At 71.7% G+C, this 57671-nt stretch carries 47 protein-coding genes (2 of these 47 running past the window's edge); 13 read left to right on the plus strand and 34 right to left on the minus strand.

What is annotated here, in order from left to right:
- A protein-coding gene (locus tag Pma05_RS30225; RefSeq protein WP_203860888.1) for a DUF6351 family protein crosses the window boundary here: on the minus strand, positions 1-377 show its start. The gene continues 2020 nt to the left of window position 1, outside the view; only the first 377 of its 2397 coding nucleotides appear in the window; its start codon is at positions 375-377; its stop codon lies off the left edge, out of view.
- A gap of 350 nt (positions 378-727) precedes the next feature.
- Here Pma05_RS30225 and Pma05_RS30230 point away from each other — a divergent pair, with 350 nt between their 5' ends.
- Entirely contained in the window at positions 728-1882 is a 1155-nt protein-coding gene (locus Pma05_RS30230; RefSeq protein ID WP_203860889.1) for a hypothetical protein, read from the plus strand.
- A 112-nt stretch (positions 1883-1994) separates the two neighbouring features.
- Positions 1995-3014: a hypothetical protein gene (locus tag Pma05_RS30235; protein ID WP_203860890.1), complete on the plus strand. Its 1020-nt coding sequence runs from the start codon at positions 1995-1997 to the stop codon at positions 3012-3014.
- A 310-nt stretch (positions 3015-3324) separates the two neighbouring features.
- On the opposite strand, the gene Pma05_RS30240 is transcribed toward Pma05_RS30235, so the two are convergent.
- Complete coding sequence (locus Pma05_RS30240; RefSeq protein WP_203860891.1) at positions 3325-3915, minus strand: MauE/DoxX family redox-associated membrane protein; 591 nt, start codon at positions 3913-3915, stop codon at positions 3325-3327.
- 68 nt (positions 3916-3983) lie between these two features.
- Here Pma05_RS30240 and Pma05_RS30245 point away from each other — a divergent pair, with 68 nt between their 5' ends.
- On the plus strand, positions 3984-4436 hold the full coding sequence (locus Pma05_RS30245; protein WP_239313376.1) for a S26 family signal peptidase: 453 nt from the start codon (positions 3984-3986) through the stop codon (positions 4434-4436).
- On the opposite strand, the gene Pma05_RS30250 is transcribed toward Pma05_RS30245, so the two are convergent.
- Entirely contained in the window at positions 4389-4982 is a 594-nt protein-coding gene (locus tag Pma05_RS30250; protein WP_203860892.1) for a peroxiredoxin family protein, read from the minus strand. The two genes, Pma05_RS30245 and Pma05_RS30250, sit on opposite strands and share 48 nt — an antisense overlap.
- Positions 4983-5343: 361 nt before the next feature.
- On the opposite strand from Pma05_RS30250, the gene Pma05_RS43600 reads away from it, so the two are divergent.
- Positions 5344-8343: an AfsR/SARP family transcriptional regulator gene (locus tag Pma05_RS43600; protein WP_203860893.1), complete on the plus strand. Its 3000-nt coding sequence runs from the start codon at positions 5344-5346 to the stop codon at positions 8341-8343.
- Here Pma05_RS43600 and Pma05_RS30260 read toward each other — a convergent pair.
- From Pma05_RS30260 to Pma05_RS30295, 8 genes are all read right to left on the minus strand, one after another.
- Positions 8304-10142 (minus strand): ABC transporter ATP-binding protein, encoded by a 1839-nt coding sequence (locus tag Pma05_RS30260; RefSeq protein WP_203860894.1) that lies wholly within the window; start codon positions 10140-10142, stop codon positions 8304-8306. The genes Pma05_RS43600 and Pma05_RS30260 overlap by 40 nt on opposite strands.
- Before the next feature lie 157 nt (positions 10143-10299).
- Positions 10300-13212, minus strand: a complete 2913-nt coding sequence (locus Pma05_RS30265; RefSeq protein ID WP_203860979.1) for a DUF5682 family protein — start codon at positions 13210-13212, stop codon at positions 10300-10302.
- A gap of 125 nt (positions 13213-13337) precedes the next feature.
- On the minus strand, positions 13338-14450 hold the full coding sequence (locus Pma05_RS30270) for an ATP-binding protein (protein ID WP_203860895.1): 1113 nt from the start codon (positions 14448-14450) through the stop codon (positions 13338-13340).
- A 12-nt stretch (positions 14451-14462) separates the two neighbouring features.
- Complete coding sequence (locus tag Pma05_RS30275) at positions 14463-16028, minus strand: VWA domain-containing protein (RefSeq protein ID WP_203860896.1); 1566 nt, start codon at positions 16026-16028, stop codon at positions 14463-14465.
- Entirely contained in the window at positions 16025-17440 is a 1416-nt protein-coding gene (locus Pma05_RS30280) for a hypothetical protein (protein WP_203860897.1), read from the minus strand. The genes Pma05_RS30275 and Pma05_RS30280 overlap by 4 nt, the downstream gene beginning before the upstream one ends.
- Positions 17440-17943 carry a hypothetical protein gene (locus Pma05_RS30285; RefSeq protein WP_239313379.1) on the minus strand — a complete coding sequence of 168 codons (504 nt, stop codon included), beginning with the start codon at positions 17941-17943 and terminating at the stop codon, positions 17440-17442. Before Pma05_RS30285 ends, Pma05_RS30280 begins: the two co-directional genes overlap by 1 nt.
- Before the next feature lie 247 nt (positions 17944-18190).
- Positions 18191-19030, minus strand: a complete 840-nt coding sequence (locus Pma05_RS30290; RefSeq protein WP_239313382.1) for an ABC transporter permease — start codon at positions 19028-19030, stop codon at positions 18191-18193.
- Entirely contained in the window at positions 19027-20040 is a 1014-nt protein-coding gene (locus Pma05_RS30295; RefSeq protein ID WP_203860898.1) for an ATP-binding cassette domain-containing protein, read from the minus strand. Before Pma05_RS30295 ends, Pma05_RS30290 begins: the two co-directional genes overlap by 4 nt.
- Before the next feature lie 98 nt (positions 20041-20138).
- On the opposite strand from Pma05_RS30295, the gene Pma05_RS30300 reads away from it, so the two are divergent.
- The 4 genes from Pma05_RS30300 (at position 20139) to Pma05_RS30315 (ending at position 24571) form a co-directional block, all read left to right on the plus strand.
- Positions 20139-21152 carry a helix-turn-helix transcriptional regulator gene (locus Pma05_RS30300; RefSeq protein WP_203860899.1) on the plus strand — a complete coding sequence of 338 codons (1014 nt, stop codon included), beginning with the start codon at positions 20139-20141 and terminating at the stop codon, positions 21150-21152.
- A gap of 80 nt (positions 21153-21232) precedes the next feature.
- Entirely contained in the window at positions 21233-21820 is a 588-nt protein-coding gene (locus tag Pma05_RS30305; RefSeq protein ID WP_203860900.1) for a (2Fe-2S)-binding protein, read from the plus strand.
- Positions 21817-24033, plus strand: coding sequence for a xanthine dehydrogenase family protein molybdopterin-binding subunit (locus tag Pma05_RS30310; RefSeq protein ID WP_239313385.1), 2217 nt, complete (start codon positions 21817-21819; stop codon positions 24031-24033). Before Pma05_RS30305 ends, Pma05_RS30310 begins: the two co-directional genes overlap by 4 nt.
- Positions 24034-24130: 97 nt before the next feature.
- The gene (locus Pma05_RS30315) at positions 24131-24571 is read left to right on the plus strand and encodes a hypothetical protein (RefSeq protein WP_203860901.1); all 441 of its coding nucleotides are present in this window, start codon (positions 24131-24133) and stop codon (positions 24569-24571) included.
- A 224-nt stretch (positions 24572-24795) separates the two neighbouring features.
- Here the strand turns inward: Pma05_RS30315 and Pma05_RS30320 are convergent, their stop codons facing one another.
- From Pma05_RS30320 to Pma05_RS30340, 5 genes are all read right to left on the minus strand, one after another.
- Complete coding sequence (locus tag Pma05_RS30320; protein ID WP_203860902.1) at positions 24796-26163, minus strand: MFS transporter; 1368 nt, start codon at positions 26161-26163, stop codon at positions 24796-24798.
- A 387-nt stretch (positions 26164-26550) separates the two neighbouring features.
- A complete protein-coding gene (locus Pma05_RS30325; protein WP_203860903.1) occupies positions 26551-27342 on the minus strand; it encodes an ABC transporter permease in 792 nt (263 codons plus the stop codon).
- Complete coding sequence (locus Pma05_RS30330) at positions 27339-28292, minus strand: ATP-binding cassette domain-containing protein (protein WP_203860904.1); 954 nt, start codon at positions 28290-28292, stop codon at positions 27339-27341. Before Pma05_RS30330 ends, Pma05_RS30325 begins: the two co-directional genes overlap by 4 nt.
- 50 nt (positions 28293-28342) lie before the next feature.
- The gene (locus tag Pma05_RS30335) at positions 28343-29203 is read right to left on the minus strand and encodes a DUF4097 family beta strand repeat-containing protein (RefSeq protein WP_203860905.1); all 861 of its coding nucleotides are present in this window, start codon (positions 29201-29203) and stop codon (positions 28343-28345) included.
- A gap of 239 nt (positions 29204-29442) precedes the next feature.
- Positions 29443-29988, minus strand: a complete 546-nt coding sequence (locus Pma05_RS30340; RefSeq protein WP_203860906.1) for a hypothetical protein — start codon at positions 29986-29988, stop codon at positions 29443-29445.
- A gap of 168 nt (positions 29989-30156) precedes the next feature.
- Between Pma05_RS30340 and Pma05_RS30345 the strand changes: the two genes are divergently transcribed.
- Positions 30157-31014 carry a CPBP family intramembrane glutamic endopeptidase gene (locus Pma05_RS30345; protein ID WP_203860907.1) on the plus strand — a complete coding sequence of 286 codons (858 nt, stop codon included), beginning with the start codon at positions 30157-30159 and terminating at the stop codon, positions 31012-31014.
- 63 nt (positions 31015-31077) lie between these two features.
- Here the strand turns inward: Pma05_RS30345 and Pma05_RS30350 are convergent, their stop codons facing one another.
- From Pma05_RS30350 to Pma05_RS30365, 4 genes are all read right to left on the minus strand, one after another.
- Positions 31078-32583 (minus strand): family 43 glycosylhydrolase, encoded by a 1506-nt coding sequence (locus tag Pma05_RS30350; RefSeq protein ID WP_203860908.1) that lies wholly within the window; start codon positions 32581-32583, stop codon positions 31078-31080.
- Positions 32580-35249, minus strand: a complete 2670-nt coding sequence (locus Pma05_RS30355) for an alpha-L-arabinofuranosidase family protein (RefSeq protein WP_203860909.1) — start codon at positions 35247-35249, stop codon at positions 32580-32582. Before Pma05_RS30355 ends, Pma05_RS30350 begins: the two co-directional genes overlap by 4 nt.
- A gap of 214 nt (positions 35250-35463) precedes the next feature.
- Complete coding sequence (locus Pma05_RS30360) at positions 35464-37230, minus strand: amylo-alpha-1,6-glucosidase (RefSeq protein ID WP_203860910.1); 1767 nt, start codon at positions 37228-37230, stop codon at positions 35464-35466.
- Positions 37231-37261: 31 nt separating this feature from the next.
- Entirely contained in the window at positions 37262-37906 is a 645-nt protein-coding gene (locus Pma05_RS30365) for a carbohydrate ABC transporter permease (RefSeq protein ID WP_239313388.1), read from the minus strand.
- Between the two features lie 326 nt (positions 37907-38232).
- Here Pma05_RS30365 and Pma05_RS30370 point away from each other — a divergent pair, with 326 nt between their 5' ends.
- Both Pma05_RS30370 and Pma05_RS30375 read left to right on the plus strand, forming a co-directional pair.
- Positions 38233-39243, plus strand: coding sequence for a LacI family DNA-binding transcriptional regulator (locus Pma05_RS30370; RefSeq protein ID WP_203860911.1), 1011 nt, complete (start codon positions 38233-38235; stop codon positions 39241-39243).
- 84 nt (positions 39244-39327) lie between these two features.
- Positions 39328-41154, plus strand: a complete 1827-nt coding sequence (locus tag Pma05_RS30375; protein WP_203860912.1) for an RICIN domain-containing protein — start codon at positions 39328-39330, stop codon at positions 41152-41154.
- A gap of 86 nt (positions 41155-41240) precedes the next feature.
- Here the strand turns inward: Pma05_RS30375 and Pma05_RS30380 are convergent, their stop codons facing one another.
- From Pma05_RS30380 to Pma05_RS30395, 4 genes are all read right to left on the minus strand, one after another.
- Positions 41241-42200 (minus strand): electron transfer flavoprotein subunit alpha/FixB family protein, encoded by a 960-nt coding sequence (locus Pma05_RS30380; RefSeq protein ID WP_203860913.1) that lies wholly within the window; start codon positions 42198-42200, stop codon positions 41241-41243.
- 11 nt (positions 42201-42211) lie between these two features.
- On the minus strand, positions 42212-42991 hold the full coding sequence (locus Pma05_RS30385) for an electron transfer flavoprotein subunit beta/FixA family protein (protein WP_203860914.1): 780 nt from the start codon (positions 42989-42991) through the stop codon (positions 42212-42214).
- Positions 42992-43079: 88 nt separating this feature from the next.
- The gene (locus Pma05_RS30390; RefSeq protein ID WP_203860915.1) at positions 43080-43838 is read right to left on the minus strand and encodes an SDR family NAD(P)-dependent oxidoreductase; all 759 of its coding nucleotides are present in this window, start codon (positions 43836-43838) and stop codon (positions 43080-43082) included.
- A 65-nt stretch (positions 43839-43903) separates the two neighbouring features.
- Entirely contained in the window at positions 43904-45082 is a 1179-nt protein-coding gene (locus Pma05_RS30395) for a thiolase family protein (protein ID WP_239313391.1), read from the minus strand.
- Between the two features lie 377 nt (positions 45083-45459).
- Here Pma05_RS30395 and Pma05_RS30400 point away from each other — a divergent pair, with 377 nt between their 5' ends.
- Together Pma05_RS30400 and Pma05_RS30405 are read left to right on the plus strand one after the other, a co-directional pair.
- Entirely contained in the window at positions 45460-47457 is a 1998-nt protein-coding gene (locus Pma05_RS30400; RefSeq protein ID WP_203860917.1) for an oxidoreductase, read from the plus strand.
- Positions 47458-47492: 35 nt separating this feature from the next.
- The gene (locus Pma05_RS30405; RefSeq protein WP_203860918.1) at positions 47493-48257 is read left to right on the plus strand and encodes an SDR family NAD(P)-dependent oxidoreductase; all 765 of its coding nucleotides are present in this window, start codon (positions 47493-47495) and stop codon (positions 48255-48257) included.
- Positions 48258-48358: 101 nt separating this feature from the next.
- Here Pma05_RS30405 and Pma05_RS30410 read toward each other — a convergent pair whose 3' ends face one another.
- The 10 genes from Pma05_RS30410 to Pma05_RS30455 form a co-directional block, all read right to left on the minus strand.
- Positions 48359-49186, minus strand: a complete 828-nt coding sequence (locus tag Pma05_RS30410) for an SDR family NAD(P)-dependent oxidoreductase (protein ID WP_203860919.1) — start codon at positions 49184-49186, stop codon at positions 48359-48361.
- Positions 49183-50187 (minus strand): LLM class flavin-dependent oxidoreductase, encoded by a 1005-nt coding sequence (locus Pma05_RS30415; RefSeq protein WP_203860920.1) that lies wholly within the window; start codon positions 50185-50187, stop codon positions 49183-49185. The genes Pma05_RS30410 and Pma05_RS30415 overlap by 4 nt, the downstream gene beginning before the upstream one ends.
- The gene (locus Pma05_RS30420) at positions 50184-50519 is read right to left on the minus strand and encodes a DUF4387 family protein (protein WP_203860921.1); all 336 of its coding nucleotides are present in this window, start codon (positions 50517-50519) and stop codon (positions 50184-50186) included. The genes Pma05_RS30415 and Pma05_RS30420 overlap by 4 nt, the downstream gene beginning before the upstream one ends.
- A complete protein-coding gene (locus tag Pma05_RS30425) occupies positions 50506-51921 on the minus strand; it encodes an acyclic terpene utilization AtuA family protein (RefSeq protein WP_203860922.1) in 1416 nt (471 codons plus the stop codon). The genes Pma05_RS30420 and Pma05_RS30425 overlap by 14 nt, the downstream gene beginning before the upstream one ends.
- 89 nt (positions 51922-52010) lie before the next feature.
- A complete protein-coding gene (locus Pma05_RS30430; RefSeq protein ID WP_203860923.1) occupies positions 52011-53525 on the minus strand; it encodes a class I adenylate-forming enzyme family protein in 1515 nt (504 codons plus the stop codon).
- On the minus strand, positions 53518-54762 hold the full coding sequence (locus Pma05_RS30435; RefSeq protein ID WP_203860924.1) for a cytochrome P450: 1245 nt from the start codon (positions 54760-54762) through the stop codon (positions 53518-53520). Before Pma05_RS30435 ends, Pma05_RS30430 begins: the two co-directional genes overlap by 8 nt.
- A 248-nt stretch (positions 54763-55010) precedes the next feature.
- A complete protein-coding gene (locus Pma05_RS30440) occupies positions 55011-56159 on the minus strand; it encodes an acetyl-CoA C-acetyltransferase (RefSeq protein WP_203860925.1) in 1149 nt (382 codons plus the stop codon).
- Complete coding sequence (locus Pma05_RS30445) at positions 56152-56964, minus strand: enoyl-CoA hydratase/isomerase family protein (protein WP_203860926.1); 813 nt, start codon at positions 56962-56964, stop codon at positions 56152-56154. The genes Pma05_RS30440 and Pma05_RS30445 overlap by 8 nt, the downstream gene beginning before the upstream one ends.
- Positions 56961-57272, minus strand: coding sequence for an AtuA-related protein (locus Pma05_RS30450; RefSeq protein ID WP_203860927.1), 312 nt, complete (start codon positions 57270-57272; stop codon positions 56961-56963). Before Pma05_RS30450 ends, Pma05_RS30445 begins: the two co-directional genes overlap by 4 nt.
- A gap of 2 nt (positions 57273-57274) precedes the next feature.
- Positions 57275-57671, minus strand: partial view of an acyclic terpene utilization AtuA family protein gene (locus Pma05_RS30455; RefSeq protein ID WP_203860928.1) — the end only. 968 nt of this gene lie beyond the right edge of the window; 397 of the gene's 1365 nt are visible here — the last part of the coding sequence; the start codon falls outside the window, past its right edge; the stop codon is at positions 57275-57277.

The raw sequence follows: 57671 nt of genomic DNA on the forward strand, positions 1-57671 counted from the left end.
GTACCGTTGCGGGTGACCCGGACCGAACGCGGGTCGATCCGGCCGTCGAAGGTGACCCGGACCAGCGCGTCGCCACCGCTGACCTGGTCCGGCCGGCTGGACAGGATCTCGATGTCGAGCCGCTGCCCGGCGCTACCGGTCCAGGCGGCGGCCGGCGTCGCCGCACCGACAACGAGTACGACGGTCAGGGCAATCCCGAGCCCACCGGTGAAGCCCCGGTGGATGCGGGACGGTGCGGACCCGCTGCCAGGCTCGACGCGCAGGACGGAACGGCTCCGTCGGCTGAGCCGGCCGGGGTGGACGGTGGCGTCAGCGGAACGGGGGACGGTGGCGTCAGCGGTACGCCGACGGCGAGTGAGGAACCTGAGCACAGACATCGGTCTCTCCGTCTTCTCTCCCGGAGCCCGGATGGTGGCGAGCACCGACGATGTCACGGGGATCGCTCCCTTGTCGAGGTCGGAGCGGGGGCGTGGCCGCCGGAGGTCGGGCATCGGACCCCGACTGACCTGGCGACCAGCGCCCTACTCCTGCGGATCGACCTCCTCTCGCACTTCCCTCCGTACGCCTGGTCGGCCTTCGTCGCGCGAGTCAAGGCTTCGGCCAGTACCCTCTGATCGCCCGGCCCACGACGCCCCGGACCGGCGGGGCGAGCGCTTGCCACCCTCGGGGTCGCGGGCTGCTCCGACGGTGCGGACGTACGGGAATCGTGGAGAGGTGGGCTGCCCGAGTGGACCGGTTGAGCTGGCGGGCCGGGTCCGGAGACCTTGGGGACTGGCTGGCCGAGATCTTCGACCGCTTCGCCGTATCACCCGAAGGATTCACGGTGCAGCGTGGTGGAAAGAAGACACCGCGCTATGACGGAGCGCCGAACGGCCGCCCCTACGACCAGGAGATCAGCCGCACCTATCCGCGCACGGTCGACGCCCTGGTGTCCGGTCTCGGCGAGGACAACGTGCGGGAGGTGGGCTTCACGGTCGACTCCCCGGATTGGTGGTGGCTGTGGGCACGCCCGCATGACCGCTCCAAGACGGACTGGATCAAGGTGACCATGCCCGGTACTCGGATGTCGAACTGGCCGCTTCCCGCAACGCTGCGGGACGGCCGGGATCTTCGCCGGTTGCTCGGCACGCTCGCCGGGATGCTCGGCACGGCGCCGCCCGATTACGACGTCGACAGCGCGCGTGCGCGGTACTCCCAGCCGGTCGAGATCAAGAAAAGGGTCAGCTCGGACACGTACTGGCTGTGGGTCACCGGGTGGGGGCACGAGACGCTGTCCCTCCGCGGGGAGACCGTACGGCTTGTGGGCGACCTTTCGCGGCTGTTCGGTCCACGGGGACCGACGCCGCTCCCGCTCGACTCGCTCGGCAGCCTCGCCCACCTGTACGAGACGTTGATGGTCGAACTCGGCCGCCGGTGGGCGATCCGGTGGGCCGAGCCGCTACCGATACCCGACGACGTGCGTTTGCCGCCCGACGCCCGCCTCACCGTGACCAGAACGCCGGGCGCCGACCCGTCCTTGCAGGTCACGGCGGAGGAGTTGCTCATCGAAGCCGACCACCCGGCCCACTCACTGCGGGAGAGGATCACGCTGCTGCTGTGCCCCCAGCTCTACACCCCCTGCGCGCCAGCAGACCTGCCCAACTGGCTGCGGTCGCTGGAGAAGGGGGTGTTCGGCAGGTCGGGCATCTGGACGGTACGCGGCCAGGGCTGGCGGCCACCGCAACATCGGGGAGCGGCCACGGTGGCTCGTGCCCTGCTCGAACAGGGCGTTACCGGCCGCGCCTCGGTGGGGCTGGCAGGTGCGGAGTTCCTGACCGTTCAGGGCCTGCTGCTCGGCGGTGAGCCGGTGGAATTGGCGGGACGAAGCAGAGTCAAGCGATAGCACATGTCCCGTCCCGTTCAGGTCACGGTCCATTGTGTCGTGTTCCTGACTGAAACGGGCAAGGCGTCTGGCGTGTGTGTCCTACGTTGGACCAAATTTCGGGGAGGAACACATGCTCAAGATTTCACGACGGACGGTGCTGCGGGGAGTCGCGGTCACGGCCGCAGGCGTCGCGCTGACGTCCGGATCCTCTGTCGCGGCGTCTGCCGCGGTCGCACCCGCTGCCGGTGGCACCACCTGCACGATGCAGACGCTGCCGGTGCCGGCGAACACCTACCGCAGCGAGGTCGCGGCGATCGACTCGTCCGGCCGGTTCATTCTCGGCTCGGCGATCGTACGCGAGGAGACCGACACATATCCGGTCCTGCTGTGGGACCGCGGCCGGCTGACCAGCTTCGACCCGCCGGCACCGGGCGGGCAGCCGGTCGACGTGAACCGCGACGGCGTCGTCGTCGGCAACGGTTCGGGGTTCCCCACGTCGCCGCCGTGGACGTACCGCAACGGGGTGGCGACCCTGCTGCCGGTGATCGACCCGGCTGACTGGACCACGGTCGTGGCGATCAACTCGCGCGGCGACATCGCGGGAATGGGCTGGACCTCGAACGGTGAATCGTACGGGCTGCTGTGGCGGGCGGCCCGTACGAGCACGGTCCAGGTGGTCAACACTCCGGTGGGGTCGACGATCAGCGGCCTCACCGACGACGGCACCATCGTCGGGCGCACCGGCGAGGCCGAGTCGACCGCATGGATGCGGACGCCTTCCGGCGTCGTACGTCCGCTGGTCGGTCCGGATGGCGACGCGGACGGGTACGTTCTGGCCGCGAACGGGCACTGGGCGGTTGGCCAGGGCCGGCAGGCCGGCGCGCTCGTCGGGCTGCGGTGGGACCTGCGAACCGGTCAGCCCACCGTGCTCGACTCGCGGCTCGACATCAACCCCACCGATGTCAACGCCCACGGCACCGTACTGGCCGGAGACCAGTTGCAGCGCGGCAACACCGTTGTGACGCTCCCGTCGCCCGACCCCAGCCAGCCGGTCGCCGGCCGCTCCCTCGCCGACGACCAGACGGTGGCCGGCTTCCACAACAACCGGCTTCCCGGCGGGGTGCGGGCGGTGCGCTGGATCGGCTGCTAAGCCGGGGATCGGCTGCTAGGCCGGGGATCGGCTGCTAGGCCGGGGATCGGCTGCTAGGCCGGGGATCGGCGGGCGCGGCCGGGGCCGCCTCGACGGATCCGGGGGACATCGACGTCCTCGAACGGTATGACGGCAGGGCGCGGGCCGGGGCTACGGCGAAGTGGTCCCGGCCCGCCGGCTCAGACCAGTAGGGCCGGGCGCCGTCCCCGCGCCCGGATTGACCGTGCTGACCACCCCGGCTGCCGGCAGGGTCGTTGACGCCGATGCTGTTGTCGCGGCACATTCAGTTCCCAGGTCGGCGCCGGTGTGGTCAGCCACCCGACCGGCCGCCCCGGCGGGCGGTACCCCGACGGGCCGCCCCGGCTGGCGGGCTGACGGGCAGGAACAGGGCGGCGATGTCGTCGAGCCGGACGACGACGAGCGCGCCCACCACGGCCAGCGGTACGGAGAGCACCGCGGTCTGGACCGTCATCCCGGCATCCCCGAGCGAGGCGTACGCGCCGATCCCGGCGACCACGGTCAGCACAAGGTTGCGGGCGAGATGCCGCCGGCCGAACGGGGCTGCCGCGGCTTCCCCGAAGCACCGGCAGGACGCCTGCGTACCACGGCTGAGCACCACCGCGACCGCCACCGTGAACCCCGCCAACAGGGACGCCGCCAGCGCGAACCCGACAGTCGTCACCGCGCCGACGGGCAGCGGTACCAACAGCAGGGGCACCGCCGCCTCGGCCGCCACCACCGCCCCCGCCAGCGGGACGACCACCGATGCCGGCAGCAGGTCCATGGTCCGCAGCGAGTCGACGAACGCCCGGAACGCGGGCCGCCCGCGTAGCTTGCTGACGGCCGACGCCAGGAAAACCAGCGCGAGCAGGCACCGGCTGAACTCCACCACGTACGACATCTTCTCCCGCCTCCTGACATTGCTCGCCGCTGAAGCCGGCCTGTCTTCTGCTCCGCTACCGTGGCGCGGTGCACGCACCCACTCTGCTGATCATCGCCGGCTCGTTCGTGGCGCTCGGGGTAGCCGTGTTGGCTGCCCGCGCCCTGCTCCAGGTCGTCGGGGTCAACGGCGACAGCATGACCCCGACATACCAGGACGGCGACCAACTCCTCGTACTCCGGCGGGGATTCCGGCGCCGGCTGCGGGTCGGCGCCGTCGTCGTCTGCCTGCCGCCCCCCGGCATCAGGATCACCGCGGGCGACGCCGACGCCGCCACGCAGTTGATGGTCAAGCGGGTGGCGGCGCTGCCGGCCGGACAGGTCTACGTCCTCGGTGACGCGCCCCGGCACAGCCTCGACTCACGGGCATTCGGCGCGCTCCCGCCGGAGCTGGTGCGGGGCGTGGTCATCCGACGGCTGCGGGCCGCCCTGGGGTCATCGCCCGGCGGGCACGACGTCGCGCCCCGGGAACAGGCTGGGTAGCTGGCTGGCGTTGTTGCTGACCCCGGCCACCCGGTCGTCGGTGTCGACCAGATAGAACGCGGGGAACGCGGCGACCTGGAAGGCCGACTGGAGCGCCCCGTCGAGCGGCTCGTGGACGATGGCCGCCCGAGTGTCGTGCACGCCCAACGCCGCCACCAGCTCGGCGCGCTCGCGGTCCGCACGGTCCCGGTCCGGCTCCGGGCGCAGCCTGGTGAGCACGACGAGGACCGCCATCGGGGTGTCGAGCGCTTCCGCGAGCGCCGCCCGCACCGAGGGCAGTTGCTCCTTGCACCCCGAACAGTCGGGGGCGAGGAACGCCACCAGACCGCCCGACGCGCGCAGCGAGGCGATGGACACCACGTCCCCGCCGGCGGTCGACGCGGTGAAGTCCGGCACCTGCGCGCCGACCGGGAGGGTCACCACCGGGCGGGCGGCGGCCAACTCCTGGGTGTGCTCACGCAGCTTCCTGATGACGCCGAAGGTGAGCAGCAGGTTCAGCAGCGTGAGAATGGTGAGGACGACGAGTACGGCGACGACGACGGGCATGGGTTCGCTCCTGACGGGAATGGGCACGAGCGCGTCGCGGCTGGGTGGTGCCCGGCCGCGACGCTTCCACGGGCGTTACTCAGCAGTCCGTACTCCACCAGCACTCGCACGAGCTGTTACAGACGCGGTACTTGAATCGGGTGTTGGTGAACCGGCAGCACATCGGGGTGTTGGTGCAGGGCGGCTGGCAGACTGCCGAGGCAGTGGTCTTGGGCAGCATCAGTGCCAAGAACCGGTCCGCGAGTGCGCCGACGTGACGGGTCATATCGCGTACCTCCAATCTGGATCTAGACTGATCGCGGACGGTAGCCGGACGTGCTACACGTCGACCTACAAGATCGATACAACCGCTTGAGGTGCCTTGAGCCTGCGATTCCAGCTACTCGGCCCGCTCCGGATCACCGCTGCCCGGCCTGTGCCGGTCGGCCCGCAGAAGCAGCGGGCGATGCTGGCCATCCTGTTGCTGTCGGCCAACGAGCGGGTGTCGCTGGACCGCCTCGTCGGCGAGCTGTGGGACCAGCCGCCACGCTCGGCGGTGGCGAACCTGCGCACCTACGCCAGCGGGCTGCGCCGGTTGCTGAGCGAGCTGGGCGGCGGACCCGACGGCGGCGACCGGTTGGCCGCCAGCGCCGCCGGATACCAGTTGCGGGTCGACCCGGACGAGCTTGACCTGCACCGCTACCAGACCGCGGTCGAGCTGGGCCGCGCGGCTCTCGCCTGCGGTGACCACGCCACCGCCACCGCGCGGTTCCGGGCAGCCCTGGACCTGTGGCAGGGCCGACCGGCCGAAGACGTACGCCCGGGACCGGAACTGGCCGCCCGGATCACCCTGCTGGAGGAGCAGCACCTGGCGCTGGTCGAGGACATGATCCAGGTACGCCTCGCGCGCGGCGAGCACGCCTCGGTGACCGGCGAGCTGCGGCTGTTGATCACCGCTCACCCGTACCGTGAGCGGCTGCGTCACCAGCTCATGCTGGCGCTGTACCGGTCCGGCGACGCACCGGCGGCCCTCTCGGCGTACGCGGAGACCCGCGCGGTCTTCGCCGACCAGCTCGGCCTCGAACCCGGAACGGAACTGTCCCGGCTGCACCAGGCCATCCTGCGCCGGGCTCCCGAACTGTCCACACCCGACACCGCCGGGGAGTCCGTCGATCCGGCACCGGTCGCCAGGCGGCCCGACGACCGAACCGGCCCGGCCGAACCGCCCCGGCAGTTGCCGCCGAACCCAGCGGCGTTCGTCGGCCGGGTCGACGAGCTGCGTACCATCGAGCGGGCCTGCACCGCCGCGAACGGGCCACGGAGCGGTCCGTCGGTGGTCGTGTTGCACGGCCCGGGCGGGATGGGCAAGACCACCCTGGCGGTACGCGCCGCGCACCGGCTCGTGAGCCACTACCCCGACGGACAGCTCTACCTCGACCTACAGGGTGGGGCTCCCGGGATGCCTGGTCTCGACCCACTCTCGGCGCTTGGTCAGTTGCTGCGCGCACTCGGCGTGCCGGCCAGGGACGTGCCGCTCGAACTGGGCGAGGCGGCGGCGCGGTTCCGGTCGGAGACCGCCGCCCGGCGGCTGCTCATCGTCCTGGACGGCGCGACCGGGGCGCCGCAGATCAGGTCCCTGCTCCCGGCGGGCCGGGACTGTGCGGTCCTCGTCACCAGCCGCCGGCCGGTAGGCACCCTCGACGCGCTCCGGCTCCGGCTGGACCGGCTCAGCGACGCCGAAGCGCGCCAGCTCCTCGACACCCTCTGCGGCGACGGCCGGGTCGCGGTCGACACCGACGCGACGGACCATCTGGTGACGCTCTGCGACGGGCACCCGCTGGCGCTGCGCATCGCCGGAGCCCGGCTCGCGGCCCGCCCCGACTGGTCCGTCGCGATACTCGCCGGCCGGCTGGACAACGAGCGGGAGCGCCTCGACGAACTACGCGCGGACGACCTCGCCATCCGGTCCAGCTTCTGGAACACCTACCGCCAACTGCTCGACAGCGCCGATCCGGACGACCGTACGGCGGCAGCCGCCTTTCGGTCGCTGTCGCTGCTGCGGGTACCGGAGATGCCGTTGCCGCTCGCCGCGGTCACGATCGGTGTCCCGCAACGGCGCGCCCTGACGCTGCTGGACCGGCTCACCGAGACGCACCTGCTGGACGCGATCGGGCCGGCCCGGTTCCGCTTCCACGATCTGCTCCGGCTCTACGGCGCGGAGCTGGCCGAAGAGGCGGATCCGGCTGCCGAGAGCCAGCACGCGGTACGTCGCGGGCTCACCGCGTATCTGACCACGGTGCTGCGCGCCGGCCAACTGTTGCGCCCGCAGCGGGTGGTCGAACTCGCCACCGGGCCCACCGTCGTCGAGCTGGGCACACTCGACGACGCCGTACGCTGGGTCGACGGCGACCTGGCCGGGATCATCGCGGCGGCACGGCAGGCGTGCGACGCGGCACCGCAGCTCAGCCGGCTCTGCGTGGAGGCGATTCCGTCGGTGGCCGTGTGGTTGCAGAAGCGCAACCGTTGGGCGGAGGCCGATGCCCTGATCGCCGTCTGCGAGCAGGCGGCGACGCTCACCGAGGACGATGCCGCCCAGGCCACGGTGCTGCCGTTGCGGGCGACGTTGCACTGGCGTACCGGATCGCCGGAGGCGGCATGCGGCGCGTTGAAGGCGGCGCTGGGGCTGTGGCGCCGGCTGGGTGATCGCGAGGGTGAGGGGCGGGCACTTCAGAACCTCGGCTGGTTCCACCACCGTACGGGGTCCCCTCGTCGGGCGGCGGGACTCGTCCGCGCGGCGGTCGAACTCCTCGCCGACGCGAAGCCGGTGTGGCTGGCGATGGCACTGCACAATCTGGCCGAGATCGAGTTCGAGTTGGGCAACTTCACGGCCGCGGGCGAACACCTCACCCGCTGCCTGGCGATGCGGCGCGACCACGACGACGCCGTCGGCGAGGCGATCACACTGGTCGCGCTCGGCCGGACGCAGAGCCAACTCGGGCGGCACCTGGACGCGCTGACGGCACTCACCGCCGGGCTGCGGCTGTGCCGGCGGACCGGCAACCAGGAGGACGAGTGGGAGGCGCTGCTCAGCCGCTCGGAGGTGCACCTCCGGATCGGCGACGTGGCGCTGGCCCAGCAGGACGGCGCGGAGGCGCTGACCCTGGCCCGGGCGGCCGGCCACCGGTACGGCGAGGCGGCGGCGCTCCGCCAGCTCGGCCGGGTACGCGAGCGTCGGGGCGAGCGCGCGGCGGCCGACGGGTACGCGCGGCGAGCCGACCAGATCTTCGCCGACCTGCCCGGCCAGCGGGACGGCGTACTCGAGACGTTCCTCGCCGGCGCGGATCAACCGATCGGTGTCGCTCCCGCCTCGGCCGGGGCATAACCCTCGGCCTGCATCCGGAACAGCGAGGCGTACACGCCGTCGGCCGCCAGCAGTTCGTCGTGTCGGCCCGCCTCGATAACCCGCCCGCCGGAGAGCGCCACGATCAGGTCGGCGTCCCGCAGCGTACCCAGCCGGTGCGAGATCAGCACACTGGTCCGGCTGGCCCGGTAGTGGCGCAGCCGGAGCTGGATGTCCCGCTCGGCCTCGGCGTCCAGGCCGGCACTCGGCTCGTCCAGGATGAGCAGGTCCCGGGCCGCAGGCAGCACAGAACGGGCGATCGCCACCCGCTGCCACTGCCCGCCGGAGAGCAGTACGCCCGCGTCCGCCGGATCGCCGTCCAGCTCGAACACCCGGGACAGCATCGTCTGGTACCCCCGAGGCAGCGTCTCGATGGTCTCGTGGATGCCGGCCCGGCGGGCGGCGTCGGCGATCCGGGCGGCGTCCTCGGCGCGAACGTGGTCCGGGCCGGCCGGGTCGACGTCGCCGAGCCAGATGTTCTCCTCGGCCGTCAGGTCGTAGGTCATGTAGTCCTGGAACACCGCGCCGATCCGGGCCCGCAGCTCGGGCACGGACAGCTCGCGGAGGTCGACGCCGTCCCACAGGATCGCGCCCCGGGTCGGGTCGTAGAACCGGCAGAGCAGCTTGACCAGGGTGCTCTTGCCGGCGCCGTTGTGGCCGACCAGGGCCACCGCCTGTCCGGACGGAATGAACAGGTCCACGCCGCGCAGCACCCACGGGTGCTCCGGACCGTAGCGGAACCAGACGTCGCGGAACTCGATCCCCCGCTTCAGCTTGGGCACCGGTCGTGGGCGGGTCGGCTCCGGCAGGTCCGGTGGGGAGGTGACGATCTGCTCGTAGTGCCCGAGCAGCAGCATCGCCTGGTGGATGCCGGCAAGGTGGTCGATCAGGGTGGCCAGGCTGCTCTGCACCGCGGCGACGGCGGCGATGAAGATGGCCACGTCGCCCACCGTGAGCCCGCCGGATCGGGCGGTGGCGATGGCCCATACCAGGCCGCCGCCGGAGAGCGCCGCGCTGAGTATCGCGAGTAGCGCCTGGACGCGTACCTCCCGGCGCTCGTGGGCCCGGCGTGCGGCACTCGCCGTACCCAACTCGGCGAGCATCCGGCGGCGGAACAGCCCGCCCAGCCGCAGCAGACGGATCTCCTTGGCCGCGGACAAGCTGGTCAGCAGGCTGGCGTAGAACATCTCGCGCCGCTCCCCCGGCCCGATCTCCCACAGCAGGTTCGCCCGTCGCCGGCTCAGCCGCACCTCGGCCACCAGCGCCGGGATGCCACCGGCGGCGACCAGCACGGCCATCACCGGGCTGATCACCACGAGGGCGCCGAGGAAGCCGGTCAGCAGCACCGCGCCCTGCACCAGGCCGACCAGACCGTCGACGCAGCGGCCGGGCCCGTCCCGCCCGGCCTGCTCGGCAAGCCGGAGCGTGTTCTGGAACGCCGGCTCCTCCAGCCGGCGCAGGCCGGGGAGGCGGTCGGTCGCCGCGTAAAGCTGGTCGAGCGCGACGACTGCGGACGAGCGGCCGAGGTCCGCCCGCAGATAGTTCGTCAGGTGCGGCACCAGGGCGAGGCCGACGGAGACCGCCGCCAGCCCGGTCGCCACCCCGAGGATCGCGCCGCCGGAGGCGTCCGCGACCCGGTCGAGGACGAGCTTGGTGAGCCAGGCCGCCAGCACCGGAAGCGCGCCCGCGATCGGCGCGAGCAGCACGTACGCCGCCAGGTTGGCACGCCCGGCCCGCCAGACCACCGCGACGGCCCGTGCGGTCCGGGCAATGCTGATCATGGCGCGAGGGTACGGACGCCACCTCCAGGAGCAGCTACAGCGCGGGTACAGGTGGCGGTCGAGCCGTCGACCGGCCGGCCCCGACGACGGCTCGCGGCCGGCTGACTCGACGGCTCCGGCGGGCCGGCCCGACCATCTGGTGCCAAGGCTGTCCGGTTCACCGGGAGCCGGCCGGTTCGGCGAGCAGATCGGCGAGCAGATCGGCGACGGCGGATGCGGTCATCGGATGCGTGTGCAGCAGCAACGCCGCCTCGCTCGACCGCGCCCCGGCCGCAGGTGACCCGGCCGACTGCCAGCCGGTATCGCAGCCGAGCAGCTCGGCCACGGCGTCGCAGGTGGCCGGATGGTCACGAAGCAACCCGACAAGCGGCCCGGACGCTGACACCGGCAGGCCCCCCGCCCCGGCGTCCGGCACCGCCGAGGCGGGCCCGGTGGCGTCCGGTGACCACGGCGGCACCCAGGCGTCGAGCGCGGCGAGACCGGCCGGGAACGTCCGGCCCGCCTCCCGGACCAGCAGCGGTACGAGTTCCGGCGCCTGCTCCCGCAGCGTCGTGATCAGCTTGGGCAGCCAGGGCAGCAGCACCGGATCGGGCAGCCGGGCGAACGCCTCGGAGATCACCTCCACGACGAACGGGGCCAGCGACGGCACCGGCTCCAGCGCCTGTACGAAGCCGCTCAGATAGTGCGGGAATGCCGGCACGACCAGCGGATTCGTCAACAGCTCGGCACAGCGGGACCGGAGTTGCGCCACCGAGAGCAGCCCCAGTTGGGACTGGGCGGCCCAGAGCAGCGCCACCTTTGCCGGGGCCTCCGGGTGCGACTGCCGCACCGCCAACTCCAGTTGGGCACGGTCGCAGCCGAGGGACAGCGCCAGGCTCTCCATGGAGAAGAGGAAGCCGAGCATCGCCCCGACCTGGCGTACGCCGGTCTCGTCGTCCACGAACGCGGTCGGCAAGAGGGTGCAGTAGTGCGCGTACCCGGTGGTGACGAAGGACTGGCACCAGGCCGGCAACTCCGGCTCGGTGTTCCGGTAGTGCGCCAGCAGCCGGCGGATCCGGCGCAGCACCTCGGGCGCGTCGTCCACGGTGCGCTCGGCGGAGAGGAGATCGACGGCCCGCCCACCGAGTTCGTCGACGAACCGCCGGCTGGGCAGGAACAGGATCGCGTCCTCCACCGCCGCCAGTGCGCCCGCGGCGGTGGCGTCCGGCGCCCAGACCGAGCGACGCAGCCGCTTCTCCAGCACCTGCTCGACGGTGATGCCCTCGTAACCCAACTCGATCACCGCGCGCTGGTGCCGCCCCAGGCCGAGATCCCAGCTCTCCTGGATGGAGCGCTCACCGAGCCGCCGCTCCCCCATGATCGGCCGGACGACTCCGTCGGGCAGCAGGCGGTGCAGCACCCAGAGCAGGTCCGAGCAGGGCACCTGCTCCGGGTGGGCGGTCAGGTCCAGCAGGGCCCGCTGGATGGTACGGGCCTCCAGGGCCAGTCCCAGCGGGGCGAGCCGGTCGAAGACGTCCCGGGCCAGCGGCGGCAGGGCGTCGTAGCCCACCTGGCCGATCCGGTCGCCGCCGAGCAGGATGTCGCAGAGCCGGCGTACGTCCCGACGGCCGGGGACGACGTCCTTCTCGATACAGGTGACCGCCGCGTCCGAGAAGTCGTAGGGCGTGGGCCGGGCCCGGTTGCGGATCCCGGCCAGCAGGATCGAGGTCTCGAAGATGGCGATCGCGTCGGCGGTGCTGGCCAGGTAACCGTTGCGGCGGGCCAGCCGCACGATGTCGACGCACCAGGCGAGCAGTTCCGCCTCGTCGACCTCGTCCAGCACCGGCGGCCGGGACAGGAAGCCGGAGAGCCGGTCGGCGACCGGTGCCGGTGCCGCCGGTGCCGCCGCCTGCTTCTTCGCCCTGCCCCGCTTCCGCCCCGCCGGCTGCCCCACCAACTGGTACGGCGTGACGCCGCCCCGGCCGACCGCCTTCGCCCAGCCTGCCTGGGCGATCGACACCGAGCCGGGAGCCAGGTCGAACTGCCGCTCGATCGCGGAGTGGCTGGACGGGATGAGCCCGTACAGCCAGCGGGTGCCGGTGCGTGGGCTGATCTCCCAGTCGGGTGTGCCGGGTGCGGTGCCGAACTCCTCGACCGGGCTGGCCGCGTGGAAGGCGCCGCAGACGTACAGGCAGCGTGACCGGTCGACGCCGGACGCCGCCATGTGCTGCCGCATCCGGGTCCACATGTAGCGCTCGCGGTCCTCGTCACGGTCGTCGCGGCCGGAGTCGGCGGGTGGGCGCAGTCGGCGGAACAGGCTGCCGATCAGCACCATCACCTGCCGGTACGTGTCGTAGTCGGCGTCGGCGAGCGGCTGCTCCACGTACTGGTCCCACCACTCGGACCAGTGCCGCACCTTGCCGTGGTGCAGCAGGTAGGACCGGAGTTCGGCGAACCGGGGCCGCAGGTCGCCCATGCCGATCCCGACCGCCTCGCCGTGCAGCGCCGCCTCCTCCGCCGGCTGCCCACCGGGGTCGTCCGGGGCGGCGTCGGTGTCGGCGGACTCCGGACCGGCGTCGGCCGCCGGATCGGACGACTCGGTGGGCGTCCACTGGAACACGTGGTCCGCCGACCGGTCCACCAGGACGAGTTCGACGCCAGGGGTGTCCAGCGCGTACGCGATGGCCTGGTATTCCGCCGACGCCTCGCTGATCGGGGCGACGATGTTGAGCGGTGCCCAGGCCGCCGGGAATCCGTCCAGTTCGGACGCGAACGCCTGCACCGCCACCGGCAGCCGGCAGTTGCGCAGCTCCTCCAGCAGCGGTCGCAGGTCTTCGCACAACTCCAGGTAGATCACCGCAGGCTGCTTCTCCCGCAGCCGGCGGGCCATCGCCAGCGCGGCGGCGGGTGAGTGGTGGCAGACCGGGAAGATCTCCAGATCCTCCCCCAGCGCCCGGTCGACGTCGTCGACGATGCCGGTGAGGATCTCGGCCACCGCGTCCGGACCGCCGGCGAACGTGGTCGCCGCCGACCGCAACTGCTCACGCAGCGGGGCGAAGGTGCCCGGAGCGGAGATGCCCGGAGCGGAGATGCCCGGAGCGAAGGTGCCCGGGACGGAGGTGCCCGGGACGGAGGTGCCCGGGACGGAGGTGCCCGGAGCGGAGATGCCCGCCGACCGGTCCGGGGCCTCGACCCCGGACGCGTCCACTTCAGTGCTCATGAGAGCGTGGCGATCGCCTCACGACCGCCCTCCAGGAACTCCGGCCAGGATCCGCCGTCGGCCTTGCTGCGCGGCTCGACCACGCCGTGCCAGTACTTGTTCAGGATCGCCAGGTCCTCCGGGGCGCGTCGGGCCAGCGAGCCGACCAGCGAGCCGGCCAGCGTCGCGGCCCGCAGGGTCCGGTCGCCGAAGAACTGGCTGTGCAGGATCGCGTCCTCGAGTACCCCGATCTGTTCGGCGGTGGAGAGCGCCGACTCCAGCTTCTCGTCGTCGCTGCCGGCCGCGGCTGCCGCCGCCCGCAGGTCGGCGAAGCTCTGCAACAGGATGTCCAGCAGCGTCGGCGGCACCTCCAGCTCGATCCGGTGCCGGCGCAGCAGTTCGGTGGTACGGAACCGGACGATCTCGGCCTCGCTGCGCTTGTTCGTCACCACGGGGATGCGGACGAAGTTGAATCGACGCTTGAGTGCCGAGGAGAGGTCGTTCACGCCCCGGTCCCGGCTGTTCGCGGTGGCGATGATCGAGAAACCGGGCTGGGCGAAGACGATGTTGTCGTCGTCCAGCTCCGGAATGGAGACGTACTTCTCGGAGAGGATGGAGATCAGCGCGTCCTGCACGTCGCTGGTCGACCGGGTCAGCTCCTCGAAGCGCCCGACCACGCCCTGCTCCATCGCGGTCATGATCGGCGACGGGATCATCGACTGCCGGGACTGGCCCTTGGCGATCACCATCGAGACGTTCCACGAGTATTTGATGTGGTCCTCGGTGGTGCCGGCGGTGCCCTGCACCACCAGGGTCGAGTTGCGGCAGATCGCGGCGGCGAGCAGTTCGGCGAGCCAGCTCTTGCCGGTACCGGGGTCGCCGATCAGCAGCAGGCCCCGGTCCGACGCCAGGGTCACGATGCTGCGCTCGACGAAACTCCGGTCGCCGAACCACTTCTGCGGGATCTCCCGGTCGAGGCCGTCGGCCCGCTCGGAGCCGAGCACGAAGAGCCGGACCATCCGCGGGCTGAGCCGCCAGGAGAACGGCTTCGGGCCGTCGTCGACCGACTCCAGCCAGTCGAGTTCCTCGGCGTACTTCACCTCGGCGGGGGCACGCAACACGTCGGTCATTCGGTGGGTCTCCTAGCTGAGGAAGTTCTTGAGTTCGAACACGAGCTTGCGGATGTGGCCGGAGAGGACCGGCGCACCGAGATCCTTGAAACGCTGCCGGAACCACGGGTTCACGCTCTGCTGGCCGCCGCTGCTGACCGAACCGACCGGGATCACCCGTACCCCGCTGCGGTGCGCCGCCGCCAGACCGTCGAAGACACCCTGTGGATCCGACTCGTAGTAGTCCGAGATCCAGACGAGTACGGTGTTGCGCGGCTCGGCGATCTTGGGCCGAACCAGGGTGAGCGCGGCCGTCCCGTTCGTCCCGCCACCCAACTGGGTACGCAGCAGCACCTCGAACGGGTCGTGCACCCACGGCGTCAGGTCCAGTGCCCGGGTGTCGTACGCGACCAGGTGCACGTCGACCTTGGGCAGCCCGGCGAAGATCGAGGCCAGGATGGTGCAGTTCACCATCGCGTCCACCATCGACCCGGACTGGTCCACCACCACGATCAGCCGGGCCGGGGTGGTCCGCCGCGCGGTCTGCCGGTAGTAGAGCCGGTCGACGTAGAGCCGCTGGTCCTCCGGGCTCCAGTTGGTGAGGTTCTTCCAGATGGTCCGTTCGATGTCGAGGTTGCGGAACACCCGCTTCGGCGGCACCGATCGGTCGATGGTGCCGACACTCGTCTTCTCCACCTGCGTACGCAGCACCTCGGCGACCTCGTCGACAAACCGCCGGATCAGCGCCTTGGCGTTGGCCAGCGCCACGCCCGACAGGTTGTGCTTGTCCCGCAGCAGTTGCTCGATCAGCGACATGCTCGGGGTCAACTTGCTGGCCAGCGCGCTGTTGCCGAGTACCTCGCGCAACTGCATCCGGCGCACCAGGTCGCCTTCCAACCCGGCCAGTACCCCGGCCAGTTCGCCGGTGCCGGGCAGCGTGCCGCCCGGCTGGCGGGTGGCACCGGGCCGACCGCCGCGCAGTTGCCCCGGCTCCAGCCCGAGCGCCTGCTCGAACCAGCCGGCGTCGGACTGCCAGCGGGCCAACTGGCCGGCGGTGACGTTGCCCGAGCCGGTCGCGAAGACGTTGAGCAGCAGCTTCGACACCAGGGCGGCCCGGCGAACCTCAGCGTCGCCGACCCGCTCGTCCGGACCCTGGTCGACATCGTCCGGACTTCCGTCGACCTCGCCCGGACCCTGGTCGACGTCGTCCGGGCTCTCGTCGACCTGGGTGGGTTCGGTGGTGTCGGCCGAGGGCTGGTCGGGCCGGACCGCCGCACCGCCGGCCGATCCTGTCGGGTCCGGCTCGTCCACCGGCCCGGCGGCACGGCCGTCGGCCGCCTCGTCGGGCGGCGGTGCCATCAGGTCGCGCAGATCGTCGGCCAGGTCGGGGAAGCGCTGCACGATGGTGTCCACCGAGACCGTCGGATCCAGCAGCGCCGCCGGCAGGCCGAGGTCGTCGACGATCGCCACGCTGGCCGACTCCAGCGCCGGCTGCTCGTCCGCGTCGAAGAGCCGGGCCAGCAGGCGCCAGTAGAGCACCTGTCGCCGGTTCTCCTGAGCCCGCGCCGTGACGCTCGGACGTCCACTGTGCTCGTTCATCGCCGCAGCAACCGTCCCGCCCGCTCGCGGAGTACGGCCACCGCGTCGCCGGACTTCGCCTCCGTCTTGACCACCTTGGGATCGGTGGGGCCGAGCGCCCAGTCTCCGGTGTGCGCCTCCGCCGTCGCGCGTTTCACGGTGTAGCGCACCGCGAGTGGTTGCAGCAGCCAGCGGCCGGCGTCCCAGCGGAGCAGGCCGAGACAGGCCGACGACCGGGCCACCAGTTCCGGGGTCAGCGGCGCGCAGGCCGGCAGCCGGGACACGTCGACCGGAAGGGACTGCCCACCGACCTCCAGGGTGAGCCCGCCCCGATCGTCGGTGACGGCCGAATAGTCCTCGATCAGGACGGGCTCGGCGATGCGTACCGGATGGCGGTCCAGTGGTGGGGCCGCCGGGGCGACCGCCTCGGGCAGCCGGAGCCGGGCGGTGGCGAACGGGTCGGCCGGCTCGGCCGGCCGGGCCTGGTCGTCCCGCCAGAGCAGGTCACCACCGGGCAGCAGCGGCAGATCGATGATCTCCACGGCGTGCCGCCGGGCGAGCGCGCCGAGCAGCACCCGGTGGCCGGCGAGCAGTCGCCATACCGCCGGGCCGACGATGGTCTCCACCTTCGCCGCGGAGACGCTGGTCCGGACCAGCCGGGGCGGGGCGCCACCGGCCGGTTCGAGTATGGCGTGCACCTGCACCTGGATCGCGGTGCCGTGCTCGTGCACGTCGGCGCCGAGCGGCAACAGCCGCCCGGAGACCGTGCCGGCGGCGGCCAGCGCGTCCGGCCGGCCGCCGGGCTGGGCCAGCAGCAGGCCCCGGGCCCACAGGTCGGCCCAGCGCCGGGCCGGGAGCCGCTCCATCGTCGCCACCGGGCAGCATCCGCGCAGCTCGGCCGCCAAGCCGTCGAGCAGGACCGCCAGCCGGCGGAGCGACGGCACGGCCAGCGCCGCGTCGAGGGTCTGCGCCGAGGCGGCGACCAGGTCGTGGTCGACGCCGCGCCAGCCCGCGATGGCCAGCTCGCGCAGCCACGACCGGCACCCGGCCAGTACGTTGTCCGGCGCCGACGCCCCCGGATCGGTCGGCGCGGCTGCCTCCCAGTCCGCACGGGACCGGCCGAGCGCGGTGTCCAGTCGGACGAGCAACGCGTCGTGCACGGCGCCGAGCAGTGCGGCACGCCCGCCGGCCAGCGCGGTCAGGTGCTCGTCGGCGAGCGAGCCCGCGACCACCTTCTCCACGGCCTCCCGCACCCGGTCACCGAGCGGCGTCACCGCGAGGGCGTCGGCCAGCGCGGTCAGCGCCGCCCGGGGCTGCTCACCCAGCCGGGCGAAGCCGTGGGTGAAACTGTCGTCGAAGCCGCCGACCAGGTCGAGCGCCTCCTCGATCCCGGGCTCGACGGCGTCGAGCCCGGCCAGTTGGGTAGCGAGCATCAGTCGACCGTCCCCATCGCCGGAAACCAGTGCAGTTCGGGCAGTGGCTCGGTGCTGCCCGGCACCTCGAGGTAGGCCAGGTGCCGCAGGAAGCGGCTGAAGACCACGGCCGCCGGCGTCGGCTCGTGACCGCCGTCGAGCCGGGCCGCCAGGTCGGCACCGGAGGACGCCCCGTCGGCCACGTCGATCCGCAGGTAGCGGGCGACCCGCTCGACGCCGTATTGCAGGGTGGCCTCGTCCAGCAGGGCGTGCAGGTGCTTGCAGGGCGCGCCCCGCAACCCGCCGCATGGACGGTTGTTGTTGGTACTGCAATTGAAGGCGTGGCTGCCGGCGGCGATCGACGAGACGTAGACCCGTTCGATGTCCGAACCGCTCGACACGACGCCCTGCAACCGCCCGTCCGCCAGCTCGACGAAGGGCACCTTCGCCAGCTTGCGGGGCTGCACCGCCGGCAGCACCCGGGCGACGCTACGCCGCTCCCACCCGACCTCGATCGTTCCCACGACCCCCGCCCCTCTCGTTCGATGCCCCGAGAAGATAGACGGACGCGGCGACATTTTCCGCCCACCCGGACGGAACCGCTGGACACGGGGCGCGGCGGCATTTTCCACCCCGACGCAGGAGAGCGCCGGACACCGAAGCGCGGCGGCATTTCCGCCCCGCCGGGGGAGAGCGCCGGACACCGAAGCGCGGTGGCCCGCACCCGGGGGCGGGACGGGCAACCGCCGTCCCGCCCCGGGGCCAACCTGCTCAGTCGGCGCTGCGGGCCATCGCCCGTACCCCGACGGTCAGGCCGACGGCGGCGGTGACCAGCGCCGCGACCCAGCCCCAGAGCACGGTCATGGAGCCGATCTCACCGGCGAACAGGGCGCGCTCGGCGTCGACCAGATAGGCCAGCGGGTTGACCTGCGAGGCGACGCGCATCCACCCCGGGCCGGTCTCCAACGGCAGCAGCATGCCGGAGAGCAGCATCAGCGGGAAGATCAGCGTCTGCTGCACCACCCAGAACATCCAGTCCTGCTTGCGTACGGCGATCGCGAGCGAATAGCTCAGCGCGCCGAGCCCGACGCCGAAGACCGCGAGCAGCGCCAGCCCGAGCAGCGCGCCGACCGGATACAGCCGGAAGCCGAACGGGATCATCACCAGCACGATGATCACCGCCTGCCCGGCCAGCGGCACCATCTCCTTCAGTGCCCGGCCGACCAGCAGCGACGGGCGGGACAGCGGGGTGACCAGCATCCGCTCGTGTGCACCGGTCTGGAACTCGAAGAGCAGGTTGGCACCGGTTGCCGAGGTGCCGAACAGGGCGGTCATCACCAGGATGGCCGGTACGAACCACTGCCACACGCCGCCCGCGCCGAAGGCCGTACCGGCCTGGCCGCCGAGCGAGCCGACCAGCAGCGGGCCGAAGAGGCCGAGGAAGACCAGCGGCTGCACCATGCCGAAGACGACCGAGAACGGGTCGTGCCGCAGCGGGCGCAGCTCGCGGGTCAGTACGATGCCGACGTCGCGGAGCAGCCCGAGTGGACCGGTCCGGGTTCTCGCCGCTACGGGAGTCGGCGACGGGGCGGTGGCACCGATGGTGGTCACGGGACGTCCTTCCGGGTCTGCGAATCCTGCGGGCTGTCCTGCGCGGTCGGAGTCTCCTGCTCGGCCTCGCGCAGGCTGCGGCCGGTGAGGGTGAGGAACACGTCGTCGAGGGTGGGTTGGTGCGCCTGGGCGGTACCGACCCGTACGTCGGCTTCGATCGCGGCCCGGAGCAGTTCCGGCAGCGCCGCCGGCCCGTCGGCGACGTGCGCCTCGACCCGGGACCCGGCGCAGACCAGGTCCCGGGCTCCGGGCAGCCGGTCGACGAGCCGGGCCAGCGGCCGGGCGTCGTCCCCGGCGACGGTGACGACGATCCGGTCCCCGGCGAGCTTCGCCTTCAGCGCCGCCGCCGAGTCGTCGGCGATGATCTCGCCGTGGTCGACGATGACGACCCGTTCGGCCATCGAGTCCGCCTCGTCCAGGTAGTGCGTGGTGAGCACCACCGTCATCGCGGCCTCGGCGCGCATCCGCAGGATGTGTTCCCAGAGGTTCGCCCGGTTCTGCGGGTCCAGCCCGGTGGAGGGCTCGTCGAGGAAGAGCAGGGACGGCGCGTGTACCAGGCCCATCGCCACGTCCAGCCGGCGACGCTGCCCGCCGGAGAGGGCCGAGACCTTCCGGTCGGCGAGGTCGGCGAGGTCGAGGCCGTCCAGCAGGTCGTCGGCCCGCCGCCGGGCGGCACGCCGGTCCAGGCCGTAGATCGCGCCCTGGGTACGCAGTTCGTCGCGGGCCCGCTGGGTGTGCCCGGCCCCGTTGCCCTGGCCGACGTACCCGATGTGCCGGCGCACCTTCCCGGGTTCGCGTACGACGTCGTGGCCGGCGACGGTGGCGGTGCCGGAGGTCGGCGCGATCAGGGTGGTGAGCATCCGCATCGTGGTCGTCTTGCCGGCGCCGTTCGGGCCGAGTAGCGCGACCAGTTCGCCGGGCTCGATCCGCAGGCTGATGCCCCGGACGGCGTGCACGGTCTGGCTGCGGCTCACCACGAAATCCCGGGTGAGCGAGCGGGCGTCGATCATTCGTTGCTCCCCGGTCGGAGGGTCGGTCGTCTCATGCCCGGAACGCTAGGCGGCATAGCGGTCACTTTCTGGCCTGAATGTCGGGCAGACTTGTCGGCATGGCGAACACCAGCTCCCGAACCCTCCGCCTGCTCTCGCTGTTGCAGACCCACCGCTACTGGCCCGGTACCGAACTCGCCGACCGACTCGACGTCTCGGTCCGTACCCTCCGCCGCGACGTCGACCGGCTGCGCGAACTGGGCTACCCGGTCGAGGCGCACCGGGGCGTCGACGGCGGCTACCAGCTCGCCCCGGGCGCCGCACTGCCCCCACTGGTGGTCGACGACGAGGAGGCGGTCGCGCTCGCCGTCGGGTTGCAGGCCGCCGCGCACGGTGCGGTCGCCGGCATCCAGGAGTCGTCGATCCGGGCGTTCACCAAGGTCGTACAGGTGATGCCGGCCCGGCTGCGGCGTCGGGTCGACGCGCTGCGCGCGATGACCGTACCGGGGTTCTGGGGCGACGGCGGCGGGCCGACCGTCGAGGCGGCAACCCTCACCACCGTCGCCCAGTCCTGCCGGGACACCGAACGCCTGCGGTTCGGCTACACCGCCCGGGACGGGCAGCGGACCGAGCGGCACGTCGAGCCGTACCGGCTGGTCTCGCTCGGCCGGCGGTGGTATCTGGTCGGCTACGACCTGACCCGGCACGACTGGCGCAGCTTCCGGCTCGACCGGCTGCACGACCCGCGCGGCACCGGGGCCCGGTTCCACCCCCGGCAACTGCCCGCCGAGGACGCCGCCGCGTTCGTCCGGGCCGGGATCGAGAACCTGCCCGCGCCGTACCGGGTGGAGGTGCTGGTGCGGGCACCGCAGGCCACCGTCGAGGAGCGGTTGGCCCGCTGGGCCACCGTCGAGTACGTCGACGAGCACCGCTGCCGGATGGTGATGACCACCGACACGCTGGACTGGCCGGTCATGGCGCTCGGCTCACTCGGCGCGGAGTTCGAGGTGCTCTCCCCACCCGAGCTGGTGGACCAGCTCCGGGAGTGGAGCGACCGGTTCCGGCGCGCCACCGCGACCGGCCCGGCGGGCCGCCGCGACGGCGATGGCCGCACTTCGGACCCGGCGAGTTGACGGCGAACCCGACGTAGGCGAGGCTGCTGCAACCGATTGTGGATCATCGTCGCGAGGGCGCGGCCGGGGAAGCCTGGGACATGGGACAGACATTCGAGTTGACCGTCAACGGCGAGCGGCGGCAGGTCGAAGCCGACGCCGACAGTACCCTGCTGCACGTGCTGCGCGAGGTACTCGACCTCAAGGGTGCCCGGTTCGGCTGCGGCCTGGGCCTCTGCGGCGCCTGCTTCGTCCTGCTGGACGGCCGGCCCGCGCCGTCCTGCGACGTACCGCTCTGGTCGGCCGCCGGCAGGACGGTCACCACGGTCGAGGGGCTCGCCGACGGCGACGTACCGCATCCGGTCCAGCGGGCGTTCCTCGACGAGCAGGCCGCACAGTGCGGCTACTGCGTCTCCGGGATTTTGGTCAGCGCGGCGGCGCTGCTCGCCGAGCATCCCGAGCCGGACGAGTCGACGGTCGCCGCCGCGCTCGACCGGCACCTGTGCCGGTGCGGCGCCCAGGTGCGGATGGTCCGGGCCGTGGTCCGAGCGGGGCAGGCGAAAGCCGACGCCACCGGCGCGACCGCCACCAGGACCGACGCAGGCGGCACCGGGACCGGCGCGGGCACGGCCGGTGTCGACGCCGGCACGGCCGGTGTCGACGTCTTCGGAACGGTGGTCGACCGGTGAGCGTCGAGCGTCGGGAGGTTGCCCCGGTCGCGCCGCCGCTGCCCCGGGGCGTGGTCGGCAATCCCCGGCTCGCCCGCTGGGTAACGGTGGAGCGGGACGGCACCGTCACGGTCCGGGTCGGCAAGGTGGAACTCGGGCAGGGCATCCTCACCGCGCTCGCCCAGCTCGCGGCCGACGAACTCGACGTCGACCTCGCCGCCGTCCGGATGGCGGCGGCCAGCACCGCCGAGGGGCCGGACGAGGGTCTGACCGCCGGCAGCCTCTCCGTCGCCAACTCCGGCGCCGCGGTCCGCCAGGTGTGTGCCGAGGTACGGGCGCTGTTCGTCGCCGAGGCGGTGGCGAACCTGGCCCTCGACCCGGACACCGTCACCGTACGCAACGGGACGATCAGCGACGCGGCCGGTTCGCGACGCACGTCGTACGGGGAGCTGGCCGAACGGGTCGACCTCGACCGCGAGGCGACCGGGGCGGTCCGGCCGAAGCCCCAGCACCAGGCGCGCTGGGTAGGCCGCAGCGTGCCCCGGCTGGACCTGCCCGACAAGGTCTCCGGCCGGCCGCGCTTCATCCAGGACCTGGCACTGCCCGGACAGCTCTACGGCCGGGTGGTCCGGCCGCCGTCACCGGCGGCGACCCTGGTCGAGGTCGACACCGCCGCCGTACGACTCCGGCCCGGAGTGCGGGCGGTGGTCCGGGACGGCGACTTCCTCGGCGTGGTCGCCGAGGGCGAGGAGAACGCCGAGCGGGCCGCCACGGCACTGGCCGCCGCAGCGCGCTGGCATGAGGAGCCGACCCTGCCGGACGAGCACGACATCTCCCGCTTCCTCCGGGCGGGACCGGCCGAGTCGATCCCGGTACCCGACCCGGGCCACGCCGGCCCCGCCCCCACCAACCCAGCCCCCACCAACCCAGGCAACGCCGACCCAGGCCACGCCGACCCAGGCGCCGCCGGGCGGGTCGTCCGGCGGTTGCGGGCGACCTACAGCCGACCCTTCCTGGCCCACGCGTCGATGGCACCGAGCTGTGGCGCCGCCCGCTGGGCCGAGGACGGTACGGCGGTCAGCGTCTGGAGCCACAGCCAGGGCATCCACGGGCTGGGCCGGGCGATCGGGATGGGGCTGGAACTCGACGCCGACCGGGTCGACGTACGACACGTCGAGAGCGCCGGCAGCTACGGGCACAACGGCGCGGACGATGCCGCCTTCGACGCCGTACTGCTCGCCCGGGCGGTTCCCGGCCGGCCCGTGCACGTACGGTGGAGCCGGCGCGACGAGCTGACCTGGGCGCCCTTCGGCTCGGCAATGGTGGCCGAGGTGGAGGCCGGCGTCGACGCCGACGGTACGGTGCTGACCTGGTCGTACGACGTGTGGAGCCAGGGGCACACCGCCCGGCCCGGTTACGCCGGCAGCCCCGGGCTACTCGCCGACACCCACCGGAACCGGTCCCGCCCTACCCCACCGGCGGTCGATCCACCGGCCCGGGGCGGTGGCGGGACGACCCGCAACGCCTGGCCGATCTACACCTTCCCGGAGCGCCGGATCCACGGCCACCGGGCGCTGCGGACCGCGCTGCGCTCCTCGTCGCTCCGCTCGCTCGGCGCGTTCACCAACGTCTTCGCCATCGAGTCCTTCATGGACGAGCTGGCCCTGGCGGCCGGGGCGGACCCGGTGGCGTACCGGCTGGCCCAGCTCGCCGACCCACGGGCCCGGGAGGTACTCTCGACCGCCGCCGAACTCGGCGGCTGGCAGCGGCGCGGCACCGAGGAGAACGTCGGCTACGGCATCGGCTTCGCCCGCTACAAGGACCGGGGTGCATACTGCGCGGTGCTCGCCGAGGTGGAGGCGGTGCACGAGGTACGGGTGCGCCGGCTGACCCTGGTCGTCGACGTGGGACGGGTGGTCAACCCCGACGGGGTACGCAACCAGATCGAGGGCGGTGCCGTCCAGGCGACCAGTTGGACGTTGAAGGAACGGGTCCGGTTCGACCGCTGGCGGGTCACCAGCGCGGACTGGGAGAGCTATCCGATCCTGCGGTTCAGTGAGGTGCCGCAGGTCGACGTACACCTGGTGGATCGGCCGGCGGAGCTGTCGGTCGGCGCCGGCGAGGCGGCCCAGGGCCCGACGGCGGCGGCCGTCGCCAACGCCGTGGCCGACGCGCTCTCGGTCCGGGTACGCGACCTGCCGATCACCGCCGACCGCATCGTCGCGGCGCTCTAGGTCACTACATCTGGAGCCTGGGCAACCCCTTTCCCGAGTCGACGTCTTCGCACCCCGTGTGCGACGGCCACACGGGGCGGATCGATAACTTTCGGTGATGCGAGGCTCTCGGGAAGATGACGGTTCGGCCGACCTTGACGACGTCGAACGCCGGCTACGGGCGATCCGGGACGACCCGGGGAAGTCGACGACGCTCCGGGAGCTGGCGCAGTACCAGCTCGAACGGATCGCCGCGCTGCGGGCGGCGCGCTCCGGCAGCGGCACCGGTACGCCTGCGGTGACGGTGGACCGACTCGGCCCGTTCCGGTTCGCGGCGATCCCCGCGACCGGCATCGTCAGCATCGAGATCGACCGGGGAGCCGACCTCGTCCCGCTGGTGGCCGTCGTCTCCGCGGACGAGATCCGCCGGTTGACGCCGCTCTTCCAGCACCTCCGGGACCATGCCGCGCGTGGCGACTCGATCCGGATCGACGTCCGGGAGGCGTTCCTCGAACTGCTCGGCCACGACCCGTTCCGTGACCAACTCGACGACCGCTGACGGCCAACCGCCCAGGCGTACCACCAGGCCCGACCCGCCCAGGCGTACCACCAGGCCCGACCCGCCCAGGCGTGCCACCAGGCTGGACGGCGGACCGGCCACCACCGGGGCCGCAGGCCCGCGCTGCGAGACGCGGCCCGGGCAACCGCTGACCGGCCGACCGCTGATCGGCCGGCCCGCGTCGCACCTGCCATGGCAGACCAGCGCCACGGCGGCGCCAGCTCCTACCGGACGCCGGCGACCGGTTCCGAGGTGACCTGGCCGGCCGGCTCGTCGGGTCGCTCCGCCGGGTCGGCCGACTCCGCCGGTACGTCGAGCGGGTGCGCCAGTTCGTCCTGCGGCATCCGGGCCAGCACGATCGCCAGTACGGCGAGCACGGCGGGCAGCAGGCCGGCGAGCGCGAACGTCGTACCGAGGCCGATGCCGGTGCTGACCGGGCCGGCGACGGCCATCGACAGTGGCATGAAGACGAGCGAGACGAAGAAGTCGAGGCTGGAGACCCGACCGAGCATGTGCGGCGGGACGCGCCGCTGGAGCAGGGTGCCCCAGATGACCATCGGGGCCGAGAAGCAGATCCCGACGACGAAGACCGCCAAGGCGATCAGCCAGACCTGACCGGCGACGCCGACCACGGCCAGCGGCAGGCAGCTCAGCCCCCAGAGGAGGTTCATGATGGTGAGGTAGCGCCGGGGCATCCGGAACGCGGCCATCCCCAGCGAGCCGATCGCGCCACCGATGCCGAACGCCGCCATCACCAGGGCGTGGTCCCCGGGGCCGCCACCGGCCTGATCCTTGATCACGAACGGGATCAGCACCTCGATCGGCCCCATGATCAGCAGGATGAGGAGGGAGGCGTAGAGGAGCGTGGCGAGCAGCCACGGCGTACGGCCCATGTAGGCGAAGCCGTCCCGCAGGTCGACCAGTGTCGACCGGATCGGATGGGCCGCCGGTGCCGCCTGGCCGTGCCGCAGCGGCACCGGACGCAGGGCGAGCAGGAACGCCACACCGGCGACCTCCAACACGGTCACCACCAGCAGCGCGGCGCCGGGCGACCAGGTGGCGACCAGCACGCTGGCCAGGGCGGGGCCGGCGGCCTGCATGATCGCCGGCCGGAGCATCCCCTCGATACCGTTGGCCGGCATCAGGTCGTCGGGCGGCAGGATCGACGGCAGCAGCGCGGAGTATGCCGGATAGTGGAAGCCGTTTCCGACCCCGATCAGCAACCCCACCGCGGCGAGCTGCCACAGGTGCAGTCGGTCGGTCAGCGCCAGCGCCGAGACCAGGCCGACGGCGACCGTCCGGCCCCCGGCCACCGCCAGCAGGATGCGGCGCTGCGGGATCCGGTCCGCCAGTACCCCGCCGAGCAGCGTGCTGGCCAGCATGCCGGCCGCCATCGCGGCGGAGACGAAGGAGAGCTGGCCCGGCCCGCCGTCCATCTCGATGACCTGCCAGACGACGGCGATCATCCACACCCCGGCGGCGAACAGCGACATCATCAGGGCACCGGCGAGGAGTTGGTACTGCCCGTTGCGGAACGGCCGCAGCGGCCCCCGCAGCCAGCCCGGTCCGCTCTCCCCCGTGACGCCCTCCATCGCCCTGTCTCCTCCTCGTGTCGCGACCGCTCGGTGATGTCACGGCCCGGAACCCGCCGGCCGTCACTGCCCAGGCCCCGGACCAGCAGCGCGGCCCCGGAGCCAGAGCCCGCGCCATTGTCGTCGGCACCTCCGACATTTTCGACGATCCGATCGGGGCTGATCCCCGGATGAGCGGTTCGGCCGTGGCAGCGCCGAACCCGAGCCCGCCGTGCGGCGGCAGCGCCACCTTCCGGCTCTGGTCGTCGGCGTCGGCCACCCCAGTCCGTCCGGCACCGGCCCGGTGACCCGCGCATACGTCTCCGTCCTCCGGCGGCGACACCCGGAGGACGGAGAAGGGAGAAGGGAGAACGGTTCGAGACCGAGGTGCTGGCCCTGAGCGGCCGGTCAGCGTACGGAGGCTCGGTGGTACGCGGCCCGGGCCCAGAAGTAGCCGACGGCGGCGATGCCGACGCACCAGAGCACGGCGACCGGTCCACTGCTGCCGATCGGGGTACCGGTGAGCAGGCCGCGCAGCGTCTCGATGACCGGGGTGAAGGGTTGGTGCTCGGCGAACCAGCGCAGGCCACCCGGCAGCGTCTCGGTCGGCACGAACCCGCTGCCGAAGAAGGGCAGCAGCACCAGCGGCATCGGCACGTTGCTGGCGTTCTCGACACTTCCGGACGCCATGCCGAGCGCGACGCAGAGCCAGGTGAGCGCGAGGGCGACCAGCGCGACCATCCCGGCCGTGCCGAGCCATTCGACCGGGCCGGCGGTCGGCCGGAACCCGACCAGCACCGCGACGCCGAGCACGATCCCGACCGCGATCATGGTCTGCACGACGGTGCCGACGACGTGACCGGTCAGCACGGCAGCACGGGAGATCGCCATCGTCCGGAACCGGGCGACGATGCCCTCGTTCATGTCCATCGCGACGGAGAGCGCCGCGCCCTGGGCGGCGGCGGCCACCGCCATCAGGATGATTCCCGGTGCGACGTACTCGACGTACTCGGCCCGGCCGCCGGACGTGCCGCCGAGGCCGGCGCCGAGGGTGCCGCCGAAGACGTAGACGAAGAGCAGCAGGAAGATCACCGGCATTCCGGCGAGGATCACCGTGATCGACGGATAGCGCAGCATGTGCAGCAGGTTGCGCCGCAGCATCGTCCACGAGTCGCCGGCGGCGTAGGAGAGGCTGGTCATCGGAGGGTCTCCTGCTTCTGCTTGGCCTGGCCGGTCAGTGCCAGGAACACGTCGTCGAGGTCGGGGGTGTGCACGGAGAGCGTGTCGACCTCGATCGACTCGCCGTCGAGCCGGTCCAGCAGGGCCCGCAGGTCCCGTACGCTGCCGTCGGTCGGCACCTGGAGGGCGAGCGCGTCGTCGTCCCGGGCGGAGCCGTCCAGCCGGCGCGCCGCCGCGTCGAGGGCGAAGGCGTCGGCGAAGCGCAGCCGGACGTGCCCGCCGGGGACCATCCGCTTGAGCTGGTCCGGGGTGCCCTCGGCGACGAGCTTGCCCGAGTCGAGCACCGCGATCCGGTTGGCGAGCTGGTCCGCCTCCTCCAGGTACTGCGTGGTGAGGAAGATGGTGACCCCGTCGGCCACCAGGTCGCGGACGATCCGCCACATGGTGCGCCGGCTACGCGGGTCGAGTCCGGTGGTCGGCTCGTCGAGGAAGATGATCCGGGGCTCGCCGACCAGGGTCATCGCGAGGTCCAGCCGGCGCCGCATCCCACCGGAGTACGTCGAGGCGACCTTGCGGGCCGCGTCGACCAGGTCGAACCGGTCGAGCAGTTCGGTGATCCGGTTCCGCCCCTCGCGGCGGCCGAGATGGCGCAGGTCCGCCATCAGCCGTAGGTTCTCCTCGCCGGTGAGCAGGTTGTCCACCGCCGAGAACTGACCGGTCACCCCGATCGCCGCGCGTACCCGGTCGGGGTGCCGGGCCGGGTCGTGCCCGGCGACCCGCAGCTCGCCGGCGTCGGCGGCGAGCAGGGTGGAGAGGATCTGCACCGTGGTCGTCTTGCCGGCACCGTTCGGGCCGAGCATGGCGAAGATGCTTCCCTCCGGAACGTCGAGGTCGATGCCGTCGAGTACGAGGTGCGTGCCGAACGACTTGCGCAGTCCGGTCACCGTGATCGCCGATGATGGCGTTGTCATGTCCACTCTTCTCCTGGTCGTCGGGGTCTGGGGTGGAGTCCGGGTCGGGGTCACTGGGGTGGGGTCGGCGTGGCACGCCGGATCACGATGTCGCCGGTGACGGTGCGGGCGCGTACCCGGACCGTCTCCTCGGCCTCGGCGGGTCCGTCGGAGGCGTCCAGCGCGTTGTCCACCCGGCCGATCGTGGAGCTCAGGTCGAGCCAGGCCGCGCTCCCCGCTCGGATCCCGAGTTCCAGCTCGCCGGAGACCGCGTCGAGGTCCACGGCACCGCGCACCACCTCGTCGATCCGGATGTTGCCGTTGGCGGTCTTGGCGGCGACACCGGCCAGGGCCCGCCGGACCGTGATGTTGCCGTTGGCCGCGTTCAGCCGCAGTTCGCCGGTGACCTCGCCGACGGTGGTGCCGCCGTTGGAGTTCTTGATCACCGCCGGCCCGTCGATCCCGCCGAGCCGTAGCGCGCCGGAGTGGGTGGTGACCTCGGCCCGGCCCGCGATCCGGTCGACGGTCACCTTGCCGCTGCTGGTGTGCAGGTGTGCCGAGCCGGTCTGGTCGAGCTGGATGTGGCCCAGCTGGGTCTTGACCCGGGTCTCGCCGAGCCGACCCTCGACGGAGAAGTCCGCCGCCGCCGCGTCCCCGCGCAGCTCCGAACCGGCGGGCAGCGTGATCGACACGTCGATCGAGCCGGCCTTGTTGCTGAACAGCTGTCGCAGCCTCGGCGTCCTGACCAGGAGCTTGCCGTCCGCGTACGTGACCCGGGTCTGCTCGGCGGCCCGGACGTCGAGTTCCTTGGCCGGGTCACTCGGCCGCACCTCGACGGTGGTCTCGGCCCGGTCGTCGGCGTCGATGCGGACGTGCCCGACCACCAGCTCCACGGTGGCGGAGATCGGTGCCGGAGTGTCGAACGTTTGCATGGGATCGCCCTTCTGGGACTGGTAGGAGACCGGCGGCGCGGTGTCGGGCCACCGTCCGGGGACCGGCTGGTCGGGCTGGGGCCCGGGGACGGGCTGGTCGGGCTGGCGCCTGGGGTCAGGCTGGTCGGGGCGCCGCGCGGTGCCGTGCGGCGCGTGCGCCGAATCCATCCCCTCGCGGAAGACGGCGTGTGCGTCGGGAGCGAGACCGGGAGTGGGAGAGGGAGCGGGCGGGTGCACGGCTAGCGTGCCCATCCGGTGTAGGACTGGCCGAGCACGCCGCCGCGCCGGGCGGGCCGGCGACCCGGATCGTCCTGCTCCAGGGCGGCTGCGGCGACCCGGACCAGCCAGGCGTTGACCGAGAGCCGCTCCCGGCCGGCGGACTCCTCGATCCTGGCCTTGAGCTGCTCGGGCAGCCGGAAGTTGATCCGGGCCACGGCTCCCTCGTCGACGTCCGGCTGCGGTGGCCGGCCGGCGGTGCCACCCGTGGTCGGGGCCGGATAGCCCGCCGCCTCCCCCGGCTCGGCGGGGAACGGCCGGTCGACCGGTGGCGGCGTCACCACGAAGTCGGGCTCGCCGCCGCGCAGCCGCAGGTCGACCGAGCCCGGCGCGAGGTCACGGGTGATCTCGTCCGCCGCGGCTGACAGCGCGTCGAGCAGGGTGAGCCGGACGGCCGACTCGAGGGGGGCGGTGAGCCGCTCGGCCAGGACGCGCGCCTCCTCTCCGCCGGCCTCGGCAGCGATGGCGAGCTGCTGACGCAGGTTGTCGACGTACTGCGTGATGTCCATGGCACCATCATGGCGCCACTATGGCGCCAAGCGCAAGTCAGATCTGCGCCAGCATGGCGTCGAGCTGGCCAACGCCCTCGCCGGAACGGCGCCATCGACCGAAGGATGTATCGACGAATCGTCACGGCGGGCGACGAGAGGCCCGAATCCGATCGGCACGCTGGCAGCATGCGCAGACGGATCTTGACCGGCATCGGCGTGGCCCTACTGATCGCCGCCCCGGTGGCACTGGCGCTGTCCACCGGATCGGAGGTGCGTACCTCCGCCGATCCCGAGGCTCCGGCCAAGCCGCTGGCCGGGATCGTCGCCGCCACCCTGGTCGGCCTACTGCTGGTCCGGGTCGTCCCGCTCCGGCTGCCCGCGATGCCCGCCGCCGGAGCCGCCGAGCGGCCCGCACTCAGCCGGCAGGCCGGCGGGCTGGCCATGATCGCCCTGTTGCTGCCCGCCGTGGTGCTCGCCGTCGACCCCGGCATCTGGTACGCGCCGATCAAGCTCGCCCTCTTCTTCGGCGGCGCCACGCTGGTGCTGCGGTGCTGGCCGTCCGACTGGCGGGGCGGCCGGGCACACCGGCGGGCCATGCCGACCCGGTGGTACTGGCTGGGGCCGCTGCCCGCCCTGCTCGGCTGGGCCTACCTGCTCTACTACAGCCCGCTCGCCGGCAGCCAGGACATGTCGGGCTACCGCCAGTACGACCGGCTCTACCTGCTCGCCGCCACGCTGCTGACCTTCGTCACCGCGAGCCTCGCCGAGGAGGTCTTCTACCGGGCGCTGTTGCAGACCCGCCTGGAGGCGCTCTACGGACGCTGGCCCGCCATCGTCGCCACCTCGCTGCTCTTCGCCGCGATGCACGTGCACCGGATCGGGGACGGTCCACTGTGGGAAATGGTCGCGGTGATGCTCGCCTGGAACGGAGGATTCGGCGTCCTCGCCGGTTATCTGTGGGCCCGCCACCGCAACATCTGGGCCATCTTCGCCCTGCACACCGCGGTCAACTCGCTCAGCCTGCTGCCACTGCTGGTCGGTTGAGCCGCACGCCCCGGTCCGCTGCCGAGGCGTCGTCCGGTGCCGAGACGTCGCCGCCTTCCCCGGTCAGTTGATCCGGAAGGTGGCCCGTTCCCGGTCGGCGCGACGGTCTCCGGGCCGACCGACGGTCAGCCGCCCGTTGCCGTCGTGCGTGACGTACGTGTCGGCGTCGTCGGCCAGCCGCAGCGACACCGCCCGCCGGTCGGCGAGCCCGGGCACCTGGACGAAGCTCGCCGCGACGGCGTACGCGTCGGTGTCCTCGTACGGGTCGATCCGCAGCACGGTGCCGTCGAGCCGGGCGTACCGGTCGGGGAAGTTGACCGACTGCACCGCCACCCGGCCCGGGCCGGTGAACCCGGGCACGAGCCGGAACTGTGAGTCGGCGACCTCCCGCACCCCGCCCTCGACCCGGAGCAGATAACCGAAGTGCCGGACGACGGCGTCGGGCGCGTCCAGCGGGGAGAACCGGAGCACCGGTCCACCGTCCCCGACCGGTACGCCGAAGCTGGGCGTGCCGTCGGTGTTCCAGTACAGCCGCTGCACCCGGGTGTGCCGATTGGGGTCGAAGAGCGGATCACCGGTGATGTCGCGGTAGTCCCGGGCGTGGTAGACGAGTACGTCCGTCTCGCCGTCCTCGGCGACGGTGAACGAGTTGTGCCCCGGGCCGTACCGGCGGGTGTTCTCGTTGGTGGCGAAGACCGGCTGCGCCGACTTGGTCCAGGAGCGGGCGTCGAGCAGGTCGGCGTTCTCGTCTGCGGTGAGCAGTCCCACGCAGTAGCGGGCGTCGGTCGCGCTGGCCGAGAAGGTGACGAAGACCCGGCCGTTGCGGATCAGCACCGCCGGTCCCTCGTTGACCCGGAAGCCCTGCACCTCCCAGTTCAGCGTCGGCACGGCGATCCGGACCGGGTCGCCCTGGATGGCCAGCGGGGAGGACATCGCGGCGATGTACAGGTTGCTGTTGGTGGCGATCCCCGGCTCGCTCTGCGCCCAGAGCAGATAGCGGACGCCCCGGTGCGCGAAGGTGGTGGCGTCCAGCGTGAAGGTGTCCCAGGCGGTCGTTAGCTGGCCGCGCAGCACCCAGCCGGCCGCCGTGCGCGGGTCGGGCTCGGCGGACTCCAGCACGTAGGTCCGGATCCGGAACGGGTTGTCGGAGTCCCCGGCGGCAAAGTAGATATACCAGCGGCCGTCGATATGGTGCAGCTCCGGCGCCCAGATGTAGCCGCCCATCCGGCCGGCGGCCGGGCGCCGCCAGACGGTACGCTCCCGCGCGCTGGCCAGCCCGTCCAGCGTCGACGCGCCGCGTACCACGATCCGGTCGTACTCCGGCACCGAGCCGGTCAGGTAGTACATGCCCCGGACGGGCCGGGTGACGAACGGGTCGGCGCGCTGGGCGACCAGCGGGTTCCGGGTGGTCAGGCCGGCGGTGGCCGACTCGGCCCGGCGGTCGGTGTCGGGTGCCGCCCAGGCCGCACCGCCGGACGCCAGCGGCAACGCGCTGGCCGCTCCGGCGACGACCAGCCCACTTCCGGCGGCGTGCAGCAGCCCGCGCCGGCTGACTCCGTCAGTGCTCACCGCACCGTCCTCTCCATGCTTCCGCCACCGACCGCTCCGGTCGCGGTTCCCGCGACGCCGGCCGCTCCGGTCGCGGTTCCCGCGACGCCGAGCCGGATGAACGTCACCGAGTACGCCGGGAAGGTGTACGAGAAGCTGTTCCGGACCCCGGTCAGCCGCGACTCCCGGGGCTGGATCGGCGTGAACGAGGCGGTGTTGACGTCGTCCGGGCCGCCGCTAAGGGTCGTCACCCGGGCGGTGGAGCCGACCCGCACCCGGTCGCCGAGGTCGATCCGGGTGGCCGCCTCGGACGCCTGTGCGTTGACCACCTTCAGCACCAGCTCGCCGGTGGCCCGGTCCCGGGTGACCACCTGACGGAACGGCTCGGCGACCCGGTCGTCGGTGAAGCTGCCCCACTCCTGCCCGTCCAGATACAGCGTCACCGTCCGGTCCCGTACCGAGATCCGCAGGTCGTAGGCGCGGCCGGTCTCGACGCTGCCGGGCTTGGCGATCATCGTCTGCTTGCCGCCGCCGCTGGCCTTCTCCACCGCCGTCTGGGTGTTGTTCCAGCCACCGACGTTCCACCAGTAGAAGTTGCCGGTGTCCCGGACTCCGAAGGCGACCAGGAAGCCCTCCCGGCCGGACCGCTTGGTGGCGGTGACCCGCAGGTCGTAGTCGCGCCAACCCGGGTCGCCGGCGGTGACCATGGTGTCCTCGGCGACCGCGTCGGACTGCACGTACGCGCCGTCCACGACGGACCACGAGCCCCGCCCGGTGGCGTGGGTCCACTGCCCGGCACCGCCGGAGAAGTCGTCCCGGAGCAGCGTGGCGCCGTCGGCGGCGGTGACCGTGACGTCGTCGTACGCCGCACTGGTGGCCCAGGTCGACAGCCCCACAGCGCCGGTGATCGGGAGTGTGGTGCCCGGTGTCCCGGAGGCGCGGCTCGGCACCACCTCGTCGCCGACGTTGGTCATGAACAGCTTCTGCACCTGATAGCTCGCCGACGGCCAGGAGGTCGAGTTGTTGAACCAGATCAGGTCGGGCCGCCACTGCACGTAGTCCTCGTTCGCCAGCAGCGGCGCGTACGACGCCAGCCGGACCACGTCGGCGTTCCGCTCCAGCCCGGTCATGTACGCCGCCTCGGTCAGCGCGTTGTAGAACCGGTTGTCCTGCGAGGCGTACTCGCCGAGGAAGACCTTCGGCCCGGCCCGGTCGTAGGAGTCGTACCGGTCGTTGTGCTGGAGGAACCACTCGGGGCTGTTGTAGTAGTGCTCGTCGACCATCTCGACCCCGGCGTCCCGGTTGAGCTGCCAGAGCCGGTCGAAGGTGCCCCCCGCGTCGTCCGGCCCCGAGTTGCTGATCACCATGATCTCCGGGTACGCGGCCTCGATCGCGGCCCGGAACTGCTGGAACCGGGTGAAGAACTCGTCCGGCAGGTTCTCCTCGTTGCCCACCCCGAGATGGGTCAGCCCGAACGGCGCCGGGTGCCCCATCCGGGCCCGCAGGCCGCCCCACTCCGACGTCGCCGGCCCGTTGGCGAACTCGATCAGGTCCAGGGTGTCCTGGACGTGCCGGCGGAGCAGCTCCGGGTCGTCGGTGGCCCGGTTCTGCCCGCACCCGGTGACCAGCGCCGGCACCACCGGCAGCGGCATCGCGCCGATGTCCTCGGCGAACTGGAAGTACTCGTAGTAGCCGATCCCGTAGGACTGGTTGTAGCCCCAGAAGTTGGCGTTGGTGGCCCGCTCCTCGACCGGTCCGACGGTGTCCTTCCACTGGTAGGAGCGCCGCCGCTCGTAGTTCGGCGCGGTGTAGCCGTAGTGGCTGCCGGTGTTGACCAGGCAGCCGCCGGGGAAGCGCAGGAAGCCCGGCCGCAGCGCGGCGACCTTCTCCGCCAGGTCCCGCCGCATCCCGTTCGGCCGGTTCTTGAAGGTGTCCCGGGGGAAGAGCGAGACCATGTCGAGGCGTACGGTGCCGCCGCCGGTGCCGGTCACCGCCAGCCGGCCGGTGCTGCTGGTCGCGGTGGCCCGGAAGGTGCCGGTGTACCTCGTCCAGGTGTCGCCGCGCACCACGATCCGCAGCGGCGGGGCGAGGTTGGCGCCGGCCGGGTCGGTGAGCCGGACGGTCAGCGGCGTGCCGGCGGCGGCGCCGGTGCGGGCCCAGAGCGAGAAGTCGTAGTACCGCTGGCGGTCGAGCCGGATGCCGGAGTTGTAGCCCGCGTTGACCACCCCGTAGCCCTGGCCGCCGGACGGCAGGTCCAGCCGCAGGTAGCGGCGGTTGCGCTCGTTGAGCCGCCCGGTGTCGTCGACCACTCCGACGGTGCCCCGGACCCCGTCCGGCGCGGTCGGGGCCCAGGCTGTCATCCCGGTGTACCCGGCATTGTCCGCCGGGTCGTACTCGAACGAGCGGTTCTGCACGAGTTCGGCGTAGAGCCCACCGTCGGCGGCCCGGTTGATGTCCTCGAAGAACACCCCGTACATGGTGTCGGCGATCGCCGGGCCGGTGCCGGCGGCGTCCACCTCGACGGTGTAGTCGGTCGCTGCCGGGGCCGCGTAGTCGGTCGTGACAGCGGCCGAGGCGGTGGAGCCGGGTGCGGCCGAGGCGGTGGAGCCGGCGGCCGGGACCGTGCCGAGCGCACCGGCCAGCACCAGGGCGCTGGCGAGCGCGCGGGTCGGGCGGGATCGGGACATCGCTCCTCCGTCCGTTTGCCGGTCGGCCGGTAGCCGCCCGCCGCGCCGAAGCGGTCGCTGGCATGGATGAGCGTTAACATAGATAGATCGACATTAGGTGTCAACCCTGGGCTGTTCTCCGCTCCACGGCGCAGTGAGCGTTCACACCACTGCTCCGGCACCGAGTGTGTGGCCAGTGCCGTGACCACGATCCGGTTGACCGTTGTCGTTCCGATCAGGAGAGAATGTTGGTTTCTTCGGTGGCGACGCTGTCGGTGGCTCCGCCGTGGCGGCGCCGGTGTTCGTAGCCGGCGGCGAGGATGAGATAGCCGCTGGCCGTCCAGGTGTAGGCGCGGTCGCGCAGCCCGGCGCCGGTGAGGGCGTCGAAGTTCTCGGCGAACCCGGAGCGTTCGCACAGTGCCCGGAAACGGCTGCTGATCTCGTCGGCCAGTGCGGTGAAGCCGCCGCGGCGCAGCCCGTCCTCGACGAGCACCGTCGTCGGCGCCCAGATCGGTCCGCGCCAGTAGCCGTCGGCCCGGTAGTGCGGTGACGTGGTCAGCTCGGTGGCCAGGCCGTACGGCGTCAGGTGCCGCTGGATGCGCCGGGCCAGGACCTGCCGTATCGCGTCGGGCAGCTCGTCGGCGAGCAGGACCGGCATGAGGTCGATCAGGCTGGCGCTGGTCCAGGTCCGCTGGGTGAGTGCGGCTCGCGCCACGAAGCCCTCGGGTGTCCACAGCTCCAGCAGCGCCGCGCGCATCTGCTCCGTCGCGCGTCGCCACGACCTGGCTTCGCCGGCCAGGCCCAGCTCGCCGGCCAGGTCGGCAAGCTCGCGCAGTTGGAGTACGAGGAACGAGGCCAGGTCCGCGGACTCGACGACGCGTTCGGGGTCGAAGGTCGTGGCGTTGTCCCAGCCGCTGTCGTTGCCGTGCTGGTAGTGCGCCAACTCGTTCCCGGGCACCCGCCGGGCGGTGAGCCAGAAGCGGGTCCAACGCTCCAGCCCCTGGTACGCCTCCAGTAGCTGTTCCCGCCGGAGTCCGGGGATGCGCCGGCGGAGCTCGCGTAGGGCCCAGCCGTGGATGGGTGGTTTGACGAAGTTGTAGAGGACCTCCGAGTGGGTGACCGAGTCCGGCAGCGCGCCGGCGCTGTCCTGGTGCTCGAAGGGTAGCCGGAACTGGTCCCAGGCCAGCTCCGGCGCGCCCGTGGCGAGGGCGAGGGCGTTGAAGCAGTGGTCCCAGCTCCACACCTTGTCCATCCAGTGCTTGGACATCAGCACCGCGGGCCGGGTGACGAATCCGGCGGGGCGCACGGTGGCCGACCACACCACGTACGCGGCGAGCTCGGCGGCCGGCGTGTCGACGCTGCGCCACGGGGCGACCGCGTCGACGTACCGGCTGAACTCGGTGGCGGCGGACGCGGCGACCTGGTCGAAGGTCCGCACCGAGCGGTAGGGGGTGCGGGCGCTGTCGTACTCCTCGATCGCCAGCTCCCACGCCCGGTGGTCGCCGAGGGTGAGTCCCCGCTCGGCCGTGCCGAGTTGTTGGGATCCGGTGACGGTGGTGGGCCGTCCGGTGAGCACCGTGACGCGGTAGCGGCGGCCGGTCTCGTAGAGGGTGAACAGGTAGGAGCCGTCGACCGGGTCCTGCAGGAAGTACGGTCCGGTGAAGGGGGTCAGCGCGGCGTCGGCGGCGAGGATGCGCAGGCCGAGCCCGTCGCCCCGGACCCGCACGGTGTCGTCCGACTCGTAGGCCAGCTCGATCCGGCCCTTGCCGCGGGTCCACACCAGCCGGGACGGCACCGCGGTGACGGCGGTCTCCACCGAGGCCCCGCCGACGTGCGGAACGAGTCGCAGCACCGGGTGCAGCCGGGTCTGGTGCGAGACCAGGTGGACGTCGTCCGCGTAGGTCCTCTCCGCGACCACCGGGGAGAAGTTGAACCAGGATCCGGAGTGGCTGAACGGGATCTCCCAGATCGAGAACTCCGGACCGGCTGGGGCGACGGGCATGGTGATGCTCGCTTTCCGGGGGTTGCGGTTGTCAGTCCTTCACGGCGCCGGTGGTGACGCCGGTGGCGATGTAACGCTGGGCGACGACCAGCAGCGCGGCGGCCGGGATCGACGCCACGACGGCGGTCGCCATGATGGCGTTCCACTGCTGGTTGTTGTTGCCGATGTACTGGTAGATGCCGAGCGTGATCGGCCGCAGCCGACCCCCGCCGTCCAGAGCGGACGCGAAGACGAAGTCGGACCACGCCCACAGGAACGCGAAGAGGCCGACCGTGATTGTCGCGTTGCGGCTGATCGGCAGGACGACCGACCAGAACATCCGCAGCGGTCCGGCACCGTCCACTGTGGCGGCCTGGATGACCTCCTCCGGGATGCCTGACATGAACGCCTGGAAGACGATCACTCCGAACGGGATGGCGATTGTGTCGTCGGCGACGACGAGGCCCGGAAGCGTGTTGAGCAGACCGAGGCTGAGGTAGATGGCACCGCAGTCGGCGAGGAGTTCGCCCCGGTCCGAGCCGTTGTCGAACTGCGGATACGGGTCCCAGATGGTGTAGGCGCCGCCGCTGTCACCGGAGCTGCCGTCCGATGACGAACACCCGACCGTCCCGCCGGCCACGGCCAGAGCCGCGAGCGCCACACCGATGGCGCGCCGGCTGTCTGCCAACGATCTCACGGTCTGTTCCCTTCAGGTCGATCGCTCAGGGTCCCTGCGCCCGCCAGGGCGACGGGCTGTCGAACCGGTTCTCCGAATCGGTTCGACAGAACATAGAACTGCGATACGAGACCGTCAAGAGTTCAAATGCCCCTGACGAGCGCGACCCCCCGAAGAACGTCGGCCAGGTCAGGGAGACCGGGCATTGACATCTGTCGGGGTGATACCTACGCTTCGGTCGAATCGGTTCGCCCAGCTCGGCGCCCCCATGCCCAGCCCCGTCGGCCGATGAGCAAGGCTGCTTCCATCTCCGGGTGTCAGCCGAACCGGTTCGTGAGGAGTACCCGATGAACATCGGTGAGATCGCCCGCCGGGCCGGGGTGTCCCGCAGCACCGTCTCGTACGCACTCAGCGGCAAGCGAACCGTCTCCGACGAAACTCGGCGCCGCATCCAGGCGATCATCGACGAGTTGGACTACCGGCCGAATGCCGCCGCCCGGGCGTTGAAGGAGGGTCGCACCCGCACCCTCGGGCTGGTGATCCCGCCAGCGAGCCTGCGGCTGACCGACATGCAGCTCGGCTTCGTCGCCAGCGTCGTCGAGGCCGCCGCCCGCGCCGACCTCGACGTACTCCTGTCTCCCTCCGGCGGGGACCACGACCGCTCCTTCGAACGGGTCGTCACCGGCCGGCGGGTCGACGGCGTCATCCTGATGGAGATCCGCCTGGAGGACACGCGTGTCACCCGGCTACAGCAGGCCGGCCTGCCATTCGTCACGATCGGACACACCGCCCACCCGCACGGCACCTGCTGGGTCGACGTCGACTACGCGACCCTGATCGCCCGGTGCGTGCACCACCTCGCCGACCTCGGCCACCGCCACATCGCCCTGATCAACCGCTCGCCCGAACTTGTCGCCGCGGGCTACGGACCCGCCCAACGCGCGCTGGCCGGGTTCACCGAGGCCGTCACCCAGCGCGGGCTGACCGGCGTCGACCTGTGCTGCGGCGACGACGCCGCCGCCGGGGAGTCCTGCCTCGAACAGTTGCTCGACGAGCGCCCCGAGATCACCGCCATCGCCACCCTCAACGAGGCCGCCCTGCCGGGCATCGAACGCGCCCTCGAACGCGCGCGCATCTGCGTACCCCGCGATCTGTCCATCGCCGGCGTCGCCGCCCGGCACTGGGCCGAGGGCTTCCGGCCGGCGCTGACCGCCGCGGACGTGCCCACCGAGATGGGTACCCACGCCGTCGAACTGCTCCTCGAACGCATCGCCACTCCCGACGCCCCGCCCCGGCACCTGCTGCTCACCCCGCCGATCTCGCTGCGCGCCAGCACCGGCCCGGTACCCGCCCGGTAGCGCCTTCGTCACCACGACCTCGCGGACGAGCCCACGGCTCGCCCGGCGATCCCCCACACCCCTTCCCTGCCCGAGGAGTCGCGAATGGACACCACCACCAGGCACAGAGGTCGCCGTCTCGTCGCCCGGCTCGCGGTCGGCGCGCTCACCGCCGCCTGCCTCGTCACCGTCGGAGCGCCCGCCGAGGCCGCAGACGAATCCATCACCGTCAACTTCTCCGTAACCGGCGGCTCGCCCACCTACCGGGCATCCGGCTGGATCTACGGCATGACCGAGAACGCGTCCGGACCGGCCGACCACTTCTACCGCGACGTGCGGTTCCGCTACATGCGCGCCGGTGGGGCCCAGCTCGGCCAACCGGGCGGGTGGGTCGCCGGCAGGTACGAACGGCGGTGGAACTCGACCCTCGCACAGGCCCGCCGCACGATCGCGCTCGGTGGCCAGTTCATCCTGCTGCCCCACGACCTGTGGGGCGCCGACGGGTACCCGATCTCCCGCTTCCCCGGCGACAACAGCAACTGGACGGACTACGACGCCTTCCTCACCCGCCTCATCGGCGACGTCCGCGCGGCGGGGATCGCCGTGCAGTGGGACATCTGGAACGAGCCCAACCTGGGCCTGTTCTGGAACCGCCCGCAGGCGCAGTACTTCGAACTGTGGCGCCGCACCTACCAGCGCCTGCGGGCGGAGTTTCCGAGCCACCTGATCGTCGGCCCGAGCTGCGCCTGCGTGCCCTCGACCGGGGGCTGGTGGGTCCAGTACCTCGACTTCGTCCGCGCCAACAACCTCGTACCGGACATCGTCAGCTGGCACAGCCTGCCCGGCGACCCGGTCGCCAACGTCAACGTGGCCAACACCACCCTCAACGCGCGCGGAATCCCGCACCCGCGCCCGTACCAGATCAACGAGTACGGCTCACCCAGCGAACAGAACCCCGGCGACGGCTCCTGGTACATCGCCCGCCTCGAACGCGCCGGCGCCGACGGGCTACGCGCCAACTGGGCCAGTACCGCCAACCTCCACAACGACCTCGCCAACCTGCTCGTACGCAACTCCGCCGGCCAGCACCAGCCCAGGGGCGAATGGTGGGTCTACCGCTTCTACGGGTCACAGACCGGACTCATCTCCTCCGTCACGCCCAGCCCGGCCTACGACGCCTTCGCCACCAAGGCAAGCGGCGTCGCCAAGATCCTCGTCGGGGGCGGCGGCACCACCGGCAACATCGCCGTCAACCTACAGCGCCTCGACACCACCAACGGCATCGTGCAGAACAACCAGGTACGGGTGGTGGCTCAGCGCATCCCCTACAACGGCGGCGGCGCGGTCCAGGGCCCGATCACCATCGCCAACTCCGTCGTGACGCTGTCCGGCAACGGCACCACCGTCAACCTGCCGCACACCAACGCCGACGACACCTTCACCATCACGCTCCTGCCGCCATCGGACGGCAGCTTCCAGACGGTGGCGGTCGCGCAGCACTCCCAACAGTGCCTGGACAACACCAACATGAGCACCGCCGACGGCAACCGGCAACAGCAGTTCTACTGCGAGGGCGGCGACCAACAGTTGTGGAACCTCCACCCGGTCAGCGGGGCCGCGAACACCTACACGGTCGTCAACCAGCAGTCCGGCAAGTGCCTGGACGTCAGCGGCTCCTCTGCCGCCGACGGCGCGGCGGTCGTACAGCAGCCGTGCACCAGCGGCGCACAGAACCAGCAGTTCACCTTGCGAAAGGTCACCTATTCGGGCAACGACGTCCACGACTACCAGCTCGTCGCGCGGCACAGCGGGAAGTGCGTCGACGTGAGCGGGATCTCCACGGCGGCACGCGCCCCCGTCCATCAGTGGACGTGCAACCCCGCCAGCCAGGGCAGCCCGCTCAACCAGACCTGGCGGCTCTGGGCCCGGTAGCCGGCACCAGTTCCGCATTCCCACCCGGGGTTGTCCGCCGCGCTGCCGGGGCGCGGCGGACAACCGCCCGGACAACGCCACTGGCGTCACCTGCGTTTGCGGATCTCCTCGGCGGCCTGTGGGACGACCTTGAACAGGTCGCCGATCACGCCGTAGTCGGCCAGTTCGAAGATCGGCGCTTCGGCGTCCTTGTTCACCGCGACGATGGTCTTCGAGGTCTGCATGCCGGCCCGATGCTGGATCGCGCCGGAGATACCCAGCGCGACGTACAACTGCGGGGAGACGGTCTTGCCGGTCTGCCCGACCTGGAACTGGTGCGGGTAGAAACCGGAGTCGACCGCGGCACGGGACGCGCCGACGGCGCCGCCGAGCAGGTCGGCCAGCTCCTCGACCAGCTTGAAGTTGTCCGCGTTGCCGACACCGCGTCCACCGGAGACGACGACCGATGCCTCGGTGAGCTCCGGGCGGGAGCCCTGCTGCTCGGCAACCCGCTGCACCACCCGGGCCAGCTTGTCCGCGTCGCCGACGGTCACGGCGAGCTGCTCCACCGTCGGGGTGGCCGCCGCCGGGGTGGGGGTGAGCGAGTTCGGCCGGACGGTGACCAACGGCAGCCCCTTGCTGACCTTCGACTTCACGATGGTGGAGCCGGCGAACGCGACCTGGGTGGCGGTGCCGTCCGCGTCGAGAGCGACCACGTCGGTCAGGATGCCGTTGTCCAGCTTCACGGCCAGCCTGGCGGCGATCTCCTTGCCCTCCTGGGACGAGGCGAGCAGCACCGTGGCCGGCCGTACCCGAGCGATGAGGTCGGCCAGCACGGTGGCCTTCGGCGCCACCAGGTAGTCGTCGATCTCCGCACCCTCGGCGGCGTAGATCCTCACCGCCCCGTACTCGCCCAACTTCCCGGCCAACGCCTGCGCCACGCCGGTGCCACCGAGCACGACAGCGGCGGGGGTACCCAGCTCGCGGGCGAGGGTGAGCAGCTCCAGGCTGACCTTCTTGACGCCGAACTCCCGAGTGGCTTCGACGACGACGAGAACCTCGGACATGTCCCCACCCCTCACACGAACTTCTCGGTGGCGAGGAACTCGACCAGCCGTACGCCGCCGGAGCCCTCATCCGTGACCTTGGTACCGCCCGACCGCGGCGGGCGCCTGGTGTGCTCCAGCACCGTACTGGTCGCGCCGTCGAAACCGACCTCCGAGCCGGCGATGCCCAGGTCGGCCAGGGAGAGCGTCTGCACCGGCTTCTTCTTCGCCGCCATGATCCCCTTGAACGACGGGTACCGCGGCTCGTTGATCGTGTCCCACACCGACACCACCGCCGGAGTCGAGGCGGTGACCACCTCGTAGCCCTCCTCCGTCTGCCGCTCCACCGTCAACGTCGCACCGTCCACGGCCAGCCTGCGCGCACCGGTCAGCGCGGCCACCCCCAGCCGCTCGGCGATCATGTGCGGCAGCACCTGCACCCGACCGTCGGTCGACTCGGCACCACAGATCACCAGATCCGCGCCCAGCCGGCCGAGAGCGGCGGCGAGGACCTTCGAGGTGGCCACCGCGCACGACCCGTGCAGCGCATCGTCCAGCACGTGCACGGCCCTGTCCGGCCCCATCGACAACGCCTTACGGATCGACTCGGACGCCCGATCCGGACCCATCGTCAGGACGGTCACCTCACCGCCGTGCGCCTCCCGGACCTTCAACGCCTCCTCGATGGCGTACTCGTCCATCTCGTTGATCACGTTGCCTGCCGAACCCCGGTCGACGGTGTTGTCGTCCGGACGCAGGCTGCGGTCCGCGCCCGAATCAGGCACCTGCTTGACGAGTACGACGATGTTCATCGCGCCTCGACCTCCTCCTGGTTGACGATCGCTGCAAAGGTCCTCATAGCCGCCGGGCGCCAACCGGCACGACGCCGCCCAGGAGGTCTCAACGCGGGCTCATCCGCAGGGCGCCGTCCATCCGGATGGTTTCGCCGTTGAGGTAGTCGTGTTCGATGATCGACAGTGCGAGTTGGGCGTATTCGTCGGGCCGGGCCAGCCGCTTGGGAAACGGCACGCCGGCGGCGAGGCCCGCGCGGAACTCCTCGGAGACGGTGGCGAGCATCGGGGTGTCGACGATGCCGGGGGCGATGGTGCAGACCCGGATGCCGTACTGCGCCAGGTCCCGGGCCGCGGGAAGGGTCAGGCCGAGGATCCCGCCCTTGGACGACGAGTAGGCGGCCTGGCCGACCTGGCCCTCGTAGCCGGCAACGGATGCGGTGTTGATGACGACGCCGCGCTGCCCGTGCTCGTCGGCTTCGGTTTCGGCGATGCGCTCGCTGGCCAGGGCGAGGACGTTGAAGGAGCCGACGAGGTTGACCTGGACGACCTTTGCGTAGAGGGCCAGGTCGTGGACGCCCTTCTTGCCGAGGATCCGCATCGACGGACCGATGCCGGCGCAGTTGACGACGGTACGCAGCGGCGGACCCGAGCCGGCCGCCTGGTTCACGGCGGACCTGACCTGCACCGGATCGGTGACGTCGACGGCGACGTACTCGATCCCGTCGCCGCCCTGCGCCCCCTCGACGCTGGCGGGCAGGTCGAAGGCGAAGACCTTCGCGCCGCGCCTGGCGAGCGCCTCGCTGGTGGCCGCGCCCAGCCCGGAGGCGCCTCCGGTCACGATGGCGGCGGTGTTCTCGATAAGCATGATGTCCCTTACCTGTTGTCGGTGTTCCCGGTCCAGCCTGTCGGCTCGCCCGCCAGCGTCTCAGCTCAGACGCGGCGGAAGAGGGCGGCCATGGCCTGCCCCCCGCCGATGCACATGGTGACGATGCCGAGTTCCCCGTCGGTACGGGCCAGGTGCTTGGCCACCCGCAGGGCCAGGATGGCGCCGGTGGCTCCGACCGGGTGGCCGAGCGCGATGGCCCCGCCGTACGGGTTGGTCCGCTCCGGGTCCAGCCCCGCGTCCCGGATCACCGCCACCGCCTGGGCGGCGAACGCCTCGTTGAGCTCGACCACGTCGATGTCGCGGACACTCGTACCGGTCCGGTCGAACAACTTCTTCAGCGCCGGCACCGGGGCGTAGCCCATCAGTTCCGGCTCCATCGCCGCGGTCGCCACCGCCTCCAGGCTCACCAGCGCGGTCAGGCCCCGCTCCGCGACGACGGACTCCCGGGCCAGCACCACCGCGGCGGCGCCGTCGTTGATCCCCGACGCGTTGCCCGCCGTGACGGTGCCGGCGGTTGCGAAGGCAGGCCGCAGCCCGGCCAGCGCCTCCAGCGTCGTTTCCGGCCTGGGGTGCTCGTCCCGATCGACCGTCACCGGCCGGCGCCCACCGACCTCGACGGCGACGATCTCCGTGCCGAAGGCCGCCCCGGCGGCGTCCGACGCCGCCCGACGCTGCGACTCCCACGCGAACTCGTCCTGATCCTGGCGGGAGACGCCGTACTCGCGGGCCACATTCTCCGCGGTCACGCCCATGTGGATATCGTGGAACGGGTCGGTCAGCATCATCACCGTGCCGTCGACCAGGGTACGGTCGCCCAGCTTGTAACCCGACCGGGCGCCGAAGTCGTAGAACGGCATCCGCGTCATGTTCTCGTCGCCGCCGGCGACCATCAGGTCCGCGCCGCCCCACCCGGCCTGCGCCGCCGCCGACCAGATCGCCTGCAACCCGCTGCCACACAACCGGTTGACCGTGTAGGCCGGGGTGCCGACCGGCAGGCCAGCGGCCAGCGCCACCCGGCGCGCGTTGTACGCGTCCGGACCGACCTGGCCGATGCAGCCCATCACCACCTCGTCGACCGCCTCCGCCGGCACGCCCGCCCGGGACAGGGCCTCCCGCACGGCGGTGGCCCCGAGTTCGTGGGCCGGGACGTCCCGGAACGCACCGCCGAAACTGCCCACCGGGGTCCGCGCCCCGTCGACCAGGAGAACCTTCTCCCCGCTCACCATCCACCTCCCGATTGCCGCACCGCAGTCCCGGCACGGGTTCGTCACCGCCGCCGTCACGCTGCCGCCATGACCGAGGGGTACGGCTTCGACGCCCTGGCTCCGCACCAACGCCTAATAATGCCTATCATTATCATGCACCAACGTCCAGATGACAACTCTTCCCCGATGCCGCGTCCGGCGGTCGATTGGCGTGCGACAGGGGACCGGGCCACACCGACCGCGAAGGCTGCACACGAACCGCGCACCCTCGGTACGGCGGAGCCGCCGCTCGCACCCGAGGAAGCCTCCTCCAGTCAAACGTTATCTCTAGTAATCATGCACATGGACATGCTAGAAATAGCGATGCCGCCCACGCCGTCCCTGGGAGCCCGCCGATGACCCGGACCACCGACGCTTCGGAGAGTGCTGCCGCCCACGGGTTTCCCCACCTGTTCTCGCCGATCACCGTGGGGACGATGCGACTACGCAACCGGGTGATGCTGCCCCCGCACGCGTCGGCGATCGGCAACATCTACGGCACCGACGAGGACGCCACCCGCAACATCGCCTACTTCGAGCAGCGGGTCCGCAACGACGGGGTCGCGTGGGTGGCAAGCCTCTCCACCCACGTCAAGAACCACCTGATCCCGGGCTTCGAGCCGACCGGGGTCGGTGCGGCCACGCTCGGATTCTTCCGGCTGCCCTTCTTCGTCGAGCGGGTCCAACAGTTCTCCGACGCGCTGCACGCGCACGGCGCCACGGTGTCGGTGCAGATGGTGCACCAGGGCGGGATGCCGCACGGTGCCTCCCACACGATGAGCGCGCCGACGATCAACCTGATGCCGCACGTGATGAACCAGACCGACATCGATGCCTTCGTCAGGGAGTACGCCGAGTCCGCCCGGCTGGCCATGCAGGGGCGCGCCGACGGGATCGAGCTGCACCTCAACCACGACGACCTGCACGAGTGGTTCCTGTCCCCGCTCACCAACCACCGCACCGACCGCTACGGCGGCTCGTTGGAGAACCAATGCCGATTCGCGGTGCAGACGATGCGGGCGATCCGCGAGGTGATCGGCACGAGCATGACGCTCGGCATCCGGCTCAACATCCGCGAGGAGGTCCCCGGCGGGTACGACGTGCCGGGCGGTGTCGAGCTCGCGCAGTACTTCGAGGCCACCGGGCTGATCGACTACGTACACGGGGTCGTCGGCAGCCCGTGGGGCAACCCGAGCTACATCCAGCCGACGTACTTCGACCCGGCCCAGTTCGCCGGGCTCGCCGCCGAGCTGACGAAGGGCATCTCGCTCCCCGTCGTGCACACCGGCCGGATCAACGGACCGGAGGTCGCCGAACGGGTGCTCAGCTCGGGCAGCGCCGACATCGTCGGCATGGCGCGGGCGCACATCGCCGACGGCGAGCTGCTGCTCAAGGCACGCGAAGGCCGGCTGACCGACATCCGGCCGTGCGTGGGCGGCAACGAGTGCATCAGCCGCCGCTACGTGGAGGGTCTGGCGTTCGGCTGCGCGGTGAACCCGGGCGCCGGCCACGAGGTGGCGGGGCCGTGGGCGCGGCCGAGCACGAGCCGCCGGCTGCTGGTCGTCGGCGGCGGCCCGGCGGGCATGGAACTCGCCGCGCTGACCAGCGAGGCCGGCCTCGAGGTGGAACTCTGGGAGGCCGAGGACGAGCTCGGTGGCCAGCTCCGCTACGCGCCGATGGCGCCCCGGCACGAGATGTACGGCGAGTACCTCACCTGGCAGCGCCGTCGCCTCGAAGGACTCGGCGTCAAGGTCACGCTCGGCCGGCGCGCGACCGCCGGCGATGTCCGCGCTGTGAGTGCCGACGTGGTGGCCGTCGCCACCGGAGCCGGACCCCGCACCCCGGCGATCCAGGGCGTCGAGGCCGAGCACGTGCACGACATCCGCGACGTACTCGCCGGACGTGCGACCCCCGGCCGCCGGGTACTGATCGTGGCGCAGGACGACCACGTCGCTCCCCTTTCGGTCGCCGACCACCTGGCCAGCAACGGCCACGAGGTGACGGTCGTCTACGCCACCGCCCAGGCGGCGCCGCTGATGGGTCGCTACATCATCGGCGGCATCCTGGGCCGGTTGGACGACAACAACGTCGGCTTCCACTTCAACGAGGAGGTCGTGCGGATCGACCGGCACACGGTCGAGTGCCGGCACGTCTACTCCTGGAAGATCCGCAGACGCGGCGAGTTCGACTCGGTCGTACTCGCCTGCGGCAGCGTCTCCGACCCCACCCTGTACGACGAGCTGCACCCCGACCTGCCCCGGGTGCACATCCTCGGCGACGCCTACGCACCACGGCGCCTGGTGTTCGCCACCCGGCAGGCCCGGGCACTCGCCGAGCAGCTCGTCACCGCCTGACGCCGAACCGAAACCCGAAGGAGAACGGAGACACCATGCTTCTCAAGGACAAGGTCGCACTGATCACCGCCGGGGCCTCCGGCATGGGCCGCGCGGCAGCCGAGCTGTTCGCCCGCGAAGGCGCCCATGTCATCGTCGTCGACGTGAACGGGGAGGCCGCCAAGGAGACGGTCGCGGCCATCGAGTCCGAGGGCGGCAGCGGCACCTCGTCGGTCGTCGACGTCCGCGACCTCGGGGCACTCAAGGCACTCGCCGAGCGGGTGACCGCCGAGCACGGTGCGCTGCACGTGCTCTACAACAACGTCGGCATCCCGGGTGCGGCCGGTCTCGACCTGACCGAGGAGGAATGGAACACCGGCCTGGAGGTCAACGCACGGGCGTCGTTCTTCCTCAGCGGGTACCTGACCGACGCGCTCAAGGCCGCCGGGAACGCCTCGGTGATCTTCACCAGCTCGACCTCGGGCCTGATCGGCTCGCCGTACAGCCCGATGTACTCCTTCACCAAGGGTGGACTGATCGCACTCGTCCGGTCGATGGCGCTCGCGTTCGCCACCGAGGGCATCCGGGTCAACGCGATCGCCCCGGGCTCGGTGGAGACCCCGGGTCTGCCGGCGTTCTTCCGGATCGACGACCCGGTGGAGATCGAGAGGCGCAAGCAGGCGTTCTTCGCGACCATCCCGATGGGGCGGGCCGCCGATCCCAGCGAGATCGCCAAGGTGGCACTGTTCCTGGCCAGCGACCTGTCCTCGTACGTCACCGGCGTGACCATTCCGGTTGACGGCGGCATCACGGCCAAGTGACCGCGAGCCGGGCACGGGTGGCGCGGTCGCACCGAGCTGCGCACGGCTCGAACGAGGTCCGAGCGCGCTGACCCCGACCCGGCCGGGGAGAACGGGCGCCGTCAGCCGGCCAGCGCCGACAACAGCGCGTCGACCCGAGCCTTGGCGAGCGGCACGGTGTCGGGTGCCGTCACCACGTAGGCACGCCGGGACTCGATGGCCTCGACCACCTGCTCGGCCACCACCTCGGCCGGAACCTTCCGCAGCTCCAGGCCGAAGTCCGGCTTCGGCAGAGCGTCAGGCGCGGTGGCCGGCGGGTCGGCCACCAGCGACGCGGGGCGGTTGCGTGCGGCGTCGTGGATCCGGCTCGGCACCGGACCGGGGCAGAGCACGGTCACGCCGACCTCCGGTGCCGCCCGGGCCAGCTCCACGGCCAGGGTCTCGGAGAGCCCGACGACGGCGTGCTTGGTGGCCGAGTACACACCGTTGCCGCCACCGGGAATCGTGGCCAGGCCGGCGATCGACGCGGTGTTCACGACGTGGCCGCGTCCGGCGCGGACCAGGTACGGGACGAACGCCCGAATCCCGTTGACCACACCGTAGAAGTTGACCCGGGTGGTCCACTCCAGGTCGGCGAAGGACTGCTCCCACACCGGTCGGCGCGAGGTGACCACACCGGCGTTGTTGCAGACCACGTCGACCCGGCCGTACGTCGAGAAGACGTGGTCCGCGAGCGCCTCCAAGCGGTCCGGCGTACCGACGTCGACGACGTGGCCCTCGACGGTGGCGCCGGTCGCGGAGACCTCGGCGACGGCGCCGTCGAGGGCGTCCCGCTCCACGTCGGCGAGGACCACGACGAGCCCGCGCGCCGCGAACGCGTCGACCATTGCCCGGCCGATCCCGCTCGCCGCCCCGGTGACGACCGCGACCTGCCCCGTCTCGAGCCTCATCGGGTGAGCTCCGCGACCACCTTGGTGCCGAACTCCTCAAGCTGCTTCATCGCCTCGCGGTGCGGCAGGCCGGGCCAGTGCGGCTTGTACACGAAGTGGGTCATGCCGAGATCCTCCGCCAGCTTCGCCAAGCCGTCCGCGACCTCTGCGGCGGAGCCGAGAATGAACCTGTCCATGATGTCGGCGCGCAGCCGCTCGCCGGATTCGATCGGGGTGTTCTCGCCGGACAGGCCCCACTTCTGGTACGTCTCGTAGCGGGCGCGGTAGCGCTCGAGGGCGGCGTCCATCCCGGCCACCCGGTCCGGTGCGAGGAGCACCTCACGGCGCAGCGGGAAGTCGCCGTCGAGGGAGAGCCCGTGCGCGGCCCGGGTGTCGAGGAAGAGCCTGCGCAGACCGGCCAGCTCGGTGTGCGTGGGGAACGGCGGTGAGTACCACGCGTCACCCATCCGGGCGGCGCGCTTGACCGCTCCGGCGGCCTGGCCGCCGACCCAGACCGGGATACCACCCTCGCGGATCGGGCGTACGGACGGCCGGGCACCGTGCACGCTGGTGAACTTCCCGCTGAAGTCGACCTCCGCACCGCTCCAGAGCTGCTTGACCAGGCTCAGCGACTCCTCGAACCGGGCTACCCGGGTGCCCGGCTCGACCCCGAACGCGTCGAACTCGTGGCCGCTGTAGCCGAGGCCGGCGCCGAAGATCGCCCGTCCGTCGGTGAGGACGTCCAGCGTGGCCATCTGCTCGGCGATGTCGACCGGATTCACCATCGACAGCAGCACGATGCCGGTAGCCACCTCCATCGACGGCGCCACCTGTGCCATGTGGGTCAGCCACGGGACCGGCTGGAAGTAGCGCAGCTCGGAGCCGAGGAAGTGCTGCCCGCAGACCATCAGGTCGAACCCGAGCTGCTCGGAGGTCCGCACCAGGTCCTCGTGCTCGGCCCGCTGGACCCGGGCGTCGACGCTCGCGTCGTAGACGGAGGTGAGCAGGATGCCGAACTTCATTCGGGTACCCCTTCGGAGCGAGCCGGGACCAGCTCGCCGTCGGCGAGCGGGGTGTGCAGGTGTGCCCCGAACATGTCGGCGCAGAACGGGTCGGTGCTGGAGGACCAGCGCAGCAACGAGACCTTGGCGGCGCGGATCCGGTCGTCGAAGTAGACGCCTTTCACCCGCGACTCCTCGACGCCGTACGCCTGCGCGACGCCGGCCACGGTGAGCAGTGTCGAGCCCTTGGCGATCGAGTAGCGTTCCTCGTCACCGAAGAACAGATCGATGGTGAGCGTGAACGGTCCGGCGTTCTTGCTGCGGATGATGTCCGCGCACTCATACAGCCGCATCGGCGGCCTCCTCCCGGACGGCGCCGGCACGCGGGAACCGCTCGACACCGAGCCGGAACGGCTCGACCGGGTCCGCCAACGGCAGCAGGTGGTAGATGGAGAAGGTGTAGACGGCGGAGACCGGGATCACCACCGGCATGATCGGCGCCGCCGCGTTGCCCGCGGTGGTCTTGCGTCCCGGGTACGGGCCGATGAAGAGCCGGATGAAGGCGAAGTACGCCGCCTCCCTGGCCAACTCCTCGTCCGCCGCGACCACGTCGACGAGTACACCGGCCTCGTGACCGGTGACCTTCTCGTTCGGCTCCAGCTCACCGAGCACCGCGTCCAGCCCGAAGATCCGGGTACTGATCCGCAGCCTGCCGGCGGCAACGTGGGCCGCGAACCGGGGTGCGGACCGTACCTCCCGCTCGGCGGCCTCGGTCCAGGTGCGTGCCTGCCGGAGCAGTTCGGGCTCCCGTACGCCGAGCAGGGTGACCGCCCGGAAGCCCTCCCGGCGTGCGCCCTCGAGCAGCAGCGTGTACGGCGCCTCGTGCCACCGCGCACCCTCGCACCGGATGCCCGTCGCGGTCTCCTGGTAGGTGGCCTGGGACAGGTCGAGGGTGCCGCCGGGGTTCTCCTCCAGCGTCGGGTGCGCGCGCTCGTAGAAGGTGTGCGACACCAGCGAGCGGACCGAGGCCCGGGCGTGCCGCGAGGGGGAACGCACCTCGAAGCCGGTTTCGTCGAGGCTCGCCCAGACGCTCCGGCCCGAGTCACCCGGCTCCAGGGCGAGGCCACCGCACTCGAGCAGCTTGCCGGCGTGCGCGGCGACCGCGGTCGGGATGCCGCGCATCATCGGCAGCGCCATGAACAGTCCGATGTCGAGGGCGCGCCCGGTGAGCACGCCGTCCACACCGCGACCGAGCAACTCCTGCACCGGTTCCGGGCCGATCAGCGCGACCACTCTTTCGACGTCCGCGACGTCGGCCAGCGTGAGTGGCTGGTGTCCCGCGCCTTCGGAGCAGGGCACCACCGGTGGGCCGTCCGCGACGGCGGCGGCCAGGTAGTCCTTGCCGATCTCGGAGCGGACCACGCCGACCTCGGGGCTCCACCCGTTGCGCTCGCACATCTCGTCGAAACCGCGCAGGCAGGTCTCCAGGTGCACGTCGGCGCCCGCGATGCCGAGGGAGAAGACGAACGGCACCCCGTGCTGGAGCGCCGCCCGCACATAGGGCTCGACGTTCGCGGCCTGGTTGGCGGAGACCTGCTCACCCGAGCCGAGCCAGTACGGCCCCCAGTCGCTGCCGGTGCCCTGGGCGACCACCACGTCGACGCCCCACTCGAACGCCTGGCGGATCTCGTCCTCGATGTCGGGCACCGGGGCGATGTGGTTGACGAAGCCGAGAATCCGGACGGGACTGCTCATTGAACCTTTTTCAACCTCCCCTTGCGGTCCGACGGACCGCAGGGTCGGACGCGGTGCGTGAGCGCCGCGCGGTTCAGGTTGAAAAAGGTTCATCGGTACTGCTCCTGGAGTCGTCGCCGGAGGATCTTGCCGGTCGGGTTCCGGGGGAGGGCGTCGACCACCACCACGGTGCGCGGACGCTTGTAGCCCGCGAGCAGCCCGTCGGTGAACGCGACAAGCTCCTCGGGGGTCGGAACGCAGTCGGGTCGCGGCACCACGGCTGCCGCCACCGCCTCGCCCCAGCGCGCGTCGGCTACCCCGAAGACGGCGACCTCGGCAACACCCGGGTGCCGGCGCAGCACCTCCTCGACCTCTTCGGGGTAGACGTTCTCCCCGCCGGTGATCACCATGTCCTTGACCCGGTCGGTGAGGAAGAGCCTCCCCTCGGCGTCGAGCCGTCCGCCGTCACCGGTGCGCAGCCAGCCGTCGTCGGTGAGCAGCGTCCGCGTCTCCTCGGGCAGCCGGAAGTAACCGGGTGTGTTCTGCGCGGAGCGGGTCCACACCTCGCCGTACTCCCCGGTCGGCACCGACGCCCCGGTCTCGGGGTCGCGGATCTCTAGTTCGACCCAGGGGTACGGGCGGCCGGCGGAGCGCAGCAGCGGCGAGTCGGCGGGCAGGTCGGGGTCGGCCGGCATCTCGGTGAACGCGCCGGTGGTCTCCGACATCCCGTAGACGTGGTGCAGCACCGGACCGAAGGTGTGCAGCGCGGCCGACTGTGCCTCCGGTGTGATCGGTGCGGCGCCGTAGACGATCGCCCGCAGGTCGGGGAAGGTGGCGTCCGACTCCGCCGCCTCGCAGAGCCGGGTGATCATCGCCGGGACCAGGAACGTGTGGCTGATCCGGTCCTCGACGAGGTGCCGCAGCAGGGTGGCCGGGGACGCGTCGCCGGCGAGTACGGTGGTCGCTCCGGCGTACAGCCCGGTGAGCCCCCAGCTGAGCGCGCCGACGTGGAACAGCGGCGTGGCGAGCAGGCTCATGCTGTCGGCGGTCAACCCCCACAGCGGGGTCACCTGCGGCACCTTGGCGTCGAGGTTCCGGTCCGTGATAAGCACGCCCTTGGGTCGTCCACTCGTACCGGAGGTGTAGACCTGCAACACCACCGTCTCCGGGTCACCGGCCACCGGCGCGACAGCGCGTCGGGGGCGGGACAGCCATCGGTCGTACTCCTCCCCCAACCGGAGGCAGAGTCGCAGGTCGCGCCCGTCCGTCACGCTGCTGAGCAGGTCGGACAGCGACGGGTCGGCGACGACCGCGCGGGCCTGTGCGTCGCGGGCGACCGCGCGGGCCTCGGCGGGTGCGAGCCGCCAGTTGACGGGTACGGCGACCAGCCCCGCGCGGGCACAGCCGATCAGCAGTTCGAACGTCTCCGGCCCGTTCGGCATCAGCAGCAGCACCCGGTCCCCGGGCACCAGTCCGGCCTGCACCGCAGCAGCCGCGAACGCGGAGGCGCGAGCGTCCAGCGCGGCGAAGGTGACGCTCCGGTCACCGCGCACGAACGCGGGGGCGTCCCAGCGGCCGTCCGGCACCTGCGGCTGGTCTGCGAGGCGGTAGCCGTGCTCAGCCAACAGGTGCGCCCAGGTCGGTGGGGAGGTGCTGGATCGCGCGCAGCATCGCACTGCCTCCGTAGCTCGGCTGGTCGTCGAGCAGCCGCGCGTCCGGGAAGCGGGTGAGCAGGCTGGTGAAGGCGACCTCGCCCTCCAACCGGGCGAGCGCGGCGCCGAGGCAGTAGTGGACACCGAACGCGAACGACAGGTGGTCGGCCTTGTTCGGCCGGGTCACGTCCAGCACCGACGGGTTCGGGAAGTAGCTCTCGTCGTGGTTCGCGGCACCCATGACCACGATCAGGGTCTGGTTCTTCTTCAGCTCGGTGCCGCGCAGCTCGAAGTCCTCGGCGACCACCCGCGGGAGGTAGTGGTGTGGTGAGTCGTAGCGGATCAACTCCTCGATCGCGGGACGCACCAGTTCCGGCTCCCTGACCAGCATGTCCCACTGGTCGCGGTGGCGTTGCAGGGCGAGGAAGCCGTTGCCGAGCAGGTTGGTGGTGGTCTCGCTGCCACCGAAGAGGATCAGCAGGTACATCGCGACCAGCTCCTCCTCGGTGAGCGCCTCGTTGTCGCGCTGCTCCAGCATCGCCTTCGCGAGCTCAGGTCCCTCGCCGGTACGCCGTACCCGGTCGACGGTGCGTCCGACGTACTCGCGGAACGCGTCGATCGCCTCGTCCGCCTCGCGCAGGCTCTTCTCGTCGAGCGAGAACAGCCGGCCGACCGCCTCGGACCACTCCCAGATCAGATCCCGGTCCTCCTGGGGGACCCCGATCAGGTCCACGATCACCCGGACCGGCAGCTTGTTGGCGAGGTCCCGTTTCACGTCCGGGTCGGGCTTGCCGAGCATCTCCTCGATCAGGTCGTCCACGTGCTTCTGCACCGATGCCCGAAGCTGCTCGATGCGCCGGGCGGTGAAGGCGCGGGCCGCGATCCGGCGCAGCCGGGCGTGCTCCCCGCCCTCCTTCCGGCTCATGAACAGGCCCTCGAAGTCGAGCACCTTGAAGAAGATCTCGTGCTGGTCCATGGGGAGCCGGGCAATCGTCCCCTCGGCGAGTTCACCGAAGCGGTACGCGTTCTGGATCGTCGGGTACGCGCCGGCCATCACGGCTTTGACGTCGGCGTAGTGCGTGACGACGGTGGCGGGCCCGCTCTCCCATCGCAACACTCCGGTGCCCTCGCGCCAGCGCTGGTACATGGGATAGGGCCACGAGATCGTCTCGGGGTCAGCGCTGAAGAAGGCGGTGATTTCCTCGTCCACAGCTCACTCCATCCCCGTTCTCGACGCGCTACCGCGTCAACGAGTCCCTACTATTTATTATCATAGTTATGCGGTTAGGCTAGTCCCACCGAACCGGGGGTGTCAACGTCCTCGATCCGGTGCCCGTCGCGGGCCGACACGGGCACGCATCCGACCGGCGCCCCTGGGTGCGGGGGCTGCGGCGCGATCGAGCCGAGCCCGTCGATCTCGTCGTGCTCCTCGACGTCTCGGTGATGCCGGCCGTCAGCTCAGACCAGTTCGAGCAGCGTGGCGTTCGCCATCCCGCCGCCCTCGCACATGGTCTGCATGCCGTAGCGCAGGTTCTCCCGCCGCATCCGGTGCAGCAACGTCGTGAGCAGCCGGGCACCGGTGCCGCCGAGCGGGTGGCCCAGGGCGATGGCGCCACCCTGCGGGTTGGTGCGCGCCGGGTCCGCGCCGGTCTCCCGCAGCCACGCCATCGGTACGCTCGCGAATGCCTCGTTGACCTCGAACGCCCCGATCTCCGACAGCGCGACGCCCGCGCGCTCCAGTAGTCTCTCCGTCGCCGGGATCGGGCCGGTGAGCATGTAGACCGGGTCCGAGCCGACGACCGTCATCGTGTGCACCCGGGCCAACGGGGTGAGCCGCTGCTCGCGCACCGCGCGCCCAGAAGCGACGAGCAGCGCGGCGGCACCGTCGGAGATCTGGCTGGACAGCGCCGCGGTGAGCCGGCCGCCCTCCCGGAGCGGTTCGAGCGTGGCGAGCTTCGCCGGGTTCGTACCCGGTCGTGGGCCCTCGTCCCGGGTCACGTCGCCGTACGGCAGGATCTCGTCGTCGAAGAGTCCCCGCTCGATGGCCTCGATCGCCCGGCGGTGACTCTCGACCGCGTACGCCTCCATCGCCTCTCGGGTGAGCCCCCACTTCTCGGCGATCAGTTCCGCACCGCGGAACTGCGAGATCTCCTGGTCGCCGTAGCGCTCCGCCCAGCCCTGCCCGCCGCGCGGGTGCGCCATCCCCGCCGCCAGGCCGATCGTGGTCGGCGACGCGATGGGTACCTGGCTCATCACCTCGACGCCGCCGGCGACGACGAGGTCCTGGGTACCCGACAGCACCGCCTGCGCCGCGAAGTGCAGGGCCTGCTGCGAGGACCCGCACTGTCGGTCCAGGGTCGTGCCCGGCACCGACTCGGGCAGCCCGGCGGAGAGCGCCGTGATCCGCCCGACGTTCGAGGCCTGTGGGCCGACCTGACCGACGCACCCCCACAGCACGTCGTCGATGCGCGCCGGATCGACCCCGGTCCGCACGACCAGGCCCCGCAGCGCGTGTGCCCCCAGGTCCGCCGGGTGTACGGCGGACAGCCCGCCACCGCGCCTGCCGACCGGTGTGCGGACCGCTCCGACGATGAACGCCTCAGCCATCCTCGCTCCTGTCCTCGCCGCTCCGCCAGGCCGGCGGTCGCTTGTCGAGAAAGGCCGAGGCACCCTCGGCCAGGTCACTGCCGAGGAAGAACGTGAGGTTCAGGAACTGCGCGGCCTCCAGCGACTGGCTTGCCGGCATCTCCGCGAGCAGGGCGAACGCGCGCCGGCCGAGCGCCACCGCCGTGGGGCTGGTGTCGGTGAACATTCCGGCGTACTCGTCGGCCGCCGCCCACATCTCCGCCGGGTTCGCGCAGACGCGGGAGAGGAAGCCCGCCCGCGCGGCCTCGTCCACGTCGATCGCTCGCCCGGTAAGCATCATGTCCAGCAGCAGCCGTCGAGGCAGCAGCCGGGCCAGGTGCGCGACGATGATCATCGGGAACAGTCCGACCCGGACCTCGGGCAGCGCGAAGGACGCGCGCCGGGTGGCCAGCACGATGTCGCAGATCCCGGCCAGCCCCATGCCTCCGGCGTACGCCGGGCCGTCGACCAGCGCGACCAGCGGCTTGGGCGCCCGCAGCGCCAACTGGTGCAGGTCCACGATGGCCCGGGGCCAGGCCCACGCCTCCTCGGCCGGGCGCCGAGCAAGCTCCTTCAGCTGCCGGAGATCGCCGCCAGCGCAGAACGCGGAGCCGTTCGCGCCGATCGCCACCGCCCGCACCTCGTCGTCGGCCAGCGCCGCGCGTAGCTCGTCGAGCAGCGCCTGGGACAGCTCCGGGTCGAGTGGGTTGCGGTCGTCCGGCCGGTTCAGGGTGAGCACCGCGAGCGGGCCACGCCGGGAGACCAGGACGTGCGGCTCGCTGATCACCCGGGCCCCTCGATCTCCATCCGCAGCAGCCAGGCGTACATCACCTTGCCGAGGTGGTCCGAGCGCAGCGAGAGCGTGCCACCGCCGTCGAGGGCCCGGGTGAGTACGAAGTTCAGCGCCTTGATGCCGGGCAGCTCGTAGCGAGTGACCGTGCCCTTCACCAGGTCACCGAAGTGCGCGGCGACCCGCTCCTCGGTCACCTCGCGGCAGAGGATCCGGTAGCCCTCGTCGTCCCATGCCACCAGCCCGACGTTGCAGGTGTCGCCCTTGTCGCCGGAACGGCCGTGGGCGATGTCGACGACGCGCATCCTCACACCTCCAGCAGCTCGACGGACTGGCGCACGTGCTCCCGTGGGATCAGGCAGGGCCAGATCGCGTAGAGCTCTTTCAGCGGCGGGCGGGTGCCGACACCGGCGACACCGGCGGGACCGTTGTTGTAGAGCGCGACGCTCTCGGTGAACACCTTGCGGGCCTGCGCCTGGTCGGGGCAGCGGGCGGCGTACCGGACGACGACCTCGGGGAGGTCCGGGTCACGGGGCTCCGGCACCCGGCTCCCCCACATCGAGGTGTGTCCGAGGTACTCGACGATCTCGTCGGTGTACTCGAAGCCGGCGCGCTCCAGCCGCTTCTTGAGGAACGTGATGCCACGCTGCGCCTTCTGCCAGGCGTCCGGCCAGGTGTAGCTGAACCGCGCCTCGCCGACGAAC

Source organism: Plantactinospora mayteni, from assembly GCF_016862935.1.
GTDB lineage: Bacteria > Actinomycetota > Actinomycetes > Mycobacteriales > Micromonosporaceae > Plantactinospora > Plantactinospora mayteni.

What these genes read in the sequence shown, in the direction of transcription:
- Pma05_RS30235 (WP_203860890.1), top strand. Translation starts at nt 1,995, where the DNA reads ATGCTCAAGATTTCACGACGGACGGTGCTGCGGGGAGTCGCGGTCACG.
- Pma05_RS30240 (WP_203860891.1), bottom strand. Translation starts at nt 3,915, where the DNA reads ATGTCGTACGTGGTGGAGTTCAGCCGGTGCCTGCTCGCGCTGGTTTTC.
- Pma05_RS30250 (WP_203860892.1), bottom strand. Translation starts at nt 4,982, where the DNA reads ATGCCCGTCGTCGTCGCCGTACTCGTCGTCCTCACCATTCTCACGCTG.
- Pma05_RS30260 (WP_203860894.1), bottom strand. Translation starts at nt 10,142, where the DNA reads ATGATCAGCATTGCCCGGACCGCACGGGCCGTCGCGGTGGTCTGGCGG.
- Pma05_RS30270 (WP_203860895.1), bottom strand. Translation starts at nt 14,450, where the DNA reads ATGACCGACGTGTTGCGTGCCCCCGCCGAGGTGAAGTACGCCGAGGAA.
- Pma05_RS30275 (WP_203860896.1), bottom strand. Translation starts at nt 16,028, where the DNA reads ATGAACGAGCACAGTGGACGTCCGAGCGTCACGGCGCGGGCTCAGGAG.
- Pma05_RS30280 (WP_203860897.1), bottom strand. Translation starts at nt 17,440, where the DNA reads ATGCTCGCTACCCAACTGGCCGGGCTCGACGCCGTCGAGCCCGGGATC.
- Pma05_RS30295 (WP_203860898.1), bottom strand. Translation starts at nt 20,040, where the DNA reads ATGATCGACGCCCGCTCGCTCACCCGGGATTTCGTGGTGAGCCGCAGC.
- Pma05_RS30300 (WP_203860899.1), top strand. Translation starts at nt 20,139, where the DNA reads ATGGCGAACACCAGCTCCCGAACCCTCCGCCTGCTCTCGCTGTTGCAG.
- Pma05_RS30305 (WP_203860900.1), top strand. Translation starts at nt 21,233, where the DNA reads ATGGGACAGACATTCGAGTTGACCGTCAACGGCGAGCGGCGGCAGGTC.
- Pma05_RS30315 (WP_203860901.1), top strand. Translation starts at nt 24,131, where the DNA reads ATGCGAGGCTCTCGGGAAGATGACGGTTCGGCCGACCTTGACGACGTC.
- Pma05_RS30320 (WP_203860902.1), bottom strand. Translation starts at nt 26,163, where the DNA reads ATGGAGGGCGTCACGGGGGAGAGCGGACCGGGCTGGCTGCGGGGGCCG.
- Pma05_RS30325 (WP_203860903.1), bottom strand. Translation starts at nt 27,342, where the DNA reads ATGACCAGCCTCTCCTACGCCGCCGGCGACTCGTGGACGATGCTGCGG.
- Pma05_RS30330 (WP_203860904.1), bottom strand. Translation starts at nt 28,292, where the DNA reads ATGACAACGCCATCATCGGCGATCACGGTGACCGGACTGCGCAAGTCG.
- Pma05_RS30335 (WP_203860905.1), bottom strand. Translation starts at nt 29,203, where the DNA reads ATGCAAACGTTCGACACTCCGGCACCGATCTCCGCCACCGTGGAGCTG.
- Pma05_RS30340 (WP_203860906.1), bottom strand. Translation starts at nt 29,988, where the DNA reads ATGGACATCACGCAGTACGTCGACAACCTGCGTCAGCAGCTCGCCATC.
- Pma05_RS30345 (WP_203860907.1), top strand. Translation starts at nt 30,157, where the DNA reads ATGCGCAGACGGATCTTGACCGGCATCGGCGTGGCCCTACTGATCGCC.
- Pma05_RS30355 (WP_203860909.1), bottom strand. Translation starts at nt 35,249, where the DNA reads ATGTCCCGATCCCGCCCGACCCGCGCGCTCGCCAGCGCCCTGGTGCTG.
- Pma05_RS30360 (WP_203860910.1), bottom strand. Translation starts at nt 37,230, where the DNA reads ATGCCCGTCGCCCCAGCCGGTCCGGAGTTCTCGATCTGGGAGATCCCG.
- Pma05_RS30370 (WP_203860911.1), top strand. Translation starts at nt 38,233, where the DNA reads ATGAACATCGGTGAGATCGCCCGCCGGGCCGGGGTGTCCCGCAGCACC.
- Pma05_RS30375 (WP_203860912.1), top strand. Translation starts at nt 39,328, where the DNA reads ATGGACACCACCACCAGGCACAGAGGTCGCCGTCTCGTCGCCCGGCTC.
- Pma05_RS30380 (WP_203860913.1), bottom strand. Translation starts at nt 42,200, where the DNA reads ATGTCCGAGGTTCTCGTCGTCGTCGAAGCCACTCGGGAGTTCGGCGTC.
- Pma05_RS30385 (WP_203860914.1), bottom strand. Translation starts at nt 42,991, where the DNA reads ATGAACATCGTCGTACTCGTCAAGCAGGTGCCTGATTCGGGCGCGGAC.
- Pma05_RS30390 (WP_203860915.1), bottom strand. Translation starts at nt 43,838, where the DNA reads ATGCTTATCGAGAACACCGCCGCCATCGTGACCGGAGGCGCCTCCGGG.
- Pma05_RS30400 (WP_203860917.1), top strand. Translation starts at nt 45,460, where the DNA reads ATGACCCGGACCACCGACGCTTCGGAGAGTGCTGCCGCCCACGGGTTT.
- Pma05_RS30405 (WP_203860918.1), top strand. Translation starts at nt 47,493, where the DNA reads ATGCTTCTCAAGGACAAGGTCGCACTGATCACCGCCGGGGCCTCCGGC.
- Pma05_RS30410 (WP_203860919.1), bottom strand. Translation starts at nt 49,186, where the DNA reads ATGAGGCTCGAGACGGGGCAGGTCGCGGTCGTCACCGGGGCGGCGAGC.
- Pma05_RS30415 (WP_203860920.1), bottom strand. Translation starts at nt 50,187, where the DNA reads ATGAAGTTCGGCATCCTGCTCACCTCCGTCTACGACGCGAGCGTCGAC.
- Pma05_RS30420 (WP_203860921.1), bottom strand. Translation starts at nt 50,519, where the DNA reads ATGCGGCTGTATGAGTGCGCGGACATCATCCGCAGCAAGAACGCCGGA.
- Pma05_RS30425 (WP_203860922.1), bottom strand. Translation starts at nt 51,921, where the DNA reads ATGAGCAGTCCCGTCCGGATTCTCGGCTTCGTCAACCACATCGCCCCG.
- Pma05_RS30440 (WP_203860925.1), bottom strand. Translation starts at nt 56,159, where the DNA reads ATGGCTGAGGCGTTCATCGTCGGAGCGGTCCGCACACCGGTCGGCAGG.
- Pma05_RS30450 (WP_203860927.1), bottom strand. Translation starts at nt 57,272, where the DNA reads ATGCGCGTCGTCGACATCGCCCACGGCCGTTCCGGCGACAAGGGCGAC.